Source organism: Kitasatospora sp. NPDC058046 (assembly GCF_042885595.1).
GTDB lineage: Bacteria > Actinomycetota > Actinomycetes > Streptomycetales > Streptomycetaceae > Kitasatospora.
On record NZ_JBHVRS010000041.1, the window covers coordinates 1 to 55761 of the forward strand.

The following is a 55761-nucleotide window of genomic DNA, read 5'->3' on the forward strand; positions in this document are numbered from 1 at the left end:
GCCCCGCCCGTGGCTCCGCCCGCCGCGCCGCCGGCGCCGGTCGCGGCCCCGGTGCCGGCCGTGCTGCCCGCCGCCGCGCCCGCCGTTCCGATGACCCGGCAAGGACCAGGGAGTTACCCCGTGACGTGTTTCTTCGACCCCTCGCACGGCGCCGGCACCACGGCGGTGTACTGGTCGCCGCAGTGGGGCGTGCCGCGCCAGATCGAGGCCTGCGTGGCCTGCGCCCAGCGGGTGCAGACCAACGTCCCGCCGTTCTACACCCCGGCGCAGGCGGGCTACCCGCAGCCGGTCCAGCAGGGCCAGCCGCCGCAGGTGCCCGGCCAGCAGGCCCAGGGCGGACGGCGCTTCGGCACCGGCGCGCTGATCGGCGCCGGCGCGGCCGGCCTGGTCGGCGGTGCGCTGCTGAACGAGGCCTTCGACGACGACCCGCAGGTGGTCGTCAACAACTACTACGAGGACGACGGCTTCTTCTAAACCGTCTTCTGAACCGTCAGGTCGCGGCCGCGGCGAGGGCCGCCGGGGGAGCCCCCCGGCGGCCCCCGCCGTCGGTCGGATGATGTCGGAGCGTCGTTCCGGCCTTCCAGGGCCCTCGCCGCGCCCGGCGGCCGCACAACGCTTCGGCGCTGTGCGGCCGTTCGCGTCCCTAGCCGTCCCGGCGCCGGTACGCCCCGGCGCGGGCCGCCGCCGCGGCGGCCTCCGCCGCGCGGTCCGCGGCCGCCTCGTCCAGCGGCTCGGCGGTGGTGAGCATCCGGTAGTAGAGCGGCGCCGAGACCGCCCGGACGACCTCGAACCCGTCGGTGTCCGGCGGGAGTTCGCCGCGCTCGACGGCCGCGGCGACGCACGGCGCCCATTCCTCGACCCGGCGCCGGTAGAAGTGCCGCAGGGCCTCGGCCGCGTCCGGGTCGCAGGTCGCCGCCACGATGACGGCGCGGAACAGCGCGCCCTGCCGGGGGTCGGCCAGGGTGCGCCGGACGAGCCGGGCGTTGGCCCGGAGGTCCCCGGCGAGGGAGCCGCTGTCGGTGCGCGGCAGCGACTGCTCGGCCATGTCCGCGAGCAGGTCGGCGACCAGCGCGGTGGTGCTGCCCCAGCGGCGGTAGACGGTGGTGCGGCCGACCTCGGCCCGCTGGGCGATGTCGCCGAGGTCGAGGCCGCTGAAGCCGCGCTCGACCAGGGCGTCCTCGGCGGCGCGCAGGACGGCGGCGCGGACCCGGGCGGTCCGGCCGCCGGGGCGGACCGTGCCGGGCGTGGAGGGCTCGACGGCCATTAACGGGATTCCTGTTCCATTAGACGGGTGGACTCTGCTAGGTTCAGAGCATCCTAACGGAACAGCGGTCCCATTAGGGGCTTCGAGGGGAGAAATCCGCCATGACCATCGCCACCGACATGGAGTACCGCCGGCTCGGCGCGTCCGGACTCAAGGTGCCCGCGCTCAGTCTCGGCACCGGCACCTTCGGCGGGCGCGGCCCGCTGTTCGGCGCCTGGGGCACCACCGACGTCCAGGAGGCCCGCCGGCTCCTCGACATCTCCATCGACGCCGGAGTCACCCTCTTCGACACCGCCGACGTCTACTCCGACGGCGCCTCCGAGGAGGTGCTCGGCCAGGCGATCCGCGGCCGCCGCGACCAGGTGCTGATCTCCACCAAGGCCGGACTGCCCACCGGCGACGGCCCGCAGGACGCCGGCACCTCCCGCGCCCGGCTGGTCCGGAGCGTCGACGACGCGCTGCGCCGCCTCGGCACCGACTACCTGGACCTGTTCCAGCTGCACGCCTACGACGCCGGCACCCCGATCGAGGAGGTGCTCGCCACCCTGGAGGACCTGGTCCGGGCCGGCAAGATCCGCTACACCGGCGTCTCCAACTTCTCCGGCTGGCAGCTGATGAAGTCCCTCGCCCTCGCCGACCGGCACGGCCGCCCTCGGTACGCCGCCCACCAGGTCTACTACTCGCTCGTCGGCCGCGACTACGAGTGGGAACTGATGCCGCTCGCACAGGAGGAAGGCGTCGGCGCCCTGGTCTGGAGCCCGCTCGGCTGGGGCCGGCTCACGGGGAAGATCCGCCGCGGGCAGCCGCTCCCGGACGGCAGCCGGCTGCACGACACCGCCGACTACGGCCCGCCGGTGGAGGACGAGCTGCTGTACCGGGTGGTCGACGCGCTGATCGAGGTCGCCGCCGAGACCGAACGCACCGTCCCCCAGGTGGCGATCAACTGGCTGCTGCGCCGTCCGACCGTCTCCTCGGTCATCATCGGCGCCCGCAACGAGGAGCAGCTGCGGCAGAACCTCGGCGCGGTCGGCTGGTCCCTGACGGAGGACCAGGTGGCCCGGCTGGACGCGGCGAGCGCCCGCACCGCGCCGTACCCGTACTTTCCGTACCGGCGGCAGGAGGCGTTCGCCCGGCTCAACCCGCCCCTGGCGGGCTGAGGCGCGCAGGGAGGGGCGGGGAGGGGCGTGGCGACCAGCGGAGGCCCGAGCGGCGTGGGCCCCGGCCCGGGAGATGTCCGGGCCGGGGCCGGACCGGCTGTCGCGGGGCGGCGGTCGGCCCCGTGCCGGTGGACTCCGCGTCGGCGCCGCTACCGCTGGTGCCAGGCGGCGAGGAGTTCGGCCTCCCGCTCGGGGTCGAGGGTGCCCGGCACGCGCTCGAACGGCTGGATGTCGCGGGCGCTGTCGGCCACCGGCCGGAGGGCGAGGCCGGTGGCGAGGGCGGCCGCCGGGTCGGCGGTGCTGGTGGCGCGGCTCTCCGGGTCGGCGGGCCAGAGCGGGAGGGCGCGCTCCTGGACGCCGGCGGCCCGGAGGAAGTCCTCGTCCACCCAGGTGAGGGTGGTGCCGGGCGGGGCGACCGCCGCGGCGACGGCATCGAGCAGGTCGCCGATGCCGAACGGCGGGGGAGTGGCGGCGTGGTAGGCGCCGGAGGCGCCCCGCTCCAGCAGGGCGAGCATCCAGGCGGCGAGGTCGCGGACGTCGACCACCTGGAGCGGCGCGTCCGGCCGGCCCGGGGCGAGCACCTCGCCGCCCCGGGTGAGGCGCTCCACCCAGTAGTCGAAGCGGTGGGTGTAGTCGCGGGGGCCGATCACGTACGTCGGGCGGACCAGCAGGGTCTCCGGGCCGAAGGCCTGCCGGGCGGCGCGCTCGCACTGGACCTTGAGGACGCCGTAGGTCTCGGCGGTGATCTCCTCGGCCTCGGGGCCGTCGACGGGGAGCAGGGCGGAGTCCTCGGCGTAGCCCGGGGCGGCCGGGACGTCGTACACCGAGAGCGAGGAGACCAGCAGGTAGCGCCCGGCGGCGCCGGGGTCGAGGGCGGCCGCCAACTCCCGTACCTGGCGCGGGTAGTAGGCGCAGAGGTCGACGGTGGCGTCCCAGTGCCGGCCGCGCAGCGCGGACAGGTCGGCGTCGCGGTCGGCGATCAGGTGGGTGGCGTCCGGGAGGAGTCCGGCGCCGGAGCGGCCCCGGTGCACCACCGTGACCTCGTGCCCGGCGGCCAGTGCCGCCTCGGCGAAGTGGAATCCGATGAAGCGGGTGCCGCCGATGACCAGAATGCGCATTCGGACATCGTGCCAGTCCGCCCCGGGGCGGGGCCAGCCGGTGGCCTGTTGTTGCCCAAGTTGTGGGTGGGGTGGGTGAGTCGGGGCCCGGTGTGGACGGTTCCGGGGGGAAGAGTGTTCGACGGTCAACGGTGCGGTACGGTGACGGCCGGGGGCGGCGGGCCGCAGCAGGCGGATCGGCGCTGGTCAACGGCCTGACGGCCGGGGCCGGATGAGCAGCCGTGACGGCCTCGTAACGTCTGATCTCCTGTCAAAGTTCCTTGTTTCCCGGCGAACTTGTGTGAAGTCCCTTTAAGCTCCCGTTAACAATGGCGGCTTTCCGCCACTCGCGAACTCGCTCCCGAGGTCGGGCGGCAGGCCCAACTGGATGATGAGAGCAGGGATGACGACGACAAATGATCGAACCGTCGGTGCCGCGCGCGGCTCCGGCGGGCGGCGGACGGGTCCACCCGGCCGCCGCGCCGCGGGCCTTCGCACCGCGGGCGGTGCGGTGACGCTGGCCGTACTGGCCGGTTCCTGGTCCCTGGCGGCGGCCCCGCCGGCCTTCCCCCAGACCGGCGACGGCACGGTGGCGGTCCACGTGATCCGGGCCGTGGACACCGACGGTGTGTGGACGCCCGGGCTGGAATCGGGCATGGCGGGCGTGAAGGTGACGCTCACCGACGAGGCGGGGGTCGCCATCGAGGGCACCACGGCGGCGGACGGCACGGTGACGCTGGCGCCGGCCACGAGCAAGCTGACCGGCGGCAAGTACCGCGTCCAGGTGGTGAACCCGAAGCCGGGCGTGCTCTACCCGGCCTTCGCCTCCCGCGAGGGTCTGGACGGCGGGCCGAACAAGCTGAGCTCCAACGAGGAGTTCGTCGACCTCTCCGGCGGCAAGAAGGTGGAGATCACCACGGGGCTCTGGAGCCCGGGTGACTACTGCCAGAAGAACGCGCCGCTGGTGTCGACCTGTCAGAACCCGCCCCAGGACGGGGCCGCCCAGCACACGCTGGTGTCCTTCCCGTACGAGTCCCGGGGCACGGCCGGCACCGGCTTCACCCTGACCGACGTGGCCACGGCCGGGCAGACCGGCAACCTGTACGGCATCGCCTGGAACAAGGCCGACAAGCGGGTGTTCTCCTCGGCCCAGGCCAAGCGGACCACCGCCTACGGCCCCGGCGGCCCCGGCGGGATCTACGTCACCGACTGGGCGACGAAGAAGACCACGCTGTTCGCCACCGTCCCGGACGCGGGCACCACCCCGCACGGCCCGGGCAACGACGACGGCTTCCTGGCCCCGGTGGGCAAGGAGAGCCTCGGCGGCATCAAGATCACCGACGACGGCAAGGACCTCTTCGTCGTCAACCTGAACGACCGCAAGCTCTACCGCTACGACGCCACCGCGGCGACGGCGGCCGCGCCCAAGGCCGCCTACGCCATCCCGGACCCGGGCTGCCCGGCGCCGGGGGACTGGCGTCCGTACGGCCTCGGCATCCAGGACGGCACCGGCTTCCTCGGCGGCGTCTGCTCGGGCGAGTCCACCGGCAAGGCCACGGACCTGCGCGCCGTGGTGCTGCCGTTCGACCTGTCCACCGGCGCGTTCAAGCCGGCCGTGCTGAACCAGCCGCTCGACTACCCGCGCGGCACCACGGTCGGCGGCCCGTGCCCGGGCACCGCCTGGTTCCCGTGGCAGGACACCTTCCCGACCACCCAGAACGGCCAGGCCTGCGGGGCCAGCTACCTGGCCAACCCCGAGCCGGCGGTCGCCGAGATCGCCTTCGAGACCGACGGCTCGATGCTGCTCGCCTTCCGGGACCGCTTCGGCGACCAGTCGGCGGCCAGCCCGACGGGCAACGTGATGTCCAAGGTCCTGCCCGGCGGCGACCTCCTCAAGGCCTGCCCGGAGAACGGCACGTACGTGCTGGACACCAACCTGGGCTGCGGGTCCAAGGCCCGGGGCCAGCGGTTCTTCGACAACGCCCGGATCGGCCACAACAACCCGGCCAACGCCGGGATGGCGTTCTCGAAGGTCGAGGACTCCATCGTGACCTCGGGCTACGACAGCGACAGCCAGGCCTACGGCTACGGCAGCGCCTTCCAGAAGCGCGACGGCAAGGCGGACGGCGGCGTGCGGCTCAACACGGGCCCGGGCATCCCGCCGTTCGGCAAGGGCGCCGCGATGGGCGACCTGGAGGTGCTCTGCGACCAGGCGCCGCTCCAGATCGGCAACCGGGTCTGGTACGACCCCGAGCGCAGCGGCCTCCAACTGCCGGGCCAGAAGCCGGTTCCGGGTGCCACCGTCCACCTGTACGACGAGTCGGGGAAGCTCGTCGGCACCACCAAGACGACCAAGCGCGGCGAGTACTACTTCGACGACAGCAACGTCGACGGCGGCCTCAAGCCGAGGACCAAGTACACGATCAAGCTGGACAACCCGGCGGACTACGCCAAGGACGGCCCCCTCTTCCAGTGGGTGCCGACCGACCACGACGTCGGTGACAACCACTTCATCGACTCCAAGGGCATCGTTCCGAAGGACGGCAAGTTCCCGGAGCGGGCGCTGACCACCGGCGGCCCCGGCGAGAACGACCACACCTACGACTTCGGCTTCCGGCTCCAGGAGGGCGCGCTGCGCCTGGTCAAGCACGACCAGGACGGCAAGCCGCTGGCGGGCGCCAAGTTCCAGCTGTGGCACGAGACCAACGGGACCGACGGGCTCCAGCCGACCGGCGACAAGCCCGACACCAAGGTCGGTGAGCCCTGCACGACCGGCGCCGACGGCATCTGCCAGGGCACCGGCGTGCCGGGGACGTACTACTGGCAGGAGCTGAGCCCGCCGGACGGCTACGCGGCGCCGGAGGTCACCGTCTTCGGCCCGCTGAAGCTGACCTCGGCGAACCTCGACGCCGGTGTGGAGGTGACGGCCGTCAACAAGCTGATCCCGACGCCGACACCGACGCCCACCCCGACCGAGACGCCGACCCCGGCGCCGACGACGGCGGCCCCGGTGCCGCCGGCCCCGGCGCCCCCGGCGTCCGGGCACCTGCCCAACACCGGTGCGGGTGAAGGGATGCCGATCGTGTTGACCAGCGCGGCGGCGCTGATCGCCCTCGGCACCGCCACGGTGCTGGTGGCCCGCAGGCGCAAGGCCGCCCAGCGCGGCTAGCCGCAGACGGGGTGTTCGTACCGGGCCCGGTGCGGGGAGACCGGCACCGGGCCCGAATCGGGCGGGTTCGTGGGACCGTTGGTCCCCGGGCCCGCCCGACTGTCGTGTCCGACCGAGGAGAGGGAGCGGCTGCATGCCCCGCAAGACGAAGGCCGACGGCCGCGGGCCCCGGCGGTCCCACTGGCTCAAGGCCCTGATCGCGATCGTGGTGTGCGGCGCCGCGGCGGGCGGCGTGGCCGTCTACCGGACGGTCTCCGACGAGGCCGTCGAACGCCCGGTGACCACCGACGAGGCCGGCCGGCTCGCCCTGTCGCGGCTGAACCTCTACCAGGCGAGCCCGGTGGCGGTGACGCTCACCGCTGAGGAGGGCGGGGGCGTCACCATCCGGGTCGACGGGGTCGTCGACTACCGCAACCACCGGGGGGTCGGCCGCTACCGGACCACCGGCGCGAGCGGGGCGCTGGACCACGGCCTGATCGTCTGGGACACCGGCGGCCTCGGGCTGGCCCCCGACCAGGCCGGCACCGCCCCCGCCACCGACGCCCCGGCCTGGGAGCAGGCCGAGCGCATCCCGCGCCAGGGCTGGTCGCCGCGCACCTACACGGCGGATCCGCTGGACGCCGGACTGAACCTGCTGGTCCAGCTCGGCGCGGACCGCCCCGACAACCCGCTGCTGCTCGCCCAGTCCGGGGCCCGCTGGCTGGGCCGGGACCGGATCGACGGCAAGGGCTACGACCGCTTCGCCGGTCCGCGCGCCCAGGGGGCCGCGCCCGACGGCGCCCGTTCGCCGCTGACCTACTGGGTCGACGGCGACGGCGGGCTGCGCCGGGTGACGATGCGGATGCCGGGGCTGGGCACCCCCACCACCGTCGAGCTCGCCGGACGGCAGCCGGACGCCAAGCTGCCCGAGGCCCCGTGGCTCACCGGCTGACCGGCGCACCGGCCGGTCGGCTGACCGGTTGACCGGCGACCAGGCCGGCCCGGTACGGCCGGAAGCCGCAGGACAGGGCGGTCAGCCGTACAAAAATCGTTGGTGAGGCAGCAATAGCTTCATCATCTTCCGTTCACCCGGACCCGGCTGCCAGCATCGGCGCACCGTCACCGCCCGAGGGAGTAGCCGATGAACCGCCCCCGTTCCCTGCGCTGTCTGGCCGCACTGTCCCTGGTCGTCCTGGCCGCCACCGCCTGCGGGCGCTCCGACCAGGGCGGCTCCCCGGCCGCCGGCGCGGCCCAGGCCGCGCAGAACGCCGGGAAGAGCGCCGCCGAGCTGCTCCCGGCGAAGAACAAGCAGAGCGGCGTGCTCAGAGTCGCCACCTCCGTCGGCTACCCGCCGATGGAGATGTACAAGACCGGCACCACCGAGCTGACCGGGGTCGACCCGGACCTCGCCGCCGCCGTCGCCGGGAGGCTCGGCCTGAAGCTGGAGCTCGCCAACTCCTCCTTCGACGGCCTGATCCCCGGCCTCCAGGCCGGCCGCTACGACCTGGTGATGTCCTCCATGACGGACAGCGCCCAGCGCCGCCAGGCCGTCGACTTCGTCGACTACTTCCGCACCGGCGGCGTGATCATGACGAAGAAGGGCAACCCCGAGGGCATCAAGTCCCTGGAGGACCTCTGCGGGAAGAAGGTGGTCCTCGCCAAGGGCAGCTCCAACCTGGAGATCGGCGAGCAGCAGAACGCCAAGTGCGCCACCAGGATGACGATCTCGCAGAGCGAGGACGCCCCGACCGGGCTGCTCCAGCTGGACAGTGAGCGGGCCGTGGCCACGATCGTGGACTACCCGGTGGCGCAGATGTTCGTGCAGAACAGCGGCTCCTACGAGGTGCTGCCGGACCAGTACGGGACGGCGCCCTGGGGCATCGCGGTGGCGAAGAAGGACTCCGGGCTGCGCGACGCGGTGCAGAAGGCGCTCCAGGAGCTGATCGAGAGCGGCGAGTACCGCAAGGTGCTGGACACCTACCAGGTCGGCGGCAGCGCGGTGGAGCGCGCCACCGTCAACGCGGCGCAGTGAGAACGGCGGCACCGACGAGATGAGCACCGACATGAGAGACCCCGCGATGCCCGCACCGGCCAGCCGAGTCCCGACCGCCGAGGCCGCGGCCGACGACGACCTGGCCTTCGAGGTCACCGGCCGGCCCCGCCCGGCGCGCTGGTTCGCCGTGCTGGCGGCGGCCTTCGTCGCCGTCTGGCTGGCCTGGACGATCATCGTCAACCCCAACCTGCACTGGGACATCGTCGCCCGGTACCAGTTCGACGGCGTGATCCTGGAAGGGCTCTGGGTGACGGTCCAACTCACCCTGATCTCCCAGGTGGTGGGCATCGTCATCGGCGTGGTGGTCGCGGTGATGCAGCTGTCCGACAGCCCGGTGCTGCGGACCACCGCCGGGGCGTACACCTGGTTCTTCCGCGGCACCCCGCTGCTGGTCCAGCTGATCTTCTGGTTCAACCTGGCGCTGCTCTTCCCGGAGATCAGCATCGGCATCCCGTTCGACGGGCCCAAGCTGGTCAGCTGGCAGTCCAACACCCTGATCACCGGCTTCGTGGCGGCACTGCTCGGCCTGTCGATCAACGAGGGCGCCTACATGTCCGAGATCGTCCGGGCCGGCATCCAGAGCGTCGACCCCGGGCAGCGCGAGGCCGGCGCCTCGCTCGGCATGTCCAACCGGCAGATCCTCACCCGGGTGGTGCTGCCGCAGGCGATGCGGGTGATCATCCCGCCGTTCGGCAACCAGTTCATCTCGATGCTGAAGACCACCTCGCTGGTCTCCGTCATCGCCGGCGCCGACCTGATGACCGTCTCCCAGCACCTCTACCTCGCCAACTTCGAGGTGATAGCGCTGCTGATCGTCGCGTCCATCTGGTACCTGGTGCTCACCACCATCGCGAGCGTCGCCCAGCACGCGGTGGAGCGGAAGTTCAACCCGGCCGGCGCTCCGCCGGCCCTGCACCGCCGGGTGCTGGCCAACCTGCGGCCGGGGCGCGGCGCAGCACAGAAGCGCGTGAAGAAGGGGGAGGGCAAGTGACGGGTACGGATCCGGCGAAGCCGACCGCCGAGGTGGTCCTGTCGGCCCGGAAGGTGCGCAAGCACTTCGGGGACCTGGAGGTGCTGCGCGGCATCGACCTGGAGGTCCGGGCGGGGGAGGTGCTCTGCGTGATCGGCCCCTCCGGCTCCGGCAAGTCCACCCTGCTGCGCTGCTTCAACCACCTGGAGAAGATCGACGCCGGGCGGATCGAGGTGGACGGCGAACTGGTCGGCTACGAGCCGCACGGCGCCTCCGGCAGCAGGCTGCGCGAGCGCCGGCCGCGCGACATCCGCCACCAGCGCGAGCGGATCGGCATGGTCTTCCAGCGCTTCCACCTCTTCCCGCACCGCACCGCGCTGCAGAACGTGATGGAGGGCCCGATCGCGGTCAAGGGGCGCCCGCGCCAGGAGGCCGAGCGCCGGGCCCGCGAGCTGCTCGCCCGGGTCGGCCTGGCCGACCGGGCCGACCACTACCCGGCCCAGCTCTCCGGCGGCCAGCAGCAGCGGGTGGCGATCGCCCGGGCGCTGGCCATGGAGCCGACCCTGATGCTCTTCGACGAGCCCACCTCCGCGCTCGACCCGGAGCTGGTCGGCGAGGTGCTCGGCGTGATGCGCGACCTCGCCCGCAGCGGCATGACGATGATCGTCGTCACCCACGAGATGGGCTTCGCCCGCGAGGTCGCCGACCGGGTCGTCTTCATGGACGAGGGCGCCGTCGTGGAGGCCGGCAGCCCGGCCGAGGTGTTCACCGCCCCGCGGCACGACCGCACCCGGGCCTTCCTCTCGACGGTGCTCTGATGGGAGCGACAGGACTGATGGGAGCGGACGTGACCACGACCCCGGTCGACCTGCTGCTGCGCGGCGGCACCCTGGTGGACGGCACCGGGGCGCCCGGCCGCGCGGCCGACCTCGCCGTCGCGGGGGGCCGGGTCACCGTCCTGCCGCCGGGCACCGCGGTGGCCGCGGTCGAGACGCTGGACGTCACCGGACGGGTCGTCACCCCCGGCTTCATCGACGTCCACACCCACTCGGACGCGCTCGCCGCCCCCTTCGGCGGCGGCACCCACACCGACGGCGACGCCCTGGACGAACTGCGGCTCGCCCCGCTGCTCCAGGGCGTCACCACCGAGATCAGCGGCAACTGCGGGATCAGCCTGTTCCCCGCCCTGCCCGAGCGGCTGCCCGAACTGGCCGGGCACCTGCGGGTCTCCTTCGGCCTCGGGCCGGTGCTGCCCGCCGAGGACTTCGTCGCCTTCGCGGCCGGCCAGCGGCCCGAACTGCGCCGCAACCACATCGCCTCGCTGGTCGGCCACGGCACGCTGCGCGCCGGGGTGATGGGCTTCGAGGACCGCCCGCCCACCCCCGAGGAGCTGGCCGCCATGTGCGACCTGCTCGACCGGGCGCTGGCCCAGGGCGCGGCCGGCCTCTCCACCGGCCTGATCTACCCGCCCGGCGTCTACGCGGACACCGAGGAGATCGTGGCCCTGGCCAAGGTCGCCGCGCGGCACGGCAAGCCGTACGTGACCCACCTGCGCGACGAGATGTCCCAGGTGGAGAAGGCCCTGGAGGAGGCGCTGGAGATCGCGGTGCGCTCCGGCGCGGCGCTCCAGGTCTCCCACCACAAGACCGCCGGGCGGCACGCCTGGGGCGCCACCCTGCGTACCCTGCCGCGCCTGGAACAGGCCCGCGCCGACGGCGTGGACGTGCTCTGCGACGTCTACCCGTACACCGCCGGCAGCACCGTGCTGCACGCGATGCTGCCGCCGTGGACCAGCGAGGGCGGGCCGGCCGCCCTGCTGGAGCGGCTGCGCAGCAAGGAGGTGCGGGACCGGATCCGGGCGGACATCGCGAACGGCGTCGAGGGCTGGGAGAACACCGTCGGCAACGGCGGCTGGGACCTGATCTCGGTGGCCGCCGCGCCCGCCCGCCGTACCGCCGAGGGCAGCCGGATCGCCGACCTGGCCGCCGAGCGCGGCGCCGACCCGGTCGACTACGTGAGCGACCTGCTGCTGGAGGCGCAGGGCGAGGTGACCATCATCAGCCACTCGATGCGCGAGGACGACGTCCGCCGGGTGCTGGCCAGCCCGCTGTCCATGATCGGCTCGGACGGCGTGCCCAAACCCGGCCGCCCGCACCCCCGTTGGGCGGGCAGCTTCGCCCGGGTGCTCGGCCACTACGGGCGCGAGCAGGGCCTGCTGCCGCTGGAGCTCGCGGTGCACAAGATGACCGGCCTGCCCGCCGGGCGGTTCCGGCTGGCCGGGCGCGGGGTGGTCCGGGACGGCGCCGTCGCCGACCTGGTGGTGCTGGACCCGGCGGCCGTCCTGGACGGCGCGACCTTCGAGCGGCCGCTGCTGGCGCCGGCGGGCGTGGAGACCGTCGTGGTGGCCGGCCGGGTCGCGGTGCGCGGCGGCCGGCCGACCGCGAGCCGGGCCGGAGAGGTGGTGCGGGTCCGATGAGCCTCGCCCAGGTGGCCGCCGCCGCGCGCAGCTCGGCGGCGCTCCCGCTGACCCTCGCGGTGGCCGCCGTCGACGTGGACGGCGGCGAAGCGGTCGGGGTGGACGACACCGTCGTGCTGCCCGTCGCCAGCGCCTCCAAGCTGCTCCTGCTCGCCGAGGTCGCCCGGCGGTTGGACAACGGGGGACTGGCGGCCGGGCAGCCGGCCGCGATCCTCCCCGAGGACGTCACCGGCGGCACCGGCCTGCTCGGCCGGCTCAGCCGCCCCGGCTGGACGGTGGAGGACCTGGCCTGGCTGACCGCCGCGGTCAGCGACAACACCGCCACCAACGCCCTGCTGCGGCTGGTCGGCCTGCCGGCCACCGCACGGCTGGCCCACGACCTCGGGCTGGAACGGCTCACCCTGCACGACCGGGTGCGCGACGAGCGCGGGCCGGACGTCCCGCCGGTCTTCGCCACCGGCACCGCCCGCGACCTGGCCCGCCTGGTGGCCCTCGCGGTCCGGGGCACCATGGCCACCCCGGGGGCCTCGGCCCGGCTGCTCGGCTGGATGCGCGCCAACACCGACCACGGCCTGGTGCCCGCGCTGATCGACCACGACCCGTACGCCCCCGGCTTCCCCGAACCGCTGCCCGGCCGCCTGCTGGTGGCCAACAAGACCGGTACGGACACCGGGGTGCGGGCCGACGCGGGCGTCATCGTGGGCGCCCGGCGGGTGGCCTACGCGGTCGTCGCGCACTGGGACGTGGCGCTCGGGCCCAGCACCGAGCGGGCCGCCGTGCACGCCATCCGGGACGTCGGCGGCGCCCTCGCGGCCTGGGCGCAGCGGCCGGCCTGACGGGCTCCGGGCCGGGGAGGTCAGGGCCGGGCATGGTCCGGGCCGGGGGACGTCCGGGCCGGGGAGGTCAGGCCCAGCGCATGTCGAGCAGCGACCTGATCTCCCCGGCCGCCGCGCCGAGTTCGGCGAGGAAGGACCGCAGCACCGGGTTGCGGTTGGTGGTCCGGGTGGCCACCCCGATCCGGCGGTGCAGCTGCGGGTGGTCCAGCCGGCAGACGTGCACCCCGGCGCTGTCGGCCAGGCCGAGCGCCGGGATCAGCGCGACGCCCATACCGGCCCGCGCGAGGTTGATGGTCACCTGGTAGTGGTCGCTGCGGCAGCGCACCCGGGGGCGGAACCCCTCGGCCGCGCAGGCGCGTTCGAGCACCGGCTCGCCGGTGCTGCCGCCGTGGGTGCCGATCCAGCTCTCGCCCTCCAGCTCGGCCAGCCGCACCAGCGAGCGCCGCCCGAGCCGGTGCCGCAGCGGCACCACGACCAGCTGCGGCTCCTCGAAGTACATCCGCACGTCCACCGCCGCCTGGCGGCACCACGGGTCCAGCGGGTGCTCGAAGACGACGGCCGCGTCCAGCCGGCCGGCCTCCAGGTCCGGGACCAGCTCGTGCGGCTGGCCCATGATCAGCTCCAGCTCCACCTGCGGGTTCGCGGCGGAGAACGCGGCCAGCGCCCGGGGCAGCAGGTCCAGCCCGGCGGAGGCGAAGAAGCCGATCCGCAGCACCCCGGCCGCGCCCTCGGCGTGCGCCCGCAGGTCGTCCTGGGCGACGGCCATCAGATCGGCGATCGCCTGGGCGTGCTCGGCCAGCCGGACACCCGCGGGCGTCAGGCGCAGGGACTGCGGAGCCCGTTCCACCAGCGCGACACCCAGCTCCTGCTCCAGGCGGGCGAGCTGGTGCGAGATGGCGGACGGGCTCAGGTGCAGGGCCTGCGCCGCGGCCACGATGGTGCCCCGGCGGGCGATCTCCAGGAGGACGTGCAGTCGGGCGCTGTTCAGCATCGGCCCAGGTTAGACGGCATGCGACCGCTGCGCAGCCACCGGTTCCCCGAGGCCGTCGCCGGCGGCCACGTCCAGCCGGAGCAGGTCGTGCTCGGTCTCCCGGCGCACCACCAGGCGGGCCTCGCCGTTGCGGACGAAGACCACGGCGGGCCGCGGCAGCTTGTTGTAGTTGGACGCCATGGCGTAGCCGTAGGCGCCGGTCACCGGGGTGGCCAGCAGGTCGCCGACCCGCAGGTCGGCGGGGAGCGCGGCGTCGTCGATGATCACGTCGCCGCTCTCGCAGTGCTTGCCGACCAGCCGGGCGTGCCCCGGCCGGGGCGCCTCGGGGCAGCGCGGCAGGAAGGCCTCGTAGCGGGCGCCGTACAGCGCCGGGCGCAGGTTGTCGCTCATCCCGCCGTCCACGCTGACGTAGGTGCGCACGCCCTCGATCCGCTTGACGGTGCCGACCCGGTACAGCGTCAGCCCGGCCCGGGCGGCGATCGAGCGGCCGGGCTCGACGCCCACCTCGCCGCTCCAGCCGGCGCCGCGCACCGCCGCGCGGACCCGCTCGGCCCAGACCACGAAGGAGGGGGCGCTCTGCCCGCTCAGGTAGGCCACGCCCAGGCCGCCGCCGACGGTCAGCCGGCGCAGGCCGTGCTCCACCGCGAACCGGGCCACCGCGGCGGCGCCGTCGGCCAGCTCGGCCGGGTCCAGCACCTGGGAGCCGACGTGGGCGTGGACGCCCTCCAGCCGTACGGCGGCGGAGCCCCGGGCGCGGCGCACCGCGGCCGCGGCGGCGCCGTCGGCCAGGCCGAAGCCGAACTTGGAGTCGTGGCCGCCGGTCTGGATGGCCTGGTGGGCGCCGGCCGCGACCCCGGGCGCCACCCGCAGCTGGACCCGGGCCGGGGGCAGGCCCTCCTCGCGGTGCAGCCGCTCGATCCGGTCCAGCTCGTCGAAGCTGTCCACCACGATGTGGCGCAGGCCGACGGTCAGCGCGGTGCGCAGCTCGGCCTCGTCCTTGTTGTTGCCGTGCAGCACGATCCGGTCCGGGTCGACCCCGGCGTACAGCGCGGTGCGCAGCTCGCCGCCGGAGGCGACGTCCAGCAGCAGGCCCTCCTCGGTGGCGAGGCGGGCCATCGCGGTGCAGAGGAAGGCCTTGGAGGCGTAGGCGACGTTGCCCCGGCCGAAGGCGGCCACCGCCTCCCGGCAGCGCCGGCGCAGGTGCTCCTCGTCGTAGACGAACAGCGGCGTGCCGTACCGGCGGGCCGCCTCGTCCAGGAGCACGCCGCCGACGGCCAGGCCCTCGGGGCGGAACTCGGCGGTGAGCGGCAGCAGGCCCGGGTCGACGGGCGGCAGGGCCGGGTCGAGGGGCGGCAGGGCTGGGGACACAGGGGACAAGGCTTCCTCCCGGCAGGCTGGTTGGCCCCGCCCATCCTCGGCCCTGCGGGAGGGGGTGAGAAAGCGCATTCTTCCGGCCCTGAGCAGTACCGAAACCGATGCTCCCGGCCCGGGTCACGGCTCTGTCCCGACTGTTGCATCTAAGCTTGCATCTATGGTGCTACGGTGTGGTCCATGGCCGACACCCCGCCCCCCGCCCGCGTCCCGGCCGCGGACCGCGCGTACGACCTGACCAAGGACCTCATCCTCGGCGGCGGCCTCCCCGGCGGCACGCTGATCAGCGAGGGCGAGATCGCCGAGCGCGCCTCGCTCAGCCGCACCCCGGTCCGGGAGGCCTTCCTGCGGCTGCAGGCCGAGGGCCTGCTCCAGCTCTTCCCCAAGCGCGGAGCCGTGGTGGTGCCGGTCGGCCCCGGCGAGGCCGAGGACGTGCTGGAACTGCGCGAGGCGCTGGAGAGCACCGCCGTCCGCCGGATCACCCGCCGCCCCGACGGCCTCGACGCGCTCGTCCGGCAGCTGTCCGAGCTGATCGACCAGCAGCGCGAACCCGCCCGCCGGGCCGACCTCGGCGCCTTCGCCGACGCCGACGAGGCCTTCCACCGGGGCATCGTGACGGCCTCCGGCAACGAGCTCGCCGAACGGTTCTACGGGACGCTGCGCGACCGCCAGCGCCGGATGGCCGTCCAGCTGCTCCAGGTGCAGCCGGAGGGGCAGCGGCAGCGGCTGGCCTCGCTGGTCGAGGAGCACACCGTGCTCGTCGAACGGATCGCCGCCCGCGACGCCGAGGGCTTCACCGCCGCCCTGCGCGCCCACCTGGACGCCCACCGCGCCGTCACCGACCGCTGACCTTCCCCCATCGCGCGCCGACGCGTTCGCGCACCGGCGGGCGTTTCGCGCGCACAGCCCCGACGGACCGCCGGGACCTCCCATCCGACAAGGAGCAGCACCACCATGAGCACCACCCGGCCACCGTCCGCCGGTCCCGTCGCACCGTCCGGCCGGGGGCGGCCGTGGCTGCTCGCCGCCCTGGCCATGTTCTGCTGCGGGTGGGGCGGCAACCAGTTCACCCCGCTGCTGCTGATGTACCGCCACCTCGGCGGCTACTCGGAGGTCACCGTGGACGCCTTCCTGGGGGCGTACGTCCTCGGGCTGGTCCCCGGACTGCTGGTCGGCGGCGCCGCCTCGGACCGCTACGGGCGCCGCCCGCTGATGATCGGCGCGGTGGCCGCCTCGCTCGCCGCCAGCGGGGTGCTGTGCGGCGGCGTGACCGGTGAACTCCCCATCTACGCCGGGCGGTTCCTCACCGGCATAGCCGTCGGCATCGCGATGGCCGTCGGCACCAGCTGGGTCAAGGAGCTCTCCCAGGCCCCGCACGACCCGGCCGCCGACCAGGGGGCCGGCGCCCGCCGCGCCTCCCTCGCCCTGACCCTCGGCTTCGGCCTCGGCGCCGGGGTGGCCGGTGTGCTCGCCCAGTGGGGCCCCTGGCCGATGGTCACCCCGTACCTCGCCCACCTGCTGGTCACCCTGCCCGCGCTGTTCCTGCTCCCGAAGGCCGTCGAGACCCGGGCGCGGGCGACCGCCGCCGTCCGCGGCCTCTGGGCCGACCTCAAGGTCCCGGCGGCCGGGCACCGGCGCTTCGTCCGGGTGGTCCTGCCGATGGCCCCCTGGGTGTTCGGCTCGGCCGGCGTCGCGTACGCGGTGACCCCGCAGCTGGTCGGCGACCGGCTCGGCCACTGGTCGCTGGCCTACGCGACCCTGCTGACCGTCCTCACCCTCGGCACCGGCGCCCTCGTCCAGCCCTTCGCCAAGCGCCTGGACTCGCTCTCCTCGGCGCGCGGCGTCATCGTCTCCATGGTGCTGATGGCCTGCGGCATGGCCGTCTGCGCCGCCGACGCGGCGCTGCGCTCCCCGCTGCTCGGCCTGGCTGGCGCGGTCCTCCTCGGCGCCGCCTACGGCATCGGGGTGGTCTCCGGCCTGCTGGAGATCCAGCGCATCGTCACCCCCGACGACCTGGCCGGCATCACCGGCGTCTACTACGCGCTCTGCTACTCCGGCTTCCTGCTCCCCGCGGTGCTCGCGGCGCTCTCCTCGCTGGCCTCCTACACCGTGATGCTCAGCGTGGTGACGGCCCTCGCCCTCGCCAGCCTCGCCGTGATCACCCTCTCCTCCCGCCGCACCGCCCCCGCCGAGGCCTCCCGCTGACCCCACCACCGCCGCCGCCCCCGCCGCCCCCGCCCATCCCCGGGCGGGGGCGGCCTGCTGTCAGACCTTGGCGTCGTCCTTGGGGCGGGCGTGGGCGGGGAGGCCGTTGGCGAGGTCCTCGACCAGGAGGCGCCAGGCGATGGTGTCGGCGGCGGCCCTGAGCTGGGGGCTGCGTGGGCGGCCGGCGTCGGCGTCGAGGCGGGCGTTGAGCCAGTCGGACCAGGCGCCCGCGAGGGTGCGGACCTCGTGGGTGCCGGCCTCGGTGGGGGAGAGGCGGTCGCCGTCGCGGCGGAGGTAGCCCTCGGCGGCCATCCGGTCGAAGACCGGTTCCAGGACCTCGGGCGGGACGCGTTTGCGGGCGGCGATGAGGTCGAGCGAGGCGTGGCCGACGGCCTTCTTGTGGCCGGCCACCTCCATCAGCGCCCAGGCCCCGGCGAGGTCCACCCGGGTGTCGGCGCCGGAGACGATGGTGCGGACGGTGTCGAGGTCGACCCCGCGGACGATCTTGCAGACCGAGTACTCCAGGTGCGGGTCGGAGTCGGCGGTGGTCGGCTGGGCGAAGCCCTCGCCCATGTCGGTGGAGCCCGCCCGGGCGGTGTCGCGCAGCTGTACCTGCTTGAGGAAGAGCGCCACCACGAAGCCGACCACGGCCACCGGGATGGTCCACAGGTACACGGTGTGCAGGGCGTCGGAGTAGGCCTGGACGATCGGCGCGGCCTGGTCGGCCGGCAGGCGGTGCAGGCCCTGCGGGCTCTCCGCCGCGTGGGCGAGCACGGCCGGGTCGGCGCCGGTGAGCCGGGCGGCGGTGCCGATCCCGTGGGCGAGTTCGGTCTTCAGGCTGTTGGCGTAGATGGTGCCGAACACGGCGGTGCCGAAGGAGCTGCCGATGGTGCGGAAGAAGGTCACCCCGGAGGTGGCGGTACCGAGGTCGGCGTAGTCGACGGTGTTCTGCACGGCGATGGTGAGGACCTGCATGCTCAGCCCGATGCCGGCGCCGAGCACGAACATGTAGAGCGAGGCCAGCGCGGTGCCGGTGCCGGGTTCCAGCCGGGAGAGCAGGTAGAGGCCGACGGCCATCACCGCGGTGCCGACGATCGGGAACAGCCGGTACTTCCCGGTCTTGCTGACGGCGTTGCCGCTGCCGACCGAGGCGATCAGCAGACCGATCACCATCGGCAGCGTCCGGACGCCGGAGACGGTCGCCGAGTCGCCGTCCACGTACTGGAGGAAGGTCGGCAGGAAGGTCAGCGCGCCGAGCATGGCGAAGCCGACGATGAAGCTGAGCACCGAGCAGACCGTGAACACCGGGTTGCGGAACAGCCGCATCGGCAGCATGGGTTCGACGGCCCGGGTCTCCACCCAGCAGAACAGGCCGAGCGCCAGCGCGCCGCCGACGAACAGGCCGATGATCACCCCGGAGCCCCAGGGGTACTCGTTGCCGCCCCAACTGGTCGCCAGGATCAGCGCGCCGGCGCCGACCGCGACCAGCACGATGCCCAGGTAGTCGACGACCGGGCGGGTCGCCGAGCGGACCGAGGGGATGGTCCGGGCGGCCGCGGCGACCACCACGACCGCGATCGGTACGTTGACGTAGAACGCCCAGCGCCAGGACAGGTGGTCGGTGAACAGCCCGCCCAGCAGCGGCCCGATCACCGTGGCCACGCCGAACACCGCGCCGATCGCGCCCTGGTACTTGCCGCGCTCGCGCAGCGGGATGACGTCCGCGATCAGGGCCATGGCGGTGACCATCAGGCCGCCCGCGCCGAGGCCCTGGACGGCCCGCCAGGCGATCAGCAGGGTCATGTTGGTGGACAGCCCGCACAGGAACGAGCCGCCGACGAAGACGATCGCCGAGATCTGGAACAGCAGCTTGCGCCCGTACAGGTCGCCGAACTTGCCGGCCAGGACGGTGGCCACCGTCTCGGCCAGCAGATAGGACGTCACCACCCAGGACATGTGCGCGGCCCCGCCGAGGTCCGAGACGATGGTGGGCAGGGCGGTGCCGACGATGGTCTGGTCGAGGGCGGCCAGCAGCATGCCGAGCACGATGGTGGCGAAGACGACGTTCCGCTGCCGGACGTCCAGCACCGGAGGGGCGGAGGGCGGGGGCTCGGTGGCGACGGTCATGCCGTCAGCCTCCGGGGTGCGGGCGGTGGCCGCGATCCGGTTCGGCCGTCCGGGTGAGGCCGGGTGACGAGGGCCCGGGCGGCCTTCCCGGCCGAGGCCCGGCCGGTGACCCGGTGGCGGTCCCGGTGGCGGCCCCGGACGGGCCGGGCGACGATGAGCCGGACGAAGCCGAGCGAATTCGAACGAATCTGATTCGAAGCCGGTCGAAGCCGACCGACGTTCGTCCGGGTGCCACGACGCCCCGGCCCCCGGGAAGGGGCTCCCATGAACGCCGACCCCCCGCGCAGCACCGCGCACCCGGCGCAGCCCGGCGCCACCGCCGTGGGCGGCCGGGCCGCAGCCCGTCGCTGGCGGGCGCTCGCGGTCTGCCTGGTCGCCGGCTTCATGACCCTGCTGGACGTCAGCATCGTCAACGTCGCGCTGCCGACCGTACGGGCCGGGCTGCACATGTCCGACAGCGGCCTGCAGTGGGTGCTCAGCGGCTACGCGCTGGCCTTCGGCCTGGTGCTGGTGCCCTCCGGGCGGCTCGGCGACGCGCGCAGCCGGCGGGCCGTCTTCCTCGCCGGGCTCGCCCTGTTCACCGTGGCCAGCGCGCTCGCCGGGGCGGCGCAGAGCCAGGAGTGGCTGGTGCTGGCCAGGCTGTTCCAGGGCGCGGCCGGCGGGGTGCTGGTGCCGCAGGTGTCCGGCTTCATCCAGGTGCTGTTCCAGGGCCCCGAGCGCGGCCGGGCCTTCGGCGCGCTGGGCGCGACCATCGGGCTGTCCACCGCCGTCGGGCCGCTGCTCGGCGGGCTGCTGATCCACGTGGTCGGCCCGCAGGACGGCTGGCGCTGGGTGTTCCTGGTCAACCTGCCGATCGGCGTGGCCGCGCTGCCCGTCGCCTACCGGCTGCTCCCCGCGCCCCCGCCCGCCGGCGACCGGGCCGGGCACCGGGACTTCGACCCGGTCGGCGTGCTGCTGCTCGGCGCCGGTACGGTCTCGCTGCTGCTGCCGTTCGTCCAGGCGCAGCAGTGGCACGGCCCGACCCGCTGGCTGCTGCTGCCGCTGGCGGCGGTGCTGCTCGCCGCCTTCGTCGGCTGGGAGCTGCACTACGGGCGGCGGCGCGAACCGCTGGTGAGCATGGCGCTGTTCGCGGTGCGGCCGTACGCGGCGGGGGTGCTGCTGTCGCTGGTGTACTTCGCCGGGTTCACTGCGATCTTCTTCATCTTCACGCTCTACCTCCAGGCGGGCCTGCACTACTCGGCGCTGACGGCGGGCCTGGCGATCACGCCGTTCGCGGTCGGCTCGGGGGTGTCCGCGGCGGTGGGCGGGCGCCTGGTGAGCCGGCTGGGGCGGCGGCTGGTGGTGGCCGGGCTGGTGCTGGTGCTGGCCGGGCTGCTGGCCTCGGCGCTCGCGGTGCAGCTGTGGTCGGGGCCCCGGGTGGGCTGGACGACGGCGCTGCCGCTGCTGGTCGCCGGGGTGGGCAGCGGACTGGTGATCGCCCCGAACCAGACGCTGACCCTCCAGCAGGTGCCGGTGGCCCGGGCGGGCAGCGCGGGCGGGGTGCTGCAGACCGCGCAGCGGGTCGGCTCGGCGGTGGGCATCGCCGTCGTCGGCTCGGTGTTCTTCGCCCATGCCGCGGGGCCCCGCCCGGACTGGTCGCTGGCCTTCCAGTTGGGTGTGACGGTCGCGGCCGGGCTGGTGCTGGCGGCGCTGCTGGTGGCGGTCGCCGACCTGGCCTCGGGCCGGGGCGGCCGGCCGTAGGAGCGCACCGGGCGGCCGTGGCGCGCCGGCAGGGCGGCCCGGCGCGCGGATCGGCCGTCAGCGGTCCCGCCAGTGCTTCTGTCAGTGCTTCCGTCAGTGGTCCCGGCGGTGGACGGCGGCCGCCGCGACGGCGACCGAGGCCAGCGCCCACACCGCGTAGGTGGTCCAGGCCCCCGTGACGGTGGCCGGGTACTCGGACGGCCGCATGCCCACCATGGTGGTCCGGGCCAGGCGCTGCCAGGCGGACAGCGGCAGGGCGTGCAGCAGGTCGGCGCTCCACCGGTAGCGCTCGGTGACCAGCGAGGGGATGAAGAACAGCACCACGACGGTGCCCACCACGGCCCCCGCGCTGTGCCGGATCAGCGCGCCGAGGCCGAGTCCGACCAGGGCGCAGACCGGGCCGAACAGCACCGCCGCCGCGACGTACCGCAGCGCGGCCGGGTCCGTGACGGACTGCCCGATGCCGGTCCCGGACAGGACCGCCTGGCTGATGCCGAAGGAGGCGCCGACGGCGAGCACGCCGTAGCCGGACAGGACGGCGGCCAGCACGCAGGCCTTGGCGGCGAGCACCGCCCGGCGGTCGGGCACGGCGGCCAGGGTGGTGCGGATCAGCCCGGTCGCGTACTCGCCCGTGATGACGAGCGCGCCGAGGCCGCCCGCGACCAGCATCAGGATGTCGGCGGAGGCGGCGCCGAAGGCGTTGTTCAGCGCCACCTGCGCCATCATCACCGGGTCGTCCTCGCCCGGCGTGTAGTGGTCGCGGGTGTACAGCGCGGACTTGAGGCCGGCGGCGACGATCGCCAGGGCGCTGAGGCCGAGCACCCAGGGGACGGAGCGCAGCGACCAGAACTTGATCCACTCGGCGGCCAGCAGGTCGCCGAACCGGGCGCGCGGCTCGGCGGCGCGGGTGCCAGTGCGGGGGTCGGTGCGGGTGTCGGTGCGGGTGTCGGCGGGAACGGTGCCCAGCGGGGTGTTCGAGGAGGTGTTCAACGGGGCTCTCCGGCGGGGTACTCGACGCTGTCGGCGGTCAGGTCCATGAACGCCTCCTCCAGGGAGGCGCCCCTGGGGGTCAGGGCGTGCAGCAACAGGCGGTGCTCCAGGGCGAGTTCGCCGATCCGGGTGGCGTCCACGCCGGTCACCGCGAGGGCGCCGTCCGGGCCGGGCCGCACGGTGGCGCCGGCCGCCGTCAACACGGCTGCCAGCCGGTCGGGTTCGGCGGCCCGGACGGTGACGGTGCCCCGGCCGGCCCGGGCGGCGAACGCGGACAGGCTCTCGTCGGCGAGCAGCCGGCCGCGCCCGACCACCACCAGATGGTCGGCGGTGTGCTCCATCTCGGCCATCATGTGGCTGGAGACGAAGACGGTGCGCCCCTCGGCGGCGAGCCGCCGGAACAGCCCGCGCACCCAGAGCACGCCCTCCGGGTCCAGCCCGTTGAGCGGCTCGTCGAAGAGCAGCACCGGCGGGTCGCCGAGCAGCGCGCCCGCGATGCCGAGCCGCTGCCTCATGCCCAGCGAGTAGCCGCCGATCCGGCGCCCGCCCGCCTCGGCGAGCCCGACCTCGTGCAGCACCTGCTCGACCCGGGCGGCCGGGATCGCGTTGGTGCGGGCGAGCGCCCGCAGGTGGGCCCGGCCGGTCCGCCCGCCGTGGGCGTCGCCCGCGTCGAGCAGCGCGCCGGCGTGCCGCAGGCCGCGCGGCCTGCCGCGGAAGGGGCGGCCGTCGACGGTGACGGCGCCGGAGGTGGGGGCGCTCAGACCGAGGACCAGCCGCAGGGTGGTGGACTTGCCGGCGCCGTTGGGGCCGAGGAAGCCGGTGACCCGGCCGGGCCGGACGGTGAAGGAGAGACGGTCGACGGCGGTGCGGACGCGGTGGCCGCGGCCGTAGCGCTTCGTCAGCTCGGTGACTTCGATCATGGGCTCCACGGTGCCCGTCCGGCCCGTCCGGCCGCATCGGACCGGCGTCGACAGTGCCCGTCACCCCCGGCCGTACAACCACGGCTGGATGACGGCCTCGCCGGACCGTCGTTACGATCACGGACCATGTCACCGACGCCCTCCCCGCCGCTGCTCCGGCGCGTCCCGCCCGAGGTCTGGGTCGGCCTCGCCTGGTGCGTGGCCGCCGGCTACCCCGCCGTCCGGCTCGGCGGCGACGCCTCGCAGCACCCCGGCGCCGCCGCGCACGGCGGCTGGGCGTTCACCCTGGCCGACACGGTGGTGGCCTTCGCGGGCGCGGCGCTGGTGCGACGGCTGCCGGTGCTCTCCGTCGTCCTGCTGCTGATCGCCGCGTTCACCGAGACCGACGGGTGGGCCGGCGGCGCCCAGGTGCCGCCCGGCGCGCTGCTCGCCGTGGACGTCGCGCTCTGCCTGATCACCGCGACCCGGCCGCGCCGCACCTCGCGGGCCGCCTTCGCGCTGGTGATGGCCCTCCTGGTGGCGCACATCGGCATGGTGCACGGCAACACGGTGGGCATCTTCACCGGCACCCACATCGGCTCGGCCGACGGCGCCGCGCTGCTCGCGCTGGTCGCCTGGCTGGTCGGCCGCTCGGGACGGCAGAACCGGGAGCACGCGGCGGCGCTCGGCGCCCGGGCGGCCGAGGAGGCGGTCACCGCCGAACGGCTGCGGATCGCCCGCGAGATGCACGACACCGTCGCGCACAGCCTCGGCATCGTCGCCCTCCAGGCGGGCGCCGCCCGCCGGGTGATCGACCGTCGGCCGGAGCGGGCCAAGCAGGCGCTGGGCGAGATCGAGGCGGCCGGGCGGGACACCCTGGCGGCGCTGCGCCGGATGCTGGTCGCGCTGCGGGAGGCCGACGGCGAGGCCTCGGCCCCGGTGCCGCAGGGCCTGGCCGACCTCGACCGGCTGGCCGGGGCGACCACCGCGGCCGGGGTGCGGGTGGAGGTGCGGCGGCGCGGCGAACCGGGGCCGCTGCCGCCGGAGGTGGACCTCGCGGCCTTCCGGATCGTCCAGGAGTCGGTCACAAATGTGGTGCGGCACGCGGACACCGACGCCTGTGTGGTGGCGGTGGACCACCGGACGGCGGGGGAGCTGTCCGTCGAGGTCACCGACCGGGGGCGGGGCCTGGGTCCGGTCCGGGGGGCCGGCGGCGGGTTCGGGCTGGCCGGGCTGCGGGAGCGGGTCGCCCTGCTGCGCGGCGAGTTCGAGGCCGGGCCGCTGCCCGGGGGCGGCTTCCGGGTGGCCGCCCGGCTGCCGGTGCCGGTGACGGTATCGGCGTCGGTACCGGGCTCGTCGGGCTCGTCGGCCGGGGAGGTGGGCGCGTGATCCGGGTCCTGCTGGTCGACGACCAGCCGCTGGTGCGCGCCGCGCTGGAGATGGTGATCGCGGAGACGGCGGACGTCGAGGTGGTCGGCGAGGCAGGCACCGGGGCGGAGGCCGTCCGGCTGGCCGCCGAACTGCGGCCGGACGTCGTGGTGATGGACATCCGGATGCCCGGCATGGACGGCATCGAGGCGACCAGGTTGGTGACCGCCGACGGCGGGCCGACCAGGGTGGTGGTGCTCACCACCTTCGACGAGGACGAGCACGTGTACGCGGCGCTGCACGCCGGGGCGTCCGGCTTCCTGGTCAAGGACATGGCGCTGGACGACATCCTCGGCGCGGTGCGGGTGGTCGCCGCCGGGGACGCGCTGATCGCGCCGGGCGTCACCCGGCGGCTGATCGGGGCGTTCGTCGGGGGCCGCCCGTCGCGGTCGGGGACCGGCGGGCCCGGGCCGGGTGCCCGGGGTGTCACCGCTGCTGCCGCCGCCGTCGCAGCCGAGCGGCGGCTGGCGGCGATCACCGGGCGCGAGCGCGAGATCCTGACCCTGGTCGGCCGGGGCCTGTCCAACACCGAGATCGCCGCCGAACTGGTGCTCAGCATCGCGACCGTCAAGACCTACATGACCCGGCTGCTGGCCAAGCTCGACGCCCGGGACCGGGTGCAGCTGGTCATCCTGGCCTACGAGGCGGGCCTGGTCTCGGTGTCCGGCTGACCGGGCCCGCCGCAGAAACGATTCAGCGCTTGATCGCCACGCCCGCGTACATCGCGATGTCCTGGTCGCGGACGGGTGCGGCACCGGCGTCCGGCCGCCAGTGGTGCACCAGCGTGACGCCCGGGTCGAGCAGCTCGTAGCCGTCGAAGAAGGCCTCCGTCTCGGCCTTGTCGCGGATCTGGAGCGGGATGCCGCGCGCGTTGTACTCACGGCCGACGCCGCCCACGCCCACCGGGTCGGTGTCCCCGGTGAAGACCGTCAGGGCGAGGAAGCTGCCGGGGGCCAGGGCGTCCATGAAGCGGCGCACGATGCCCTGCGGGTCGTCCTCGTCCAGCACGAAGTGGACGATCGCGATCAGCGACAGCGCCACCGGCTGCGAGAAGTCGAGCACCTCGCGCAGCCGGGGGTTGCCGATGATCGACTCCGGGTCGCGGAAGTCGGCCTCCACGTAACAGGTGCGGCCCTCGGGCGTGCTGTCCATCAGGGCCCGCGCGTGGGTCAGCACGATCGGGTCGTTGTCCACGTAGGCGACCCGGGCCTCGGGGTCGACCGCCTGGGCGACCTCGTGCACGTTCGGCGAGGTCGGGATGCCGGTGCCGATGTCGAGGAACTGCCGTACGCCGTACTGCTCGGCGAGTCTGCGCACCGAGCGCTGCATGAACTCGCGGGTGGTGCGCATCGAGGTCGGCAGCGCCGGCCAGGCCCGCACCGAGGCGTGCGCCGCGACCCGGTCCGCCTCGAAGTTGGTCTTTCCGCCGATGAGGTAGTCGTAGACCCGGGCGGAGTGCGGAACGTCCATCCGCAGGTCCACCGACGGGTAGTCCTCGCGCGGACCGTGCTCTGCCCGGACCTCGTTCGCCATGTTCGTTCTCCCGCCGCTGGGCATCCGTCACCAACCGCCCTGGTGGCGGTTCATGGTGCGCATGGTAACGGTCGCCCGCCGCACGGGAATGACAGGGTCTCAGGCGTGCGCCTCCGGGTGCTTCGGGTCGAGCGCGTCGGCGCCCGGCTGGCGGGGGACCACGGCGCTGTCGGCGTCGCGCCGCCCGTGCGCCGCGAGTTCGAGGGCGGCGCCCGTCCAGGCGAGGCCGAAGGCCCAGGTGGCCAGCCACTCGCCCAGGTACAGCGGCCGCACCGGCCAGTCGGAGCCGACGCCCGTCACCCCGGCCAGCAGCGAGAGCGCCAGGGCGGCCAGGATCACCACCCCGGCCACCAGGTACGCCGTGCCCACCCGGGCCGGCTGGGCGGAGCGGGGGTTGCGGAAGGAGTAGAGGCAGAAGACCGCCAGCATGACGAACAGCAGGCCGGCGAAGACCAGGTGGAACACCCCGACGGTGCGGTCGAGGCCGGACCCGCCCCCGGTGTACGTCGGGCAGAGCGCGACCCCGAGCGCGAAGAACCCGGCCGCCGTGCTCCAGCGGTCGTCCCGGCGGTCGAAGCGGTAGCAGATCAGGAACACCCCGAGGGCGCACAGCGCGCCGACGAAGACGTTCCGGGTGTCGGTGTAGTACGCGCCGCTCATCGAGTTCGGCCAGAAGCCGTCGGTGCCGCGCCCCGTCAGCTCGGCGGCCAGCCAGTTGCCGAACGGCAGGGCCACCGGCAGCAGGATGCCGATCAGGCCGACGCCGAGGCGCAGGATCGCGATGGTCCGATCGTCCTGGGTGCTCCGCCGGACAGCGGGGGAGTTCTGCGTGCGCACGTCGTGAGTCACGGACGCCTCCTTGCCTTTCCACGGGCGCGTGGGCCCGCTCGTCCTCCGGCCGCGCGGGACGGGGTGGGGCGGCGTCGGACGGGCGCCGCCCCACACCTGAGCGACCGTCAACTGGTGTACCCGCATTGGCGTTCGAAGCACCACCGATTTGAGCGGTTTAGACCCCCGATGACCGTCCGGGGCGCCCCGGACGACCATTCACTACGGACCCGGAGGGCCCGACGGTTCAACTCCCGCGCGGAGAGCGGGACAGCGGCCCCCACCAGCCCCAACCGTGCCTGGACGAGCCTGGATCGATCTGTACCATTCCCTTCCGATCGGTGATCGGATCTGACAGCATCGTCCGGCGACCGGTCGCCGGTGATCCGTGCGCGGTGCGCGCACGACGCGTCCACCCGCGGCCCCTCCGGCGGCCGCCGTCCTGCTGCGCCTCGTGGAGGAGACGTGACCGCCAAGGCCGGCACCCCCGGGGCCGCCCACCGCCCGGCGCACTGGGTCCGCACCCGGCTGCGCGCCGACCCGGGCACCGCCCTGCTGACGGCGGCCCTCGCGTTCGTCACCGTCCTGCTGTCCGTGGCCGTCCCCCGCGTCACCGACCGGGGCGCGGACGCGGCGCTGCGGGACTACGTGCACCGGCAGGGCATCCACGCGACCAGCCTGCACTTCTCCTCCAAGGCCCGGCCGAGCGACACCGCCGCCGACCTCGACGCCGTCGACCGGCAGCTCGTCGAACGGGTCGGCGGGAAGCTCGCGCTGTCCCCGGCGGGCCTGGCGCACGGCTCCGTGACCGATTCCGTCCCGATGTTCAACCCGGGCTACCGCCGGGTGAGCGACAGCGCCCCGCCCAGGCTCTCCCTGGCCCACCTGGCCGGCCTCGCCGACCGGGTCACCCTGGCCGAGGGCAGCCGCCCGGGCCCCGCCACCGCCGGAGCCCCGCTGCCGGTGATGGTCAGCCGGACGGCCGCCGAACTGGTCGGCATCAAGGTCGGTGACGTCGTCGACAGCGGCAGCACCGGCCCCGACAGCCGGCGGACCGCCGTGGTGACCGGCCTGTTCCGGGTCAACGACCCGCTGGACCCGTTCTGGACCGGCCTCGGCTGCCCGGACCGCCCCTGCCTGAACATCGACCTGGAGCACGGCAACTGGCTGGGGGCCACCGGCTTCGTCGACGGCGACAGCCTGGCCGGGCTGACCGGCTGGGGCACGTCCGTCCAGAACTTCTGGCGGGTGGCCGTGGACCCGGCCCCGCTGCGCGCCGACCGGCTGGAGCGGACCCGCGCCGACGTCCTGCCCCTCGTGTCCGGGCCGGGCGTCGCGGCCCTGGCCGACGCGACCGGGCGCGCCGACCTGCGGACCGTCTCGACGCTGCCCGTCATCCTCGACCGGGCGGCCGAGCGCTACCGGGCCGCGATGGCGCTGAGCGCGATCGGGCCGGCCGGCGTCGCGGGCGTCGCCGTGGTGGTGCTCTGCCTGGCCGCCGCGCTCGGCACCGACCGCCGCGCCGCCGAACTCGGGCTGCTCCGGGCCCGCGGCGGCTCGCGCGGCGGGGTGCTGCTGCGGCTGCTCGGCGAGGGCGCGGTGACCGTGCTGCCCGCCGCCGCGCTCGGGGCGGTGCTCGCCCTGGTGCTGCTGCCCACCCCGCGCTGGGGCCTCGCGGTGGCGGCCGGCCTCGGCACGACCCTGCTCGCGCTGCTCGCCCTCCCGGCCCGCGCCGCCCTGCTGTGGGACCGCCCCCGGCCGACCGGCCGCGGGCGCCGGGTGGTCGGCGAACTCGCGCTGCTGGCCGTCACCGCCGTGGCGGTGGCCGAGGTCCGCCGGCGCGGCGTCGGCCACTCCGGCCGGGGCGTGGACCCGCTGCTGGTGGCCGCCCCGCTGCTGCTCGCCGTCGCCGGCGGGCTGCTGCTGGCGCGGATCGAGCCGGTGGCGACCGGCCGGCTGGCCGCGCTCGTCGGCCGCGGCCGAGGGCTGATCGGCTTCCTCGGCCTCGCCCGGGCCGCCCGGGACGGCTCCGGGCGCCGCCGGCCCTCCGCGCTGCCGCTGCTCGCCCTGCTGATCGCCGTCACCGCGACCGGCTTCGGCGCCACCCTGCTCGCCTCCGTGGACCACGGCAGGCTGCACGCCGGACGGGTCGCGACCGGCGGCGACATCGCCGTCTCCGTCCCGGACTACGCGACCCTGCCGGACCCGTTCCTCAAGGCCGTGGGCGGACTCCCGGAGGCCCGGAGCGCGACCGCGGTCCGGGTGGACCAGCGTGCGCGGTTCGTCGGCGCCGGCCCCAACGACTACACCAAGGTGACCCTGGTGGTCGCCGAGCCGACCGCGTACGCCGCGATCGCCCGCACCCTCGGGGCCGGCGCGTTCGACCCGGCGAAGCTCGCCGGCACCCCCGGCGGCCCGGACACCCCGGTACCCGCGCTGTTCAGCCGTGACCTGGCCGCGCGCCTGGCCGCCGGAGCGCCGACGCTGCACCTGTCCACCGCGAGCGAACTGCGCACCACCGTCGCCGGGATCGTCACCGCGACCCCGGCGCTGCCGGAGCCGGAGCAGCCGTTCGTCGTGGTGCCCAGCGGCCCCGCCGTGGAGCGCCTGCCGGAACTCGGTCGGTGGACCGGGTGGCTGGCCGTCGGCGACGGCCTCGACCCCGGGCGGATCAGGTCGCTCCTCCTGGAGCGGGGCCTGGTCGAGCCGACCGGCCTCGACAAGCTGATCGCGGACGAGGCCGCGGCGGCCGGCCGGGGCAGCCACGGACTGCCGCCCGCCTACCGGGTCGGCAGCAGCCGCGAGTACGCCGCGCAGCTCGCGGACGACCCGTTGCAGCAGGCCGCCGGACGGCTGTTCTGGTACGCGGCCCCGGCCAGCGCCGGATTCGCCGTCCTCGCCGTCCTGTTGACGCTGCTGCGGGCCGCGCCCGACCGTACGGCGGTGCTCGCCCGGCTGCGCACCATGGGCCTTCGGCCCCGGCAGGGGCTGGCGCTGATCATCGCCGAGGCGCTGCCGCGGACCCTGGCGGCCTCCGCCGGCGGCGCCGGGGTCGCGGTGCTGGCGGCCGTCCTGCTGGGGCCGGCCTTCGACCTCTCGACCCTGGTCGGGGCCGGGACGGGCGGCTCCCTCGATCCCGCGCCGCTGCCGGTGCTGCTGCCCACCGCGGGCCTGACGCTGGTGGCCTGCCTCGGGGTGGTGCTGGAGACGCTGGTCGCCGGACGGCGGCAGATCGCCACCGAACTGCGCGCGGGGGAGTCCTGAGGGGAGCGGGGGTGAGTGCGGCGAGGGGAGTAGGAACGGCGAGGCGGCCCGGTCGTGGTGACCGGACCGCCGGGTACCCCGCTGCCGAAACGATTCAGCCGGTGGGCTGCCGGGTGCGGGCGATCAGCGCGTTGAGCAGTGCGGCCCCGCGCTCGGCGTCGTCGACGCTGACCGCGAAGTCCGTGCCCCGACGGGTGCGGACCACCAGGCAGACGCCCGGGCGCACCATCACGGTGGTGCCGAGCCCGTTGATCCGGTAGCCCCAGCCGCCCGACTGCGCGGCGGTGCGCCGCTCGGCACGGGCGGAGTCGAGCTCGGCGGGGGACCAGCGGCGGGCGGGCCACCCGAACGGGCCGAAGCCGACGGTCAGGCCGCGGGCGGTCACCCGGGTCCGTACCGAGGAGCAGCCGAGGAGCGCGAGGGCGCCGACGGCGAGCGGCAGCACCAGCACCCAGTCCAGGTCGACGACCCCGCTCGCGGTGAGCAGCACCCCCGCCACCGAGAGCAGCCCGAGCACCGCGGCGGACAGCTGCAGCCACGGGTTGGCGGCCTGGGAGAGCCAGACGACCTGCTCGCCCGGCGGCACCTCCAGCGCCGGTGCCCCGGCCGCCGGGTGCCGCTCCGGACGGCCGCCGTAGCGCCGGCCCGCCAGCACCGCCAGCAGCCCGGCGAGGCCGGTGGCCAGCAGGATCAGGACCACCTCGATGCCCATCGGGGCGGCGTCCTGCCAGCGGGCGCGGTCCAGATTGGCGTGCACGATGGAGGCCTGCGCCCCCGTCAGCAGCACCCCGCCGGCCGCCAGCATCGCCGACCCGGCCCCGGGCGTCCGGCCGGCCCAGTACCGCCGCAGGACCACCGAGATCAGCACCAGGACCGCCCAGAACGCGGCCGGGAAGACCGTGGCCGCCGTCAGCGACATCGAGCCGTCCGGTTCCCGCCCGCCCCAGTGGGTGGCCAGTGGGTCCGGCAGCCGGTGGCGCGCCACCAGCGGCAGGGCGACCAGCAGCGCCAGCACCCCGACCGACCAGGCCGCCGCGGCCCAGACGGCGCCACCGGGTGCCGGTGGCCGCGCGGCGGCCGGCTCCGTGGTCGGTTCCGTGGTGTTCCCCGAGTCCGTCACGACATCCCCCTGATCATGTCCACGAGATCGTTCCTGCTGTAGCCGGCCCGGGCCGCGTCCTCGACCAACTGCCGTACCCGGTCCACCAGTTCGGAGCGGGTGTCGGCGCCGGTCGCGATCGTGATGCCGCGGCCCCGGCGGAACTCCAGCACCCCCTCGTCGCGCAGCGTGCGCAGCCCGCGCAGGACGGTGTTGGTGTTCACCCCCAGGGCCCGGGAGAGCTCCCGGGCCGGGGGCAGCTTGTCCCCGGGGGCGCACTCGCCCTCGGCGACGGCTCGTCTGATCGCGCCGGCGACCTGTTCGTGCAGTGGTCGGGTGTCCCCGATGTCCAGCTTCAGCAACATGGTGCTAGTGACGATAGCACCATTCACGTCTGGTGCCATGGCCCGGGACGGCGGAACGGGCAGCGGTGGGGGCGGGTCCCGGGACCTGCCCCCACCGCCGTCAGTGCGCTCCGGCTACCTCCGCTCGTCCTCGATCAGCCCGAACTCCTGCATCAGCTCGCCGATCTCGGTGGCCTCCAGCCGGCGCAGCAGCCGCTTGCGCAGGAACTCCGGCCCGGGCAGGTCGAGTTCGGCGCCGTCCCGGAGCCGGGTGGTGGCGGCGAGCAGCTTGCGCACGTCGTAGGTGGAGTTGAACACCTCGGGCACGCCGCGCTCGACGTCGAGCAGCCGGTAGACGGCCTCCATGCCGGTGCGCACGGAGTACTCGGTGGTGAAGATGCAGTCCCGGGTGGTCTCCGCGAACTGGCCGATGAAGGCGAAGTTGACGGCGCCCTCCGGCACCACGTCCGGCCGGTCGCCCGCGTGCCGGGGCAGGAAGAAGGACGTCACGTACGGCATCATCACCGGCACGCAGCGGGCGGCGTTCGCGGCCAGGTCGGGGATCTCGCCGACCGGGACGCCCAGGTGGTACAGCCACTCCTGGGTGATCTCCTCACCCGTGCAGTCCTGCATCGGCTTCTTCACGAAGTCGCCGGGTCGGTCGACGAACAGCGAGTAGACCCAGACCACGATCCGGTCGGCGGGCTGCTGCTTGAAGTGCGGCTGGCGGTTGACCGTCCAGCTCAGCAGCCAGGAGGAGTCCCGGGCGGTGACGATGCCGCCGGTGACCACCCCGCCGCCGAACGGGTCGCGCCGGGCGACCTTCTGGATGTAGCGCGGGATGCGCGGGTCCAGGGTGGTGACGGTCGCCGACTCCCACTTGCTCTCCGGGATGTTGCCGCAGAACACCTCGGGGCGGCCGAAGGCCGGGTCCTTGGCGGCGATCCGGCGCCACAGGTCCCAGGCCGGGGCGGGGCCCTCGTCCAGCCGGGCCGGGGTGTGCTGGTCGCCGTCGTCGGAGTTCTCGGTGAGCGAGCCGATGGTGGTGAACACCAGGTCGTCCGGGCCGAGGTCCACCCCGCCCTCCCGGCCGGCCTCCCGCCAGTGGATCCGGGTGGCCTGCTTGCGGCCGGGGGAGCCGTCGCTGCCGGGGGCGAGGTCGAAGTCGATGTCGGTGACCTCGACCTCGTAGCGGAACCGCACGCCCTGGTCCGTCAGCCAGCGGGTCAGCGGCAGGACCATCGACTCGTACTGGTTGTACTTGGTGAACTTCAGCGCGGACAGGTCCGGCAGGCCGCCGATGTGGTGGATGAAGCGGTGCAGGTAGAGCTTCATCTCCAGCGCCCCGTGCCACTCCTCGAAGGCGAACATGGTGCGCCAGTACAGCCAGAAGTTGCTGTCCAGGAAGTTCCGCGAGAAGACCTCGTCGATCCGCTTGCCCTCCAGCTCCTCCCGGGTCGCGAGGAAGACCCGGACCAGGTCCTTCTGCGCCTTGTCGTCGAGCGCGAACAGGCCGTCGGTGCGCGCGTCCTGGCCCCGCCGCTCGGTGACCCGCTGGAGCGAGAAGTTGGGATCGTCCTTGTTGAGCCAGTAGAACTCGTCGAGGACGGAGGCGCCCTCGACCTCCAGCGAGGGCACCGAGCGGAAGAGGTCCCACAGGCACTCCATGTGGTCCTCCAGCTCGCGCCCGCCGCGGACCACGAAGCCCTTCTCGGGCACCTCGATCCCGTCCAGCGCGCCGCCGGCCAGCTTCAGCCGCTCCAGGACCGTGATCCGCTCGCCGGGCACCTGGCCGTCCCGGACCAGGAACGCCGCCCCCGCCAGCGCGGCGAGCCCCGACCCGACGAACCAGGCCCGCTTGCGGTCGGCCCCCTCGGGCTTCCTCGGCCGGGCGAACGCCTCGTAGTTGCCGCTGCTGTAGTACAAGCCCGTGCTCCCTAGAACGTTCGACATCGAACCGCCCGGCGGGCATGCCGAATCCCGGCGGGCCGTCTCCATCCACCCATCCGGCGGTGATCTTCGCCCGCTGAGTAGGCCGAACGGGTGAGACGCGGGTGGTCCCGGCGGCGCGGGAACCCGGCGGGCCGCGTATGGAGCGCGTTGGGAACGCCCTCCGGGACGTCAGGAAGCCGTCAAGGAGCGCAGGTCAGCCCCGGCGCGGCGGTTGGCTGGACGACGACGGAGAACACGACCACACGAGGACGGAACATGCACGGCAACGGGCGGCACGAGGACGGCGCGGCACCCAGGGTGGTGGTCGGGGTCAGCGGCTCGCTGGGGAGCCTGGCCGCACTGCACCGCGGCGCCGCCGAGGCCCGCGACCGCGGCGCCGTCCTGGTGCCGGTGCTCGCCTGGGAGCCCCCCGGCGGCGAACACGGCTACCGGCGCTCGCCCTGCCCGCCGCTGCTCGCCGCCGTCCGGGAGGCCGCCGACCAGCGGCTGCGGGACGCCCTCGACGCGGCCTTCGGCGGCGCCGACCCCGGCGTGCCGATGCGCCCGGTGCTGGTCCGCGGCGACACCGGCCCGGCCCTGCTGCACATCGCCGACCGGCCGGACGACCTGCTGGTCCTCGGCCACAGCGGCGGCCCGCTGCGCCGCCGGCTGCGGCGCGCGGTGCCCGCGTACTGCGCCCGGCGGGCCGGCTGCCCGGTGCTCACCGTCCCGGCCCCCGAGCTGCTGCACGACCTGGAGGCCCTGCACCGCCGCACCCGCTGGCACCTGCCGGTCGGGCCCGCGCCCGAACTCCTCGCGGCGGAGCGGTAGTCCGCGGTGCGGATGTACTCGGCCCGCCCCGGCGGCACCCGCTACCACCCCGTGCTGGAGCGGCTGTCGGCCGGCACCGCGGGCAGCGTGGCGCTGCTCGCGGGCGGCGGAGTGGCGCTGGTGCTCGGCGTCCTCGGCGAACTGCACTCGGGCCCGCTGCCGTACGTCGGCTACCTGGCGCTGTGCGCCCTGGTCGGCCGCCGCTCCCGGCCGGCGGCCGCGCCGCTGATCGGCCTGGCCGCCTGGCTCTGCCGCAACGCCTTCGCCGAGCACCACCACGGCGAACTCGGCTGGGCGGGACCGTGGGTGGAGGCCGGGCACTACGCGGTGTTCACCGCCGCCGCCCTGCTGGCCGCCCTGCCCGCCGCCCTCCCGCGCCGCTCGGTGCGGGTGGCGCTGCTGCGCCCGGACCGCCCGGTCTGAGGCGCGGCCTGTGAACGGTCCGCCCGTACGGACGGACCGCGCCGAGGAACCGGGGCTCCGGCCGGTATCCGGAGCCCCCCGGTGAACCGGTGGGGACAGGTGGCCGGGCGCGCGGAGCGGTCGACGGTTCGGACAGCGGGCCCGCCCGTACGGACGGGCCCGCCGCGACCGCCCCGCGCGCCCCGGTCACAGGCGCGTCCCGGTCGGAGACACGGGGACGCGTGGGGGCGCGCGGGGGACGCGCGCCTACAGCGTGAGCATCGTGCGGTGCGCCACGGTGGTGTCCCGCAAGGGTTTGAGCGCGAGCCGGACCAGGGCCAGGGCGTTGTCGTCCCCGGCGATCCGGTTGGCGCTCAACTCGCCGCAGGACAGGCACTGGTGGATGATCATCCACTCGCCGTCGGCGCGGACCGACAGGCTCAGCACCGTCATCCGGCCGCCGCAGCCCGCCGCCCGGTCGCCGGGTGTCCGGCCGTCGACATGACGGCTGGCCAGGCAGTTCGGACAGTGGTTGCGGTGGGCGGTGCCGGGGGCGTCCAGCGGGACGTCCAACCGGCAGTCCACGCAGCGGAAGGCGTGCGCCCGGTGCCCGCCCTGCCCGTGCAGGACGTCCTTGTACCGCTGCGGGCGGCGGTCCCGCCGACCCCCGCCGCCGGTGTTCTTGCGTCGTGGCATGGTTCGGTCCTCCCTCTTCCGGGCGCGCTTCAGAGGGTGCCGAACGCTTCGAGCGGGAACGGCGGTTGGGCGAGCGGACGGACGGCCATCCGCATCAGGACGAGCTGGTTGTCGTCCGTGCAGACCGGGGTGGACGTCAGCTCGTCGCAGCGCACGCACCGGTGGACGACCGTCCAGTCGCCGGTGCGCAGCACGGCGATGGCGATCGGCGACATCCGGCCCAGGCAGTCGCTCGGCCCGCCCTCGACGTGGTCGAGGACGTGCTGGGAGTGCAGGCAGGACGGGCAGTGGTTGCGCCGCGTGCCGTCGGCGGCGTAGGTGGAGACGGTCAGACCGCACCAGGTGCAGGCGAAGGTGGAGGTCTTCAGAACGGGGGGAGTGCTGGAGGTGCTGGACACCCGGGGTGCTCCTTGCTGGGGGGTTCGTGCAGTGGCAGCAAGAGCAGGCCGAGCGGCCTCGACTGGTCGTCAGGCGATGCTCGTCAGACGGTGGTCGTCGGACGGTGGCGAGGCGCACTCGGCGCGATCCGGGACATCAAGACACCCTCTCCGGTCGGGCGGCAGCCCGGGTCGATCGGTACGGAACGGCGTCAGCCTAATCACGCCGGTCGCCCGGGCGCCAACGGTTTTCTCCCCGCTCCGGCCCTCGTCGCGGCGCCGGACATAAGGGCGCGCACGATGTCGGTATGGAGGCGACCAGGATGCCGTCGGCGCTCGGTCCCGGCCCCGGCCCTGCCGACGGTCCGGGCTCCCGGTCAGTCGTCGGCGGGCAGCTCCGCCGGGACGGCGAGCACGTCGACCAGGGCCTCGCCGCGCAGGACGGTGAGCGGGAGCGGGCGGCCGATCGCGTCCGCCAGCATCAGGCGCTGGAGCGCCTGGGCGCTGCCCATCGGCTCGCCGGCGGCGGTGAGCAGCAGGTCGCCCTCGTGCAGCCCGGCGCGGTCGGCGGGCGCGCCGGGCACCACCTCGACGATCCGCAGGCCGGTGCGCTGCCCGCTGCGGTGGCGCAGGGCGGGCGGCAGGGGCGCGGGCACCCCGGCGAGGCCGAGGTAGGCGCGGCGGATCCGGCCGTCGGCGAGCAGGGCCGCGATGATCCGGCGGCTGGTGGCGTCGATCGGGACGGCCAGGCCGAGCCCGTTCCCGGCCACCGCCGTGGTGATGCCGACCACCCGGCCGTCCGCGGTGGCCAGCGCGCCGCCGGAGTTGCCCGGGTTGAGCGCGGCGTCGGTCTGGATCACGTTGTCGATGACCCGCACCGCGCTGCCGGAGCGGGCCGGGATCGAGCGGCCCAGCGCGCTGACCACGCCCGCCGTGACCGACCCGGCCAGGCCCAGCGGGTTGCCGACGGCCACGACCAGCTGCCCGACCCGCAGACCGGTCGCCTCGCCGAGCGTCACCGGCGACGGGGTGGGCCCGTCGGCGCGCAGCACGGCCAGGTCGGAGAGCGGGTCGGCGCCGATGGTGTGGAAGGGGGAGGTGGTGCCGTCGGCGAAGGCCAGCGTCCCGGCGTCGGCGTGGCCGACCACATGGGCGTTGGTGAGCAGGAACCCGTCCTCGGTGAAGACCACCGCCGAGCCGAGCGCGGTGCTGAACCAGCCGCCCCGGCCGCGCCGGGGCACCTGGAGCGCGGCGACCCGCGGGGTCAGCGCGGCGGCGACGGAGGTGACGACCCGGGAGTAGGCGTCCAGCGGCGCCTCCGCCTCGGGGACCAGGCCCGGCCCGGGGAGCGTGTCGGCCATGGTGCTCACCCCTCTCGCGGGCGCGGTTCTCACGATGGCACCAGATGGCAACAACGGTGGGGCGCCCGGTCTTCCGGGCCCGCCGCCGGCGCCGTCCTGACGCTTTCTTGACGTGCGGAAAAGACCCAAGAGAAGGAAAAGCGAGCGTATAGTCCGAGTAAAGCCGCAGTCGTGGGAGGGCCGATGGAAACGACCGTGCCGGAGCCTGACCGGCGGGACTCGCCGGTCTCACCGAACTCGCTGAAATCACCGGATTCGCCGGACTTGCCGGATTCACCGGTCTCGGCGGGCGACCCGGCCGCGCCGGGTGCCCTCGACCCGCTGCTGCGCCCCACCCGGGAGGCGCTGCTGGCCCGCCGCGCCCACCCGGCCCCGCGCTGGAAGCGCCTGCTGCAGCCGGGCCCGTCCGGTCCGGCGGCCTGGATCCGGCCGGAGGCCGACGCCCAGGCCGAGCGCCTCGGACGCCGTACGCCCGGCACCGAGCACGTCCTGCTCGCCCTGCTGGCCGTGCACGAGGTGGCCCGCCACGAGCCGCGGCCGGTGGAGGAGGACGGCGCCGGCGAACTGCTCGCCGGTCTCGGTCTCGACTACGTCAGGGCGCACGCCGCGCTCGACTCCGGCGAGGTGACGCTGCCCGCCGACCCGCGCTCGGTGGAGGCCTACCTGGCCGACGTCGCAGGTCAGGGCACTGATCGGTTGCTCCGGGCGTTGATGGAGGAGGACACCCGGGCCCGACGCCTGGTCGACGCCCTGCGGGGCTGAGGGCTACGCGCCTGGGGCCCGCGTGGCCGCGACAAGCCGAGAAGAAGGGACACCCCGATGCACGTCACCCTCGCCGAGGAGCTGATGCTGCTCTCGCTGGACGACGAGTCCGGCGTGGCGAAGGACGCCGCCACCGCCGCCTGGGCCGCCGCGGGCGGCATCCTGGCCGAGCTGGTGCTGGCCGAGCGGGTCGCGATCGAGGAGGGCCGGCTCACCGTCACCGACCGCACCCCGACCGGCGAACCGCTGGTGGACGGCCGGCTGGCCCGCCTCGACGAGTGGGCCGCCGGACGCCGCTCCGGCAAGGCCAAGGCGGCCGACTGGCTGACCAGGGACCGGTCGACGGTGGTCGCCGACACCGTCGCGCGGCTGTGCGAGCGCGGCCTGGTGGTCGAGGAGCGCCGCCGCGCGCTGGGCATCTTCCCGGTCCGCCGCTACCCGGAGGCGGACGGCGGCGCGGAGCGCGAACTGCGCGCGCGGCTGGCCGCGGTGGTGCTGGACGGCGCCGAACCGGACCCGCGCACCGCCGCCCTGGTGGCCCTGCTGCACGGCTCCCGGCTGCACGGGCTGGCCTTCCCCGAGCTGCCCCGCAAGCAGGTCGAGCCGCGCTTCGCCGAGATCGCCGCCGGTGACGGGGCGGCCGATTCCGTCCGCGAGGCGATCCGGGCCGTGCAGCTCACCATGGCCGCCGTCACCATCGCGACCACCGTGGCGGCGACCACCGCGGCCACCGTCTGAGCGCGTCGGGCGGGCCGGCGGGCCGGGCGCGGCCCGCCCGCCCGAGTGCGTCGTACCGCTCAGAGCACCGCGGCGCCGAGGGTGATCGAGCCGAGCACCACCAGCACCCCGAGCGCGAGGAACCCGTACTCCAGCCCCGCGCGCTCCCGCCCGTCCACCAGCACCTGCCGCGGGTCCGCCGGGTCGTAGCGGACCGGGACGAAGCCGCCGTCCGGCAGCGGGTGGCGGGCGGTGGAGGGGACGGGGGAGAAGACCTCGACCACCCGGCCGTCCTCGGTCTCGAACTGGAGCAGTGGCCGCGGCGGCAGCGCGCGGTCCTCCGGCGCCGCGGCGCGCTCGCGCACCAGCGCCCGCACGGGGACGCCGACCCGGCGCAGCCGCCGCAGTTCGCGCAGGCCGACCACCCCGGCGAGGTAGGCGACCACGCCGCCCAGCGCACCGAACACCACCACGGCGAACCCGGCCGTACCGCCGCCCATCGCCGCCTCCCTCTCCGACCCGTCCGACCCCGACTGACCTTGACCGACCCTGTCCGGGGCTCCCCCAGGGCTCCAGTATCGCGCGGGGAGGCACTCTTGACGCCTCGGAATGGTCCAGTCCACTCTGGGCGACGGCATGTTCCTGTCGCCACCGGCCCCGTCCTCCGGCCGGCCCCGACCACCGCAAGGAGCACCGTCCGTGACCAGGCGCCCCGTTCTCCTCGCCGCGCTCACCGTCCTCACCCTCGGCAGCGCCGCCCCCGCGGCCGTGGCCACCGACTCCGCCGCCCCGGCGGCCGTGGTCAAGGTCGGCACCGCCAAGCAGCTCCAGAGCGCGCTCGCCGCCGCCACGCCCGGCCAGACCATCCAGCTCGCCGACGGCACCTACACCGGCACCTTCAAGGCCACCACCCCCGGCACCGCCGTTGCCCGGATCACCCTCACCGGCTCGGCGAAGGCCGTCCTCACCACCCCCACCGGCGGCGGCTACGGCCTCCACCTCGACGGCGCGAGCTACTGGACCGTCCAGGGGCTGACCGTCACCGGGGCCCAGAAGGGCATCATGGCCGACTCCGCCGACTACGTCGTCCTCGACGACGTGACGGTCCACCACACCACCATGGAGGGCGTGCACTTCCGCAACTCCAGCGCCCACGGCACGCTGCGCGGCTCGCGCATCCACGACACCGGCCTCAGCCGGGACGGCATGGGCGAGGGCGTCTACGTCGGCACCGCCAACACCCTGAGCGACCACAGCGACTACGTGCGGATCACCGGGAACACCTTCGGCCCGAACATCGGCGCCGAGAACGTCGACCTCAAGGAGGGCACCGTCGGCGGCCTCGTCTCCGGCAACACCTTCGACGGCGACGGCCTCACCGGGCGCAACTACGACGACTCCTGGGTCGACGTGAAGGGCAACGGCTACGTCATCGAGAACAACACCGGCCGGCGCACCACCGACGACGGCTACCAGGTCCACAGCGTCCGGCCGGGCTGGGGCTGCGGCACCGTCTTCCGGGGCAACCGCTCCGACCTCACCGGCGCCACCGGCCCGGACCGCTACGCGATCGACGTGACCGACTACGACGCGGCGAACTGCACGGTGACGATCGGCGCGGGCAACACCGTCACCGGGGGCCGGGGGCTGGTGAACCCCGGCATCCCGGTGGGCTGAGGCCGGACCCTACAGGTCCCCGAGCGGCACCTTCGGGTCGGCCAGCGCCTTGGTGTCCACCACCCGCCCCGAGCGCACCAGTTCGCGGATCGGGTCGGTGACGTCCCAGACGTTGACGTTCATCCCCGCGAGCACCCGGCCGCCGGAGAGCCAGAACGCGATGAACTCGCGGGTGGCCGGGTCGCCGCGGAACACCACCCGGTCGTAGCCGTCGGGTTCGACGTAGCCGACGTACTCCATGCCGAGATCATATTGATCCGTGAAGAAGTACGGGACCCGGTCGTACACCGCGTCGGGCTGCCCGAGCAGCGCGCGGGCGGCGGTCTGCGGCTGGTTGAGCGCGTTGGCCCAGTGCTCGACCCGGACGTGCCTGCCGAACAGCGGGTGGTAGGCGTTGGCGACGTCGCCGGCCGCGTACACGTCCGGGTCCGAGGTGCGCAGGTGCTGGTCGGTCTTGATCCCGTTGTCGACCTCCAGCCCGGCCGCCTCGGCGAGGTCGGTGGCGGGGGCGATGCCGATGCCGACGACCACCGCGTCGGCCGCCACCGTCGTGCCGTCGGCGAGCTTCACGCCGGTCACCGAGCCGCCCTCGCCGGTCAGTTCGGCCACCTTCACGCCGAGGCGCAGGTCCACCCCGTGCTCCCGGTGCAGGTCCGCGAAGACCTGGGCGACCTCCCGGCCGAGCACCCGCAGCAGCGGCAGTTCCAGCGCCTCCAGCACCGTCACCTCGGCGCCCGCCTCGCGGGCCGCGGCCGCCACCTCCAGCCCGATCCAGCCCGCGCCGATCACCGCGATCCGGGCCCCGGGCCGCAGCGCCGCCCTGATCCGGTCGCTGTCCTCGACCCGGCGCAGGTAGAGCACCCCGTCCTGGTCCGCGCCGGGCACCGGCAGCCGGCGCGGCACCGAGCCGGTGGTCAGCAGCAGCTTGGCGTACTCGATCCGGCCGTCGTCGGCGAGCGTCACGGTGTGCCCGGCCGGGTCGATCGCGGCCACCGCCGTGCCCAGCCGCAGCGTGACGTCGTGCTCGGCGTACCACTGCGGCGGGTGGACGTAGATCTTCTCCCGGGGCGTCTTGCCCTGCAGGTAGCCCTTGGACAACGGCGGCCGCTCGTACGGGCGCTCGTGCTCCTCGCCGATCAGGACGATGCCGCCCCGGTACCCGGCCTCGCGCAGCGCCTCGGCCGCCTTCGCGCCGCCCAGGGATGCCCCGACGACGACGATCGGGCGCTGCCGCCCGCCGTCCGCTCCGGTGGTCCCGGTGTCCGTGCCCGCCATGCTCGACTCCTCGTTCTCCGGCCGTGGTCGGGGTCAGCCTGCCGCCGTCCGGGTGGCCTGTCGAGACCGCGCCTGGCGCGCCGCGCCGCGCTCGCCCGTACGAGTGAACGCGGGCGTCACGAGGGTCCCGTGCGGGCCTCAGGCCGTCATCGCCTCCCTGACCAGCGCGGTGTCGGTGAACTGCTCGAAGCGCACGATCCGGCCGCCGCGCACGGTGAAGTGGTGGGCGACCCGCACCGCGAGCGGTTTTCCGGTGGCCCTGTGGACGGCCGTGTAGCGGGCCAGGACCACGACGTCCTCGCCGTCCACCACGTAGCTGTCGTCGTGCGCCGTCCAGTCGTTCCAGTCGGCGGCCAGCCGCTCCATCACGTTGGTGGTGACGCCCTTCGGGGTGCGGTAGGTGCCGCCCAGCGGGAAGCCGGCCATCTCGGTCCACTCCACGTCCTCGGCCAGGGTGGCGCGCAGCGCGGCCAGGTCGCCCCGGGCGGAGGCCAGGTACTGGCGGCGCACCACGTCGGCGGGGGACTGCGACTCGGCGAAGGAGGCGACGTCCCGGGGGATCTCGATCACCGTCCGCTCACCCCCAGGCCATCTCGCCCATGACGACCTTGGTGCCGATGTCCACCGCGATCCGCAGCCCCAGCGTCGGGAAGCGCCGCTCCAGCGCCTCCTTGGCGGCGGCCGCGTCCGCGGCCCGGCCGATCTCGGTCTCGAAGGCGCGCAGGTAGGCCCGGGTGTGGTCGACGGCGTTCAGGTCCGTGGGCGCGCCGGCGATCCGGTGGCCGGCCGCCACCCAGGTCGGGTGGAGCGCCTCGATGCCGTCCAACAGGTCGATCCAGGCGGCCCGTTGGGCGGAGGTCGGGGTGTCGGCGGTCCACACGTGCAGCCCCTCGAAGAGCAGCACCCCGCCCAGCACGGCCCGGTGGTGGTGCTGCCAGAGGTAGTGCCGGTCCGGCAGGTGGAAGTCGGCGCCGCGCAGCTCGAAGCGGTGGCCCTCGAAGACCAGCTCGTCCCCGTGCAGCACCTCGGGCCGCACCAGCCGGGTGGGCAGCTCCGGGCCCAGGTGGGCCCAGGCGCGCAGCTTGGACTCGTACGTCTCCTGGATGTGCTCGACGGTCGTGGCGGTGGCCAGGAAGCGGGCCCGCGGGAAGGCGTCCTGGACCTCCTGGGCGCCGAAGTAGAAGTCCGGGTCGCCGTGGCTGACGAAGACCGTGGTCAGCTCCTTGCCGCTCGCCCTGATCCGTTCCACCAGCCGGCGCCCGTCGGAGCGGGTGAACCCGGCGTCCACCAGCAGCGCGTCCTGCGGGCCGGTGACCAGGACGGAGGTCTTGTTGAGCGAGCTGTCGGGGCTGTCGATGATCTCGAAGTCGAGTGCGCTCATGCTTGATTGGTCCTTCCTCGGGCCGGTCACGCCTCGCCGTCAGCATCACCGGTCCGCGGCCCGTCCGCATCCGGAAGGCCTAGCCGCGGGTCCAGAGCGTGAGGTCGCTGCTGGTGGCCACCGCGAGGGTCCGGCCGGTCGGGGAGAAGCCGGCCGCGCGGAAGGTGGACCAGGAGGAGTCGAGGACCAGCCACCAGCTCTCGCCGTGCTCGCCCTGCCACGGCCCCCGGCCGCTGGCGAGCAGCACCCGGTGGTGCGGCCACTCCGGCGCGACCACCTCGATGTGCCAGCCCCCGTCGGCGGCGGTGTGCAGCCCGCCGCCCCACGTCCCCGCCACCGGGATGCGCACGTCCGCGACCTGGCCGAGGCCGGGGCAGGCGAGGTCCTGGCCGTCCGGGTCCTCGGCGGGCTCGTGGTCGCGGGCCAGCTTGAGGCCGGTCACCGCGTCGAACAGGCCGTGGCCGTTGTGCGAGACCGTCAGCACCAGGTCGTGCCCGCTCTCCGGGTGGACGGCGAAGCCGATGCCGAGCAGCCCGCCGACCGCGATCGTCCCCCGGCCGACGGGCCGCCACGGCTCCGGCGGAGCGGTCACCCCGGCGGCCATGATCCGGTCGCGGAGGTGCTGCTGGTGCGGGGTGAGAGCCATGGGGCCGATCATCCCACCGGGGTCGGGGCCACGGCCTTCACCGCGGACCCAGCCGCAGCACCGCCAGCGCCCCCAGCGCCGTGGCGGCGGCGAGCGACGCCCACAGCGCCCCCGGTCCGGCGGCCAGCAGCGCCGTCAGCACGGCCGGCGCGGCCGCCCGCCCCACCCCCGAGGACAGCTCCCAGCGCGCCAGCGCCCGGCCGAGCAGGTGCGGCGGGGCGACGGACGCCACCAGCGCCGTCCCCGAGCCGGTGTAGAGGATCTCGCCCAGCGTGTACAGCACCGAGACCGCCGCGATGCCCGCCGCCCCCGGCACGCCGCCCAGCGAGCCGACCGCCCAGAAGGCCAGGTAGGACACCGCCAGCAGCGCCCCCGAGGCCGCCAGCACGGTGTGCCGCGAACGGTCCGCCAGCTTCAGCACCAGCGCCAGCTGCAGGGCGATCACCAGCACCGTGTTGCCGACGAAGACGCCCGAGGACCAGGCCGGCGAGGCGTGCAGGTGCAGCACCAGCAGCGCGGGCAGCGCCACCTCCAGCACGTCGAAGCAGAACGCGTACGGCACGTTGGCGAGGCTCAGCAGGGTGATCCGGCGCAGCGGCTCCGCCCGCTCCCGGGTGTCCGCCGGCCGCTCCTGCCGCGGGGCCCGCACCCGCAGCGAGCCCACCAGGGCGGCCGCGAGCAGGCAGGCCGCGCCCGTCACCCCGGCCAGCAGCCGGATCACACCCGTCCCGCCGCTCACCGCCACGGTGGCCAGCAGCGCGCCCGTGCCCATCCCGGCGTTGCGCAGCGACCGCCCGGCGGCCAGCGCGGCGTCCCGCAGCCGGCCCTCGGTCAGCGTGCTCACCACGGCCGCGTGGGTGGTCGGCCAGGACTGGCTGCCCACCCCGAACAGCACCGCCGCCGCGGTGAACCCCGGCTGGCCGTCCGCGAGCAGCAGCGCCAGCGCACCCGCCGCCCGCACCAGCAGGGTGACGGCGGCGGGCAGGGTGCGGGCGCCGCGGTCGATCCAGCGGCCGGTCAGCGGCACCACCAGCAGGCCCGCCACCATCCCGGCGGACAGCGCCAGCCCGGCCGCCCCCGCGCCGAGGTGCAGCACGCCGATGCCGTACAGCAGCAGGAACGGCCGCAGCAGGCCGCCGCCCACCGCGTCCACCGCCAGCGCGACGGCGTACCGGGGCCCGCCGGCGGCGGTCAGCAGGCCCAGCAGCGCGGACGGCCCCCGGCGGCCCATGCCGATCGGCGGGGCGGGCGGCTCGCCGTGGCGGGCGGCCGCGTGGTCGTGGACGGTCTTCTCCCGGATCAGGCTCATGGCCGGTACCGTCCGCCCAGGTCGGACCGCCTGGCACGCGGATTGACGCTTACCGTCAATCCGCGGCGGAGGCCGTCGGGCGGGGTGACAGGATCGAACGCGTGAGTGAGCGGAGCGAGCGAACCATCAGGAACAGCGTGTGGGCGCATGCCCCTGCGGAGCGCCGGGGGTACCCCCGGCCGGAGGCCGGGGGAGAGGCGGGCGCATGAGCCTGACGATCGACATCACCGGCCTGCCCGACGAGCGCCTGCTCTTCACGCCCTCCCCGCTCGGCGAGCTGAACGCCATGCTGCACGTGCTCGCCGAGCCCGCGCACCACCCCGCGCTGCACGGCTGGGCCGGCTGCACCGCCGCCGTGATCCCGCCCGAGCTGTCCGAACGGCTCCTGGAGGCCGACTTCCTCTGGCGCTCCTCGCGCGCCGACTTCCTCGTCCCCGGCCTGCCCGGCGCCACGCTCGACGAGGAGCTCGACGCCATCGACCGGATCGACGACGAGCTGTACGTCGCCGCCGCCCTCATCACCACCTGCGGCTCCTCCCGGCTCACCCGCCGGATGGGCTCCCCGCTCACCGACCCGGACGCCAACGAGCGGGCCCGGGAACTCGCCCTCGCCCGCGGCCCCCGGCAGGCCGCCTTCGCCGACCGGCTGCTCGCCGACCCGCCGGCCGTCCGGGCCCTGGTGCGGCGGATGCTGGAGGACTGCCGGTCCGCGTTCTTCGCCGACGCCTGGCAGCGCGTCCTGCCCGACCTCGCCGCCGACGCCCGGCGCAAGGCCGATCTGCTCGCCCGCCGCGGCCTCGCCGAGGCGCTCGCCGACGTCTCGCCCTCCGTCACGCTCGACCAGGGCGGGGACGGACGGCGCCGGATCGTCATCGACAAGCTCCAGGACAGCGCCACCAGCGGCACCGACTCCGGGGGCGTCACCTTCATCCCGACCGCCTTCGGCCGCCCCCACCTGCTGGTGGTGCACGCGAGCGGCTGGCGGCCCGTCCTCCAGTACCCCGTCGCCGAGGCCGGCCTGCCCGAGCCCGTCTCGCTCGCCCTCGTCCAGCAGCGCCTGGAGGCGCTCGCCCACCCCGTCCGGCTGCGCCTCGCCCGCACCATGGCCCGCGGCCCGCACACCACCGGCGAACTGGCCTCCGCCTGGCAGCTCAGCGCGCCCGAGGTGTCCCGGCACCTGGCCGTGCTGCGCAAGGCCGGGCTGCTGACGACCCGGCGGCGCGGACGGTACATGCTCTACGAGCTCGACCTGGCGGGCAGCGCCCGGCTCGGCTCGGACTTCCTGGAGGCGGTGCTGCGGTGAGGGCCCCCGCTCCGGTGGGAAACAGTGCTCCGGTGGAAGCGGCGCTCCGGTGGGCGGGAACAGCGGACGAGCGGCAGGCGTTCGTCCGATCATGACCGACGACGCCGCTCCTGAGATCCTCCGCTACGCCGCCTTCGCGACCCGCCCCGAGGGCGGCAACCCGGCCGGCGTGGTGCTCGACGCCACCGGGCTGACCGACGAGCGGATGCTCGCCGTCGCCGCCGAGGTCGGGTACTCCGAGACCGCCTTCCTGACCGCCGGCCCGGCCGAAGGGGCCTACCGCGTACGGTACTTCAGCCCGCTCGCCGAGGTGCCGTTCTGCGGGCACGCGACGGTTGGCGCCGCCGTCGCCCTCGCCGAGCACGTCGGCCCCGGGCGGTACGTCTTCGTGACCGCGGCCGGGGACGTCCCGGTCGGGGTCGAGCGCGGGGCCGACGGGCTGCTGCGCGCCACCCTCACCAGCGTCGAGCCGAAGGTCGAGGAGGTGCCGGCGGCCGACGTCGCGGAGGCGCTCGCCCTGCTCGGCTGGTCCGCCGCCGACCTCGACCCGGCCCTGCCGCCCCGCGTCGCCTACGCGGGCGCCCGCCACCTCGTCCTGCCGGTCGCCACCCGCGAGCGGCTGGCCCGGCTCGACTACGACTTCGACGGCCTCGCCGCCCACATGCGCGCCCGCGACCTGACCACCCTGCAGCTCGCCTGGCGGGAGGCCCCCGAGGTCTTCCACGTCCGCGACCCGTTCCCGGTCGGTGGCGTGGTCGAGGACCCGGCCACCGGCGCCGCCGCGGCCGCCTTCGGCGCCTACCTGCGGGAGCTCGGCGCGGTGACGGCCCCGGCGGTGCTGACCCTGCACCAGGGCGAGGACCTGGGCCGCCCGGGCGTCCTGCGGGTCGAACTGCGGGCCGAGGACACGCGGGTGCGGGTCTCCGGCACGGCGGTGGCGATCCGATAGGGCCTGTTCAGGACCTCAGGGCGGGGGCTGCGGCAGGACCAGCCCGGCATCGCACCGCCCGAGCCGCTCCCAGACCACCTCGTCGATCGACAGCCGCGCGTAGCCCCGCCGGACGAGGCCCATCGCATACGTGGTCTTGCCCGCCCCGGGCAGACCGCACATCAGCACCACCGTGCCCGATCGCCGTGTCACCGGCCCAGGTTAGCCCCGGGTGGGGTGGCTCCGCCCCGCTCCGGGCGGGCGGAAATTCGTTCGCGCCGAGCCGCTCCGGTGGGCGAAGCTGCTCCGATGCAGCGAGCGAGCAACCGGACCGTGACGGTCGATCTCACCTACGGCGACGAGCACTTCGGGCAGTTGGGCCCGTTCGAGGTGGAGGTCGGCTGGTGGTCCTCGGTGGACGGGGTGGTCGCGCGGGCGACCGAGGCGGCCGGGGTGCCGGTGCTGGTGGCACGCCTGGTCGACGGGCAGAGCGAGGACCCGGGCCACGGCGGGCGGGTCCGCTACCACGCCGAGGCGCTGCGCCGGCCGACCGCCCTCACGGCCGGCGCCCCGGACGACGGGACGGCCGCGCTGCTCGGCCCCGCCGAGCGCCGCGCCGCCTGGGCCACGCCCGGCGGCCTGCGGGAGGCGCTGGACTGGGCGGAGGCACGGCTCGCCGCCGTCGGCCGTCCGTCGGCCGGGCCCGCGCGGCAGATCCGGACCTGGAACCTCTCCGGCCTGTTCCGCCTCCCCACCGCCACCGGCGCCGACGCCTGGCTGAAGACCACGACGCCCGCGTTCAACGCCCACGAGGGCGAGGTCATCGCGCTGCTCGGCGGCGTGGACCGCGGGCTCGTGCCGACCGTCCTCGCCGCCGACCCCTCCGCCGGCCGGCTGCTGCTCGACCATGTCCCCGGCGAGGACTGCTGGAGCCCGTCCGCCGGGACGGTGGCCGACGTCGTCCCCCGCCTCGTCGCCGCCCAGGCCGCGCTCGCGGACCGCCCGGCCGACCTGGCCGGCCTGCGCGACCGCACCCCGCGCGCCCTGGCGGCCCAGCTGGCGGCCCTGTCGGACCGGTTCGCCGAGGAGACCGACCTGACGCCCGAGGAGCTGGACCGGCTGGCCGCCTTCGCCGCCGACCTGCCCGGGCTGCTGGACCGGCTCGCCGACTGCGGCCTGCCGGAGACGCTGCTGCACGGCGACTTCCACCCCGGCAACTGGCGCTCCGACGGCGCCGGCACGGTGGTCGTCGACTACGCCGACTCCTGCCTCGGCCACCCCGCCCTGGACGGGCTGCGCCCGCGCGCCTACCTCGGCGAGGAGGCCTGGCAGCAGCATGTCCGGGTCTGGACGGAGGCCTGGCAGCGCCACGCCCCCGGCTCCGACCCGGGGCGCGCCCTCGAACTCGCCGAGCCGCTCTACCACCTGTCCTACGCCCTGCGGTACCAGGAGTTCCTGGACCACATCGAGCAGAGCGAACGCCCGTACCACGAGGGCGACCCGGCCGCCGAGCTGCGCGCCCTGTTGGCCTGCGGAGCGGCCGGTCGGCCCGCGTAGACTGCCGAGGTGGAACGACCGACGCCGGCCCCCGGAGCCTCCGGGACTCCCGTCCTGCCCGAGCTGCCGCTGCAGGAGCTGGAGTGCTTCGCCGTCCTCGTCCACCAGTTGCACTTCGGGCGGACGGCGGAGCGCCTCGGCGTCTCGCAGGGGCGGGTCTCCCAGCTGATCAAGCGCCTGGAGAGCAGGGTCGGCGCACCGGTGTTCCAACGGACCAGCCGCCGGGTCGAGTTGACCGAGCTGGGGCGGGCGCTGGCCGAGCAGGTGGTGCCCGCCTTCGAGCGGCTCCGGGAGGGCTACGACGCGGCCCGGGCCGCCGCGGCCACCGCGCGGCCGCTGCGGCTGGGCTTCCAGTGCGCGGTGTACGAGCCGGTCGCCCGGGTGCTGGCGCGCCTGCCGGAGGGCACGGTGCAGCTGGTCGAACTGCCGTGGGCGGACCCGTTCTCGCACCTCGCCCGGGGCGAGGTGGACCTGGCGATCGTGCTCGCCCCGTGCCGGGAGCCGGGCCTGGACGTGCTGATGGAGTTCTCCCGCCAGCCGGTGTACCTGGCGGTCTCCGCCGAGCGGCGCCTCGGCGGGGCGGACGGCGCGGACGGGGTGGGCGCGGAGGAGCTGGCCGGGGTGCCGCTGATCGAGCCGCGCGGCCCGGCGCCCGAGTACTGGCGGTGGGCGCAGGCGCCCCGGCGGACGCCGGGTGGGCGCGAGCTGGCCTACCCGGCGGGTGCGGCCACCATCCAGGAGGGCCTGTCGATGGTGGCCGGCACCCGTCAGGGGCTGCTGCTGTGCGAGCGCAGCACGGCGTACGTCCGGCGGCCGGACATCCGCTTCCTGCCGGTGCCCGGGCTGGAGCCGACGGCGCTGGAGGTGGTCCAGCACGAGCGGCGGCCGCACCGGCTGGCGGCCGGGTTCGTCGAGCTGCTGGCCGGGCTCCTCGACTGAGTCCGCGGGGAATCAGACGGGCCGGCCGGTCGGGCCGCGGGCCGGGCCGGTGATCGGGTCGCCGTCAGGGCCGCCGGTCGTCGGGCCGCCGTCAGGGCCGCCGGTCGTCGGGCCGGGAGAGCAGGGCGATCAGCAGTCCGACGGCCGCCAGCCCGGCCGCGGTGAGCAGGACGGCGCGGTTCCCGGCCCGGTCGACGACCAGTCCGCCGGCGAAGGAGCCGAGCGCGATGCCCGCGTTGAACACGCCCGCCCAGACCGCCGCCGAGGCCTCGATCCGGGCCGGGTCGGCGGTGCGGACCCAGGCCTGGGTGGAGACCGACACCCCGCCGTACGAGGCGCCCCAGACGACCAGGACGAGCAGGACGGTGACGACGCCGCCGGCGTACGCGAGCAGGGCGGCGGCCAGGGCGACCCCGGCCAGGGCGAGGGCGACGGCGGTCTTCGGGCGGCGCCCGGACAGCGGGCCGAGGGTGAAGTTCCCGGCGACGCCCGCGAGTCCGTACACCAGCAGGCAGGCGGCGATCACGCCGCTGCTCAGGCCCGCGTCGGCTTCGAGGACCGGGCGGATGTAGGTGTAGCCGGCGAAGTGTCCGAGCACGACGAAAGCGGTGATCGCGATCCCGGCGGCGACGCCCCGGTGGCGCAGGGCGCCGGCCAGTCCGCCGAGCCGTCCGCGCTCGTGCACGGGCAGCGCGGGCAGGGTGGCGGCGAGGACGGCGGCGGAGGCGGCGCCGAGCAGGGCGAGCGCCCAGAACGCGGCGCGCCAGTCGAGCAGCGCGGCCAGGTAGGTGCCCAGCGGGACGCCGAGGACCGAGGCGATGGAGACGCCGGAGAAGATCAGCGTCATGGTGAGCGCGAGGCGCGGGCCGTCGGCGAGGCGCGGGCCGACGCTCGTGGCGAGGCCCCAGACGATGCCCATGGCGGCGCCGAGCAGGACGCGGCCGGCGGCCAGCACCGCGAAGTCCGGCGCCAGCGCGGTGACCGCGTCGGCCAGGCCGAGCAGCAGCATGAAGGCGACCAGGACGGTCCGGCGGTCGCGCGCGCCGACGAGCAGCGGGGCGAAGGGGGAGAGGGCGGCGGCGATCAGGCCGGTGATGGTGAGGGAGAGGCCGGTGACCCCGTCGGTGACCCCGAGGCTGTGGGACATCGGGGTGAGCAGGCCGACCGGCATCATCTCGGAGGACACCACGGTGAAGGTGGCGAGTGCGACGGCGAGGACCGGGGGCCAGCGGTGCGCGGTGGGTGGGGCGGCTGGTGGGGCGGGGGCTTCGGCGTTTGTCATGGGGCCAGCCCACCAGCGGGCGGAGGGGCCGAACAAGATCGATAAGCTCATCGACCCATGAGCCCGGCTAATCGGTTGACAGTGCCGGGAAGGCCCGGCGGCTTCGGGAAGCGCGCCGGCGGCGCCCGCCGCGAACGACCGCGGTCGGGCGCCACCGGCGCCGGGTCACTCCGCCGGGGCGATCCGGTAGCCGCCGCGCGCCGAGTGGAGGCTGAGCGCCTCGACCGGGCAGTAGTCCACGGCCTCGCTCAGCCCGTCCGTCAACTCCGCGCCGCCGTCGGCGTACCCGGCCAGCGGCGCGGCCAGTCCGTCGGCGCCGAGGGCCAGCGAGTCGGGGGCGCTGAGGGCGCACATCCCGGAGCCGATGCAGCGGTCCCGGTCGACCCGGACGAGCACCGGATCGGTGTCCGCGCGGCCCGTCACCAGACCACCCGCAGGGAGTTCGGGCTGCGGGTGAGCAGGCCGCGCCGCCAGTCGATCCGCTCGACCGGGTCGGCCAGTCGCAGCGAGGGCAGCCGGCGGGCCAGCCGGTGCAGGGCGAGTTCCAGCTCCATCCGGGCCAGCCAGGCGCCCAGGCAGTGGTGCGGGCCGGCGCCGAAGGTGAGGGTGGGAGCGGCCAGCGGGGAGAACAGCTCGGTGCGCAGGTCCCCGGTGAAGATCTCCGGGTCGTGGTTGGCGGCGGCCGCGTCGGCGGCGACCACGCTGCCGGCCGGGATGACCACACCGCCGATCTCGACGTCCTCGACGGTGCGGCGCATCAGCCCGGGCAGGTGCTCCTGGGGGTCGCCGAGCGGGACGGCGCGCAGCAGCTGCTCGGTCGCGGCGACGGCGCTGGCCTCGTCGGAGGCGAGCCGCTGCCAGGCCTCGCGGTCGTCCTGGAGCAGGTAGACCAGGGCGTTGCCGAGGCTGGTCATGGTGGTCTCGTGGCCGGCCACGACCAGGCCGATGACCAGCGCGACCAGCTGGCCCTCGGTGATCGAGCCGTCCTCGGCGGCGGCCGCGAGCAGGCCGCTGACCAGGTCCTCGCCGGGGGCGGCCCGGCGCTGGGCGATCACCTCGGAGCCGAAGGCGGCGAACTCGGTCATCGCGGTGGCGATCGCCTCGGCGCTGTAGGCGGTGGCGGAGAGCGCGTGGTCGCTCCAGTGCGCGAGCCGCTTGCTGTCCAGGTTGTCCAGGTTCATCAGCCGGCTGATCACCGCGACCGGCAGCGGGCGGGAGTAGCCCGCGATGATGTCGGCGGGGGAGCCGTGGTCGATCAGCTCGTCGATCAGCGACTCGACGGCCGAGGCCACCCACGGCCGCCAGCGCTCGATCGCGCGCGGGGTGAAGGCCCGCTGCACGGTGCGGCGCAGCCGCTGGTGCTCGGTGCCGTCGATGTTCAGCATGCTCTGGGGATCGTCCAGGATGTTGGGCGTGACCGTGACCGGCGGGGCGTCCGGCGCGTAGAGCGGGGCGCGGCCCAGCCGCGGGTCGGTCAGCACCTGGCGCACGTCGGCGTGCCGGCTGACCAGCCAGACCGGCGTGCCGGTGGGCAGCGCGGCGAGGCGGGGCGGGCCGGGTTCGAGCCGGCGCATGCAGTGCAGCGGGGGGAGCGGGGCGGTGCCGGCGCTGGTCGCACTGTTCTCGGTGGACATCCGTACTCCAGACTCCAGGACGGTGGGCCGCGGGGCGCGACCCGACGGGGGGTGAATCCGGGGATGGTGCGGGGGACGGGTGATGCGGCCGGCTGGCGGCTCGACACGGGCCGGGGTTCGGTCGGGCTCCTACGGGGGGAATTGCGGGGGTCTGGCGCGAAATGTGCGGGGGCGCACGGTCGGTGCGCATCCGGCGCGGCCGGCGCAGGGTCACGCGCCGACGGGTGGGGCGGGTGTGCTGAGCGTGGTCGCTTGGACCGTCTCAGCTACGACCGTACGTGGCTGGCGGGGCGCCCGTCTGCGGCACTTCCAGCCAACGCCGGTGCTTTCCGGGCACTTCGAGGCGCACGGACGGGCGCTCAGTGCCACCTGTGCGCCCCCACCGCCACGGCCGCGCCGGACTGTCGCCGGGCCCCCGGCGGATACCCGGCCGGCACGTGCCACCGGAGAGGTCGTGAGCCGCCTCCACGTGAGCGGACCGGCCCTAGCACACCGTGCCGCGGAGGATCGCCCCGGGCGCTCCGCCGGTGGTCGGCCGGGTGGGCGATACGCTTCGTGGGCAGTTCGTCTTGCAGTCGTTTGTCGCAGGTCAGACCGGTGCAGAGCCGCACCGGCAGACGGAGGTGGAATCGGATGCCCCAGCAGGTCAAGGCAGTCATCGCGCGCGCCAAGGGCGCGCCCGTGGAGGTGGCCACGATCGTGGTGCCGGACCCTGGCCCGGGTGAGGCGGTGGTCCGGATCCAGGCGTGCGGCGTCTGCCACACCGACCTCCACTACCGGGAGGGCGGCATCAACGACGAGTTCCCGTTCCTGCTCGGCCACGAGGCCGCGGGCATCGTGGAGTCGGTCGGCGAGGGCGTCACCGAGGTCGAGCCCGGTGACTTCGTGGTCCTCAACTGGCGCGCGGTGTGCGGCCAGTGTCGCGCGTGCAAGCGGGGCCGCCCGCAGTACTGCTTCAACACCCACAACGCCAAGCAGCGGATGACGCTGCTGGACGGCACCGAGCTGTCCCCGGCGCTGGGCATCGGCGCGTTCGCCGAGAAGACCCTGGTCGCGGCCGGCCAGTGCACCAAGGTGGACCCGGCGGCCGAGCCGGCCGTCGCGGGCCTGCTGGGCTGCGGCGTGATGGCGGGCCTCGGCGCCGCGATCAACACCGGCAATGTCGGCCGGGGCGACTCGGTCGCGGTCATCGGCTGCGGCGGCGTCGGCAGCGCGGCCGTGATGGGCTCCCGGCTGGCGGGTGCGGCGAAGATCATCGCCGTGGACATCGACGACCGCAAGCTGGAGACCGCCCGCAAGCTGGGCGCCACCCACACCGTCAACTCCCGCACCACCGACGCGGTCGAGGCGATCCGCGAGCTGACCGGCGGCAACGGCGCGGACGTGGTGGTCGAGGCGGTCGGCCGCCCGGAGACGTACAAGCAGGCCTTCTACGCCCGCGACCTGGCCGGCACCGTCGTCCTGGTCGGCGTGCCGACCCCGGAGATGACGCTGGAGCTGCCGCTGCTCGACGTCTTCGGCCGCGGCGGCGCGCTGAAGTCCTCCTGGTACGGCGACTGCCTGCCCTCGCGGGACTTCCCGATGCTCGTCGACCTCTACCTCCAGGGCCGCCTGGACCTCGGCGCCTTCGTCACCGAGACCATCGGGCTGGACGCCGTGGAGCAGGCCTTCGAGCGCATGCACCAGGGCGACGTCCTCCGTTCGGTGGTGATCCTGTGACCGCGCGGATCGATCGGCTGGTGACCGCCGGGACCTTCGAACTCGACGGCGGCAGCTGGGAGGTGGAGAACAACGTCTGGATCGTCGGGAACGACGAGGAGGCGGTGGTGATCGACGCCGCGCACGACGCCGAGGCCATCGAGGCCGCGCTCGGCGGGCGCCGGCTGCTGGCGATCGTCTCCACCCACGCGCACAACGACCACATCGACGCGGCCCCGGCCCTCGCCGACCGCACCGGTGCGCCGATCCTGCTGCACCCGGACGACCTGCCGCTGTGGAAGCTCACCCACCCCGAGCGGCTGCCGGACGGCGAACTGGCCGACGGCCAGCGGATCGAGGTGGCGGGCACCGAGCTGACGGTGCTGCACACCCCGGGCCACGCGCCGGGCGCGGTCTGCCTGTACGCGCCCGCGCTGGGCACCGTCTTCACCGGCGACACCCTGTTCCAGGGCGGTCCCGGTGCCACCGGCCGGTCGTTCTCGCACTTCCCGACGATCGTCGACTCGATCCGCGAGCGGCTGCTGACGCTCCCGGCCGAGACCGTGGTGCGCACCGGCCACGGCGACCCGACCACCATCGGCGCCGAGGCCCCGGCACTGCCGGAGTGGATCGCGCGCGGGCGCTGACGCCGCTGCCCGTACGGCCCCCGGGGAACGGTCGTTCCCCGGGGGCCGTACGATCGCGGGCATGGCCCACGACCCGCGCGACCTCGACGAATCCTTCCTCGCCTTCTGGCGGGAACGGCACATCTCCACGCTGACCACCACCCGCCCGGACGGCACGCCGCACGTGGTGCCGGTCGGTGTGACGTACCAGCCGGAGACGGGGACCGCCCGGGTGATCACCAGCCGCACCAGCCGCAAGGCCCGCAACGTCGCCGAGGCCGGGCCCGAGGGCCTGCGCGTCGCGGTCTGCCAGGTGGCCGGGGCCCGCTGGTCGACGCTGGAGGGCGTGGCGGTCGTCCGTGAGGAGCCCGAGCAGGTCGCCGAGGCGGAGCGCCGGTACGCCGAGCGCTACCGCGAGCCGCGGGTCAACCCGGACCGGGTGGTCATCGAGATCGCCGTCGACCGCGTCCTCGGGCGGGCCTGAGCGCGCCGGCCGGGAGGGACGGGCCCGGGCCGGCCGCTGCTCCGGAGGACGGGCCCGAGCGCGCCTGCTCCGGAGGACGGGCCCGAGCGCGCCTGCTCCGGAGGACGGGCCCGAGCGTGCCCGC

General features: G+C 75.1%; 51 protein-coding genes and 1 pseudogene. 27 read left to right on the forward strand and 25 right to left on the reverse strand.

The window, feature by feature from the left end; genetic code table 11:
* Positions 1-474 (forward strand): annotated as a pseudogene (locus ACFVU7_RS42890) (TerD family protein); the annotation flags it as partial.
* Between the two features lie 169 nt (positions 475-643).
* On the opposite strand, the gene ACFVU7_RS42895 reads toward ACFVU7_RS42890, so the two are convergent.
* The gene (locus tag ACFVU7_RS42895) at positions 644-1264 is read right to left on the reverse strand and encodes a TetR/AcrR family transcriptional regulator (protein WP_388051888.1); all 621 of its coding nucleotides are present in this window, start codon (positions 1262-1264) and stop codon (positions 644-646) included.
* A gap of 119 nt (positions 1265-1383) precedes the next feature.
* Here ACFVU7_RS42895 and ACFVU7_RS42900 point away from each other — a divergent pair, with 119 nt between their 5' ends.
* On the forward strand, positions 1384-2421 hold the full coding sequence (locus ACFVU7_RS42900) for an aldo/keto reductase (RefSeq protein WP_388051971.1): 1038 nt from the start codon (positions 1384-1386) through the stop codon (positions 2419-2421).
* A 149-nt stretch (positions 2422-2570) separates the two neighbouring features.
* Here ACFVU7_RS42900 and ACFVU7_RS42905 read toward each other — a convergent pair whose 3' ends face one another.
* Complete coding sequence (locus ACFVU7_RS42905; protein WP_388051891.1) at positions 2571-3539, reverse strand: NAD-dependent epimerase/dehydratase family protein; 969 nt, start codon at positions 3537-3539, stop codon at positions 2571-2573.
* A 490-nt stretch (positions 3540-4029) separates the two neighbouring features.
* On the opposite strand from ACFVU7_RS42905, the gene ACFVU7_RS42910 reads away from it, so the two are divergent.
* From ACFVU7_RS42910 to ACFVU7_RS42940, 7 genes are all read left to right on the forward strand, one after another.
* Positions 4030-6687, forward strand: coding sequence for an SdrD B-like domain-containing protein (locus ACFVU7_RS42910; protein ID WP_388051894.1), 2658 nt, complete (start codon positions 4030-4032; stop codon positions 6685-6687).
* 133 nt (positions 6688-6820) lie between these two features.
* The gene (locus ACFVU7_RS42915; RefSeq protein ID WP_049654642.1) at positions 6821-7618 is read left to right on the forward strand and encodes a hypothetical protein; all 798 of its coding nucleotides are present in this window, start codon (positions 6821-6823) and stop codon (positions 7616-7618) included.
* A gap of 189 nt (positions 7619-7807) precedes the next feature.
* Complete coding sequence (locus tag ACFVU7_RS42920) at positions 7808-8698, forward strand: ABC transporter substrate-binding protein (protein WP_388051898.1); 891 nt, start codon at positions 7808-7810, stop codon at positions 8696-8698.
* A 31-nt stretch (positions 8699-8729) separates the two neighbouring features.
* On the forward strand, positions 8730-9710 hold the full coding sequence (locus ACFVU7_RS42925) for an amino acid ABC transporter permease (RefSeq protein ID WP_388051901.1): 981 nt from the start codon (positions 8730-8732) through the stop codon (positions 9708-9710).
* Positions 9707-10507 carry an amino acid ABC transporter ATP-binding protein gene (locus tag ACFVU7_RS42930; protein ID WP_380741473.1) on the forward strand — a complete coding sequence of 267 codons (801 nt, stop codon included), beginning with the start codon at positions 9707-9709 and terminating at the stop codon, positions 10505-10507. Before ACFVU7_RS42925 ends, ACFVU7_RS42930 begins: the two co-directional genes overlap by 4 nt.
* A 29-nt stretch (positions 10508-10536) precedes the next feature.
* Entirely contained in the window at positions 10537-12165 is a 1629-nt protein-coding gene (locus ACFVU7_RS42935; protein WP_388051905.1) for an amidohydrolase family protein, read from the forward strand.
* Positions 12162-13001 carry a serine hydrolase gene (locus ACFVU7_RS42940; RefSeq protein WP_388051908.1) on the forward strand — a complete coding sequence of 280 codons (840 nt, stop codon included), beginning with the start codon at positions 12162-12164 and terminating at the stop codon, positions 12999-13001. The genes ACFVU7_RS42935 and ACFVU7_RS42940 overlap by 4 nt, the downstream gene beginning before the upstream one ends.
* A 67-nt stretch (positions 13002-13068) precedes the next feature.
* On the opposite strand, the gene ACFVU7_RS42945 is transcribed toward ACFVU7_RS42940, so the two are convergent.
* Both ACFVU7_RS42945 and lysA read right to left on the reverse strand, forming a co-directional pair.
* Positions 13069-13992: a LysR family transcriptional regulator gene (locus ACFVU7_RS42945; RefSeq protein ID WP_049660390.1), complete on the reverse strand. Its 924-nt coding sequence runs from the start codon at positions 13990-13992 to the stop codon at positions 13069-13071.
* A 9-nt stretch (positions 13993-14001) separates the two neighbouring features.
* Positions 14002-15360, reverse strand: a complete 1359-nt coding sequence (lysA, locus tag ACFVU7_RS42950; RefSeq protein WP_388051974.1) for a diaminopimelate decarboxylase — start codon at positions 15358-15360, stop codon at positions 14002-14004.
* A gap of 183 nt (positions 15361-15543) precedes the next feature.
* Between lysA and ACFVU7_RS42955 the strand changes: the two genes are divergently transcribed.
* Both ACFVU7_RS42955 and ACFVU7_RS42960 read left to right on the forward strand, forming a co-directional pair.
* Positions 15544-16212, forward strand: coding sequence for a GntR family transcriptional regulator (locus ACFVU7_RS42955; RefSeq protein ID WP_380777080.1), 669 nt, complete (start codon positions 15544-15546; stop codon positions 16210-16212).
* A 105-nt stretch (positions 16213-16317) separates the two neighbouring features.
* Positions 16318-17568 (forward strand): MFS transporter, encoded by a 1251-nt coding sequence (locus ACFVU7_RS42960; protein ID WP_117492898.1) that lies wholly within the window; start codon positions 16318-16320, stop codon positions 17566-17568.
* A 60-nt stretch (positions 17569-17628) separates the two neighbouring features.
* On the opposite strand, the gene ACFVU7_RS42965 is transcribed toward ACFVU7_RS42960, so the two are convergent.
* Positions 17629-19695 carry an MDR family MFS transporter gene (locus ACFVU7_RS42965; protein WP_375875713.1) on the reverse strand — a complete coding sequence of 689 codons (2067 nt, stop codon included), beginning with the start codon at positions 19693-19695 and terminating at the stop codon, positions 17629-17631.
* A 264-nt stretch (positions 19696-19959) separates the two neighbouring features.
* Between ACFVU7_RS42965 and ACFVU7_RS42970 the strand changes: the two genes are divergently transcribed.
* Positions 19960-21435, forward strand: a complete 1476-nt coding sequence (locus ACFVU7_RS42970; protein ID WP_053112161.1) for an MFS transporter — start codon at positions 19960-19962, stop codon at positions 21433-21435.
* Between the two features lie 93 nt (positions 21436-21528).
* Here ACFVU7_RS42970 and ACFVU7_RS42975 read toward each other — a convergent pair whose 3' ends face one another.
* Together ACFVU7_RS42975 and ACFVU7_RS42980 are read right to left on the reverse strand one after the other, a co-directional pair.
* On the reverse strand, positions 21529-22425 hold the full coding sequence (locus ACFVU7_RS42975) for an ABC transporter permease subunit (protein ID WP_388051912.1): 897 nt from the start codon (positions 22423-22425) through the stop codon (positions 21529-21531).
* The gene (locus tag ACFVU7_RS42980; RefSeq protein WP_388051915.1) at positions 22422-23345 is read right to left on the reverse strand and encodes an ATP-binding cassette domain-containing protein; all 924 of its coding nucleotides are present in this window, start codon (positions 23343-23345) and stop codon (positions 22422-22424) included. The genes ACFVU7_RS42975 and ACFVU7_RS42980 overlap by 4 nt, the downstream gene beginning before the upstream one ends.
* A 126-nt stretch (positions 23346-23471) precedes the next feature.
* On the opposite strand from ACFVU7_RS42980, the gene ACFVU7_RS42985 reads away from it, so the two are divergent.
* Together ACFVU7_RS42985 and ACFVU7_RS42990 are read left to right on the forward strand one after the other, a co-directional pair.
* The gene (locus tag ACFVU7_RS42985; RefSeq protein WP_388051918.1) at positions 23472-24713 is read left to right on the forward strand and encodes a sensor histidine kinase; all 1242 of its coding nucleotides are present in this window, start codon (positions 23472-23474) and stop codon (positions 24711-24713) included.
* 50 nt (positions 24714-24763) lie between these two features.
* Positions 24764-25423, forward strand: a complete 660-nt coding sequence (locus ACFVU7_RS42990) for a response regulator transcription factor (protein ID WP_049658752.1) — start codon at positions 24764-24766, stop codon at positions 25421-25423.
* 22 nt (positions 25424-25445) lie between these two features.
* Here the strand turns inward: ACFVU7_RS42990 and ACFVU7_RS42995 are convergent, their stop codons facing one another.
* Positions 25446-26285, reverse strand: coding sequence for an SAM-dependent methyltransferase (locus tag ACFVU7_RS42995; protein ID WP_074005743.1), 840 nt, complete (start codon positions 26283-26285; stop codon positions 25446-25448).
* A 99-nt stretch (positions 26286-26384) separates the two neighbouring features.
* On the reverse strand, positions 26385-27134 hold the full coding sequence (locus ACFVU7_RS43000; RefSeq protein WP_387974018.1) for a hypothetical protein: 750 nt from the start codon (positions 27132-27134) through the stop codon (positions 26385-26387).
* 444 nt (positions 27135-27578) lie between these two features.
* On the opposite strand from ACFVU7_RS43000, the gene ACFVU7_RS43005 reads away from it, so the two are divergent.
* Positions 27579-30377 carry a hypothetical protein gene (locus tag ACFVU7_RS43005; protein WP_388051921.1) on the forward strand — a complete coding sequence of 933 codons (2799 nt, stop codon included), beginning with the start codon at positions 27579-27581 and terminating at the stop codon, positions 30375-30377.
* Between the two features lie 94 nt (positions 30378-30471).
* Here ACFVU7_RS43005 and ACFVU7_RS43010 read toward each other — a convergent pair whose 3' ends face one another.
* The 3 genes from ACFVU7_RS43010 to ACFVU7_RS43020 form a co-directional block, all read right to left on the reverse strand.
* Positions 30472-31497: a DUF1648 domain-containing protein gene (locus ACFVU7_RS43010; RefSeq protein ID WP_388051924.1), complete on the reverse strand. Its 1026-nt coding sequence runs from the start codon at positions 31495-31497 to the stop codon at positions 30472-30474.
* On the reverse strand, positions 31494-31841 hold the full coding sequence (locus ACFVU7_RS43015) for a GntR family transcriptional regulator (protein ID WP_074005740.1): 348 nt from the start codon (positions 31839-31841) through the stop codon (positions 31494-31496). Before ACFVU7_RS43015 ends, ACFVU7_RS43010 begins: the two co-directional genes overlap by 4 nt.
* Before the next feature lie 114 nt (positions 31842-31955).
* Positions 31956-33746, reverse strand: coding sequence for an oleate hydratase (locus ACFVU7_RS43020; RefSeq protein ID WP_375875706.1), 1791 nt, complete (start codon positions 33744-33746; stop codon positions 31956-31958).
* 282 nt (positions 33747-34028) lie between these two features.
* Between ACFVU7_RS43020 and ACFVU7_RS43025 the strand changes: the two genes are divergently transcribed.
* Entirely contained in the window at positions 34029-34583 is a 555-nt protein-coding gene (locus ACFVU7_RS43025) for a universal stress protein (RefSeq protein WP_074005738.1), read from the forward strand.
* A gap of 6 nt (positions 34584-34589) precedes the next feature.
* The gene (locus ACFVU7_RS43030) at positions 34590-35006 is read left to right on the forward strand and encodes a hypothetical protein (RefSeq protein WP_143204713.1); all 417 of its coding nucleotides are present in this window, start codon (positions 34590-34592) and stop codon (positions 35004-35006) included.
* A gap of 246 nt (positions 35007-35252) precedes the next feature.
* Here the strand turns inward: ACFVU7_RS43030 and ACFVU7_RS43035 are convergent, their stop codons facing one another.
* From ACFVU7_RS43035 to ACFVU7_RS43045, 3 genes are all read right to left on the reverse strand, one after another.
* On the reverse strand, positions 35253-35681 hold the full coding sequence (locus ACFVU7_RS43035) for an RNHCP domain-containing protein (RefSeq protein ID WP_074005737.1): 429 nt from the start codon (positions 35679-35681) through the stop codon (positions 35253-35255).
* A 29-nt stretch (positions 35682-35710) separates the two neighbouring features.
* The gene (locus tag ACFVU7_RS43040; protein ID WP_380777866.1) at positions 35711-36079 is read right to left on the reverse strand and encodes an RNHCP domain-containing protein; all 369 of its coding nucleotides are present in this window, start codon (positions 36077-36079) and stop codon (positions 35711-35713) included.
* 356 nt (positions 36080-36435) lie between these two features.
* Positions 36436-37419: a S1C family serine protease gene (locus ACFVU7_RS43045; protein WP_388051929.1), complete on the reverse strand. Its 984-nt coding sequence runs from the start codon at positions 37417-37419 to the stop codon at positions 36436-36438.
* A 264-nt stretch (positions 37420-37683) separates the two neighbouring features.
* On the opposite strand from ACFVU7_RS43045, the gene ACFVU7_RS43050 reads away from it, so the two are divergent.
* On the forward strand, positions 37684-38181 hold the full coding sequence (locus ACFVU7_RS43050) for a Clp protease N-terminal domain-containing protein (RefSeq protein WP_388051932.1): 498 nt from the start codon (positions 37684-37686) through the stop codon (positions 38179-38181).
* Positions 38182-38238: 57 nt separating this feature from the next.
* The gene (locus ACFVU7_RS43055; protein WP_388051935.1) at positions 38239-38919 is read left to right on the forward strand and encodes a GPP34 family phosphoprotein; all 681 of its coding nucleotides are present in this window, start codon (positions 38239-38241) and stop codon (positions 38917-38919) included.
* Positions 38920-38978: 59 nt separating this feature from the next.
* Here the strand turns inward: ACFVU7_RS43055 and ACFVU7_RS43060 are convergent, their stop codons facing one another.
* Positions 38979-39398 carry a DUF3592 domain-containing protein gene (locus ACFVU7_RS43060; protein WP_117492909.1) on the reverse strand — a complete coding sequence of 140 codons (420 nt, stop codon included), beginning with the start codon at positions 39396-39398 and terminating at the stop codon, positions 38979-38981.
* A gap of 199 nt (positions 39399-39597) precedes the next feature.
* On the opposite strand from ACFVU7_RS43060, the gene ACFVU7_RS43065 reads away from it, so the two are divergent.
* Complete coding sequence (locus ACFVU7_RS43065; RefSeq protein WP_388051938.1) at positions 39598-40575, forward strand: right-handed parallel beta-helix repeat-containing protein; 978 nt, start codon at positions 39598-39600, stop codon at positions 40573-40575.
* Between the two features lie 9 nt (positions 40576-40584).
* On the opposite strand, the gene ACFVU7_RS43070 is transcribed toward ACFVU7_RS43065, so the two are convergent.
* The 5 genes from ACFVU7_RS43070 to ACFVU7_RS43090 all read right to left on the reverse strand — a co-directional run bounded on the left by ACFVU7_RS43070 (position 40585) and on the right by ACFVU7_RS43090 (position 45186).
* Positions 40585-41850 (reverse strand): NAD(P)/FAD-dependent oxidoreductase, encoded by a 1266-nt coding sequence (locus ACFVU7_RS43070; RefSeq protein WP_388051940.1) that lies wholly within the window; start codon positions 41848-41850, stop codon positions 40585-40587.
* 138 nt (positions 41851-41988) lie between these two features.
* Entirely contained in the window at positions 41989-42420 is a 432-nt protein-coding gene (locus ACFVU7_RS43075) for a nuclear transport factor 2 family protein (protein WP_380720022.1), read from the reverse strand.
* A 7-nt stretch (positions 42421-42427) separates the two neighbouring features.
* On the reverse strand, positions 42428-43231 hold the full coding sequence (locus tag ACFVU7_RS43080) for an MBL fold metallo-hydrolase (protein WP_049655396.1): 804 nt from the start codon (positions 43229-43231) through the stop codon (positions 42428-42430).
* A 79-nt stretch (positions 43232-43310) separates the two neighbouring features.
* A complete protein-coding gene (locus ACFVU7_RS43085; protein ID WP_388051943.1) occupies positions 43311-43877 on the reverse strand; it encodes a hypothetical protein in 567 nt (188 codons plus the stop codon).
* 37 nt (positions 43878-43914) lie between these two features.
* Entirely contained in the window at positions 43915-45186 is a 1272-nt protein-coding gene (locus ACFVU7_RS43090) for an MFS transporter (RefSeq protein ID WP_388051946.1), read from the reverse strand.
* Between the two features lie 205 nt (positions 45187-45391).
* Here ACFVU7_RS43090 and ACFVU7_RS43095 point away from each other — a divergent pair, with 205 nt between their 5' ends.
* Together ACFVU7_RS43095 and ACFVU7_RS43100 are read left to right on the forward strand one after the other, a co-directional pair.
* Positions 45392-46489 carry a DUF5937 family protein gene (locus ACFVU7_RS43095; RefSeq protein ID WP_074005731.1) on the forward strand — a complete coding sequence of 366 codons (1098 nt, stop codon included), beginning with the start codon at positions 45392-45394 and terminating at the stop codon, positions 46487-46489.
* Between the two features lie 91 nt (positions 46490-46580).
* On the forward strand, positions 46581-47438 hold the full coding sequence (locus ACFVU7_RS43100) for a PhzF family phenazine biosynthesis protein (protein ID WP_117492913.1): 858 nt from the start codon (positions 46581-46583) through the stop codon (positions 47436-47438).
* A 15-nt stretch (positions 47439-47453) separates the two neighbouring features.
* Here ACFVU7_RS43100 and ACFVU7_RS43105 read toward each other — a convergent pair whose 3' ends face one another.
* Positions 47454-47630, reverse strand: coding sequence for an AAA family ATPase (locus ACFVU7_RS43105; protein ID WP_234348702.1), 177 nt, complete (start codon positions 47628-47630; stop codon positions 47454-47456).
* Positions 47631-47726: 96 nt separating this feature from the next.
* On the opposite strand from ACFVU7_RS43105, the gene ACFVU7_RS43110 reads away from it, so the two are divergent.
* Positions 47727-48974, forward strand: coding sequence for a phosphotransferase (locus ACFVU7_RS43110; RefSeq protein ID WP_388051949.1), 1248 nt, complete (start codon positions 47727-47729; stop codon positions 48972-48974).
* Positions 48975-48983: 9 nt separating this feature from the next.
* The gene (locus tag ACFVU7_RS43115; protein WP_117492915.1) at positions 48984-49913 is read left to right on the forward strand and encodes a LysR family transcriptional regulator; all 930 of its coding nucleotides are present in this window, start codon (positions 48984-48986) and stop codon (positions 49911-49913) included.
* A 91-nt stretch (positions 49914-50004) separates the two neighbouring features.
* On the opposite strand, the gene ACFVU7_RS43120 is transcribed toward ACFVU7_RS43115, so the two are convergent.
* The 3 genes from ACFVU7_RS43120 to ACFVU7_RS43130 form a co-directional block, all read right to left on the reverse strand.
* A complete protein-coding gene (locus tag ACFVU7_RS43120) occupies positions 50005-51195 on the reverse strand; it encodes an MFS transporter (protein ID WP_388051951.1) in 1191 nt (396 codons plus the stop codon).
* A gap of 165 nt (positions 51196-51360) precedes the next feature.
* Positions 51361-51618 carry a ferredoxin gene (locus ACFVU7_RS43125; RefSeq protein WP_074005728.1) on the reverse strand — a complete coding sequence of 86 codons (258 nt, stop codon included), beginning with the start codon at positions 51616-51618 and terminating at the stop codon, positions 51361-51363.
* On the reverse strand, positions 51615-52829 hold the full coding sequence (locus ACFVU7_RS43130; protein WP_387829669.1) for a cytochrome P450: 1215 nt from the start codon (positions 52827-52829) through the stop codon (positions 51615-51617). Before ACFVU7_RS43130 ends, ACFVU7_RS43125 begins: the two co-directional genes overlap by 4 nt.
* Positions 52830-53462: 633 nt before the next feature.
* On the opposite strand from ACFVU7_RS43130, the gene ACFVU7_RS43135 reads away from it, so the two are divergent.
* The 3 genes from ACFVU7_RS43135 (at position 53463) to ACFVU7_RS43145 (ending at position 55637) form a co-directional block, all read left to right on the forward strand.
* Positions 53463-54548 carry an S-(hydroxymethyl)mycothiol dehydrogenase gene (locus ACFVU7_RS43135; protein WP_388051954.1) on the forward strand — a complete coding sequence of 362 codons (1086 nt, stop codon included), beginning with the start codon at positions 53463-53465 and terminating at the stop codon, positions 54546-54548.
* Positions 54545-55174, forward strand: a complete 630-nt coding sequence (locus tag ACFVU7_RS43140; protein WP_388051957.1) for an MBL fold metallo-hydrolase — start codon at positions 54545-54547, stop codon at positions 55172-55174. The genes ACFVU7_RS43135 and ACFVU7_RS43140 overlap by 4 nt, the downstream gene beginning before the upstream one ends.
* A gap of 61 nt (positions 55175-55235) precedes the next feature.
* Positions 55236-55637: a pyridoxamine 5'-phosphate oxidase family protein gene (locus ACFVU7_RS43145; RefSeq protein ID WP_049652217.1), complete on the forward strand. Its 402-nt coding sequence runs from the start codon at positions 55236-55238 to the stop codon at positions 55635-55637.
* Positions 55638-55761 lie beyond the last annotated feature (124 nt).

Excerpts from the sequence above, each read along its gene's own strand:
- ACFVU7_RS43130 (WP_387829669.1), bottom strand. The coding sequence starts at position 52,829 with ATGTCCACCGAGAACAGTGCGACCAGCGCCGGCACCGCCCCGCTCCCC.
- ACFVU7_RS43045 (WP_388051929.1), bottom strand. The coding sequence starts at position 37,419 with ATGGCCGACACGCTCCCCGGGCCGGGCCTGGTCCCCGAGGCGGAGGCG.
- ACFVU7_RS42915 (WP_049654642.1), top strand. The coding sequence starts at position 6,821 with ATGCCCCGCAAGACGAAGGCCGACGGCCGCGGGCCCCGGCGGTCCCAC.
- ACFVU7_RS43060 (WP_117492909.1), bottom strand. The coding sequence starts at position 39,398 with ATGGGCGGCGGTACGGCCGGGTTCGCCGTGGTGGTGTTCGGTGCGCTG.
- ACFVU7_RS43070 (WP_388051940.1), bottom strand. The coding sequence starts at position 41,850 with ATGGCGGGCACGGACACCGGGACCACCGGAGCGGACGGCGGGCGGCAG.
- ACFVU7_RS43055 (WP_388051935.1), top strand. The coding sequence starts at position 38,239 with ATGCACGTCACCCTCGCCGAGGAGCTGATGCTGCTCTCGCTGGACGAC.
- ACFVU7_RS42925 (WP_388051901.1), top strand. The coding sequence starts at position 8,730 with ATGAGAGACCCCGCGATGCCCGCACCGGCCAGCCGAGTCCCGACCGCC.
- ACFVU7_RS42965 (WP_375875713.1), bottom strand. The coding sequence starts at position 19,695 with ATGACCGTCGCCACCGAGCCCCCGCCCTCCGCCCCTCCGGTGCTGGAC.
- ACFVU7_RS43015 (WP_074005740.1), bottom strand. The coding sequence starts at position 31,841 with ATGTTGCTGAAGCTGGACATCGGGGACACCCGACCACTGCACGAACAG.
- ACFVU7_RS43090 (WP_388051946.1), bottom strand. The coding sequence starts at position 45,186 with ATGAGCCTGATCCGGGAGAAGACCGTCCACGACCACGCGGCCGCCCGC.
- ACFVU7_RS42945 (WP_049660390.1), bottom strand. The coding sequence starts at position 13,992 with ATGCTGAACAGCGCCCGACTGCACGTCCTCCTGGAGATCGCCCGCCGG.
- ACFVU7_RS43120 (WP_388051951.1), bottom strand. The coding sequence starts at position 51,195 with ATGACAAACGCCGAAGCCCCCGCCCCACCAGCCGCCCCACCCACCGCG.
- ACFVU7_RS43145 (WP_049652217.1), top strand. The coding sequence starts at position 55,236 with ATGGCCCACGACCCGCGCGACCTCGACGAATCCTTCCTCGCCTTCTGG.
- ACFVU7_RS42980 (WP_388051915.1), bottom strand. The coding sequence starts at position 23,345 with ATGATCGAAGTCACCGAGCTGACGAAGCGCTACGGCCGCGGCCACCGC.
- ACFVU7_RS43110 (WP_388051949.1), top strand. The coding sequence starts at position 47,727 with ATGCAGCGAGCGAGCAACCGGACCGTGACGGTCGATCTCACCTACGGC.
- ACFVU7_RS42905 (WP_388051891.1), bottom strand. The coding sequence starts at position 3,539 with ATGCGCATTCTGGTCATCGGCGGCACCCGCTTCATCGGATTCCACTTC.
- ACFVU7_RS42900 (WP_388051971.1), top strand. The coding sequence starts at position 1,384 with ATGGAGTACCGCCGGCTCGGCGCGTCCGGACTCAAGGTGCCCGCGCTC.
- ACFVU7_RS43135 (WP_388051954.1), top strand. The coding sequence starts at position 53,463 with ATGCCCCAGCAGGTCAAGGCAGTCATCGCGCGCGCCAAGGGCGCGCCC.
- ACFVU7_RS42995 (WP_074005743.1), bottom strand. The coding sequence starts at position 26,285 with ATGGCGAACGAGGTCCGGGCAGAGCACGGTCCGCGCGAGGACTACCCG.
- ACFVU7_RS42920 (WP_388051898.1), top strand. The coding sequence starts at position 7,808 with ATGAACCGCCCCCGTTCCCTGCGCTGTCTGGCCGCACTGTCCCTGGTC.
- ACFVU7_RS42955 (WP_380777080.1), top strand. The coding sequence starts at position 15,544 with ATGGCCGACACCCCGCCCCCCGCCCGCGTCCCGGCCGCGGACCGCGCG.
- ACFVU7_RS43025 (WP_074005738.1), top strand. The coding sequence starts at position 34,029 with ATGCACGGCAACGGGCGGCACGAGGACGGCGCGGCACCCAGGGTGGTG.
- ACFVU7_RS42895 (WP_388051888.1), bottom strand. The coding sequence starts at position 1,264 with ATGGCCGTCGAGCCCTCCACGCCCGGCACGGTCCGCCCCGGCGGCCGG.
- ACFVU7_RS42960 (WP_117492898.1), top strand. The coding sequence starts at position 16,318 with ATGAGCACCACCCGGCCACCGTCCGCCGGTCCCGTCGCACCGTCCGGC.
- ACFVU7_RS42940 (WP_388051908.1), top strand. The coding sequence starts at position 12,162 with ATGAGCCTCGCCCAGGTGGCCGCCGCCGCGCGCAGCTCGGCGGCGCTC.
- ACFVU7_RS43035 (WP_074005737.1), bottom strand. The coding sequence starts at position 35,681 with ATGCCACGACGCAAGAACACCGGCGGCGGGGGTCGGCGGGACCGCCGC.
- ACFVU7_RS43085 (WP_388051943.1), bottom strand. The coding sequence starts at position 43,877 with ATGGCTCTCACCCCGCACCAGCAGCACCTCCGCGACCGGATCATGGCC.
- ACFVU7_RS42990 (WP_049658752.1), top strand. The coding sequence starts at position 24,764 with ATGGTGATCGCGGAGACGGCGGACGTCGAGGTGGTCGGCGAGGCAGGC.
- ACFVU7_RS43095 (WP_074005731.1), top strand. The coding sequence starts at position 45,392 with ATGAGCCTGACGATCGACATCACCGGCCTGCCCGACGAGCGCCTGCTC.
- ACFVU7_RS43100 (WP_117492913.1), top strand. The coding sequence starts at position 46,581 with ATGACCGACGACGCCGCTCCTGAGATCCTCCGCTACGCCGCCTTCGCG.
- ACFVU7_RS42970 (WP_053112161.1), top strand. The coding sequence starts at position 19,960 with ATGAACGCCGACCCCCCGCGCAGCACCGCGCACCCGGCGCAGCCCGGC.
- ACFVU7_RS42985 (WP_388051918.1), top strand. The coding sequence starts at position 23,472 with ATGTCACCGACGCCCTCCCCGCCGCTGCTCCGGCGCGTCCCGCCCGAG.
- ACFVU7_RS43080 (WP_049655396.1), bottom strand. The coding sequence starts at position 43,231 with ATGAGCGCACTCGACTTCGAGATCATCGACAGCCCCGACAGCTCGCTC.